The organism is Streptomyces sp. NPDC005393 (genome assembly GCF_040606675.1).
GTDB lineage: Bacteria > Actinomycetota > Actinomycetes > Streptomycetales > Streptomycetaceae > Streptomyces.
Genome location: NZ_JBEXFG010000048.1, coordinates 1 through 49,691, shown reverse-complemented (window position 1 = coordinate 49,691; position 49,691 = coordinate 1). Strand labels below are relative to the sequence as shown.

The window sequence follows — 49,691 nt, the reverse complement described above, 5'->3', positions numbered from 1 at the left end:
GGCGGCCTGCGCCTTTCTGCCGCTCGCGATCCGCATAGCGGCCTGCCGGCTCGCCTCGCGCCGCACCTGGACGGTCTCCGTGCTCGCCCGCAAGCCGGCCCGCGCCCGGTCACAGCGCAGGCCCGGGGCAGTCGCTATGCTGCCCCGGCCCGCGCCCGTGGTGGTGGCGGTTATGCCAACCAGTCCCTGGCTCACACGGTGGACGCGGTGACCGGGTCGGCTGCCGCGTCCAGCTCGCCCTCCGCGACGACCGCCTTGTCCACCTCCTCGGTGGACAGTGCCAGCCGCACCGCCCCGTAGTAGACGGCCAGGCCGAAGGCGACAACTACCAGCAGGTCCCACCAGTTCGGCAGCGTGTTGCTGCCGCCGTACCGGCCGAACCGGCCGATCACGACGAGGCCGCCGAGCCAGGGCCACACCCAGGCGGACGCCCGTACCAGCAGGGCCGTGCGCTCCGCGGCCGGGGTGGTGGCACGGGTGGCAGCCAAGAGCAGCAGGCCGATGAGCATGGCCAGCCCGAGCTTCCAGGCGGCCTGGTAGCCCGACCAGTAGATGAGCAGGTTGGCCGAGACGAAGGCCACGGGCGAGAGCAACCGCCACGCGGGCAGACGGTAGGGCCGCGGCTGCTCCGGGTGGCGCAGGCGCAGCGCGTGCAGAGCGACGGGGGCGAAGGCGTACATGATGGCCGTCGCCGAGGTGACCAGGCCGACCAGCGACTGCCAGCTCGGGAAGGGCAGGAAGGCGATCTCGCCCATGATGAAGGCGAGCAGGATCGAGGCGATGGGCGCGCCGCGCCGGTTGACCTTGGTGACGCCACCGGGCAGGGACTTTTGCCGTCCAAGGGCGTAGGACAGGCGGGAGGAGGTGGCGATGTACACCAGGCCGGTGCCCGCCGGGGAGACGACGGCGTCGATGTAGAGCATGACGGCCAGCCAGCCCGCGCCGGCCCCGATCGCCAGGGTCGCGTACGGGCCGAAGTCGCCCTCACCGATCGGGTTGGCCCAGCCGTGCAGCAGGTGGCCCGGGTCGAGAGCGCCGATGAAGGCGACCTCGAGCAGGATGTAGACGACGGTGCCGATGGCGGTCGCCACGATGACGGCGCGAGAGACGTCGCGTTGCGGGTTCCGGGCCTCGCCGGCCATCTGCACGGCCTGCTCGAAGCCCTGCAGGGCGAAGACCACGCCGGCCGGCAGGGCGGCGAAGACCCCGTGGGCCCCGTGGGGCGCGAAGCCGCCGCCGGCGGTGAAGTTGGAGCCGTGGAAGGCCAGCGTCATCAGTACCACGACGGTGAACAGGGGGACCGCGGTCTTCCATATCACGGTGACGGCGTTGGTCTCGGCCAGCAGTCGGACGCCGACGATGTTCACAGCGGTGAAGGCAAGCATGAAACAGCTGGCCACCGCGATGCCGGCGTTGGTAAGGGTGCCGTCGGTGTGCAATAGGGTGAGGTGGTCCTTCACCCACCCGATGTGGTCGGTGTAGGAGAGGGTCGCCTCGACCTCGATGGGGGCGATGGTGACCGCTTGCAGCCAGGCCATCCAGCCTGCGGAGAAGCCGGCCAGCGGCCCGAAGGCGAAGCCGGGGAAGCGGGCGGTGCCGCCGGCGAACGGGTAGGCCGCGCCGAGTTCGGCGTGCACCAGGGCAAGTACTGTGAGCATCGCTGCTGCCAGGACCCAGGTCAGGATGGACGCGGGTCCGGCCAGGCTCGCGGCGGTCAGCGCGCCCAGCAGCCACCCGGACCCGATGATCGATCCGAGTGAGACGAACAGTAGTCCCCAGAATCCGACGTCTCGTCGGAGACTGCCCGCTGTGTGGCCTGGTGAGCTGGTTTTCTGTGAGGTGACCGCCATGAGGCACCCTTCAGTACGAGGCCGCGCGGCAGACAGCGGCGGCCTTCCGGTCATTTCGCAGAGGTGCGGCTGGAGGGCGCGCCGACGGGCGCATGGCCGCGCAAATTTGTGCCGACCTTACGGGAAACACCGGCCGGAACAATAGAAGATCCACTTCAAATTAAGTTCAAAAATTTACTGCATCGTTTTGCGGTACATCGCATATCCCCGATGCTTTCGGTGAGCAAAAGGTTACGGTTTGAATTCTGTCAGTGGTAATGCGGACTCCCATCTGACATTACGTCGACTTCACAGGTGAATTCACTGGAGGGTTCGAAAAGTCTCGTACATGCGCTGATCTGCGTTTTTGGCAGCTCTCGTGATCTTCTTCAGGTCGCTGGATCCGTTGCGCGGGGAAGGGGATGCCGTCTGGGGCGTCGCCAGGAGCGCGGAGTTGTAAGGCCGGGTGCGGGCGGCCGCAGTTGTAGTGCTCGGGGTACTCGGTGAGCACGTGGCGTAGGCGCTGCTCGTTTACATCAGTAGGCAGTCGGTGCACTCAGAAGGCCAAGCCGGCCGGCATCGCGTCGACCCCAACGCCTGAGGGGCGTCGCAGCGGCCGGGGCCCCGTGAGGCGCCGGCGGCGGAGCCCTGTCTCGTGTCATGGCCCCGGTGCCTCTCACCGCACCCACGCGGCGAGAGGCACCCGGTGTGCCGTGCGGGGTCACTGTTGGCTTCGCCTCTTCGGCGACCGGTGACCGGTGACCGGTGACCGGTGACCGGTGAAGAGCACCACGAGGTCAGACGCAGTGAAGCCATGCTGGAGCGCGCTATGGGCGATGGCCTGACGCCGTGACGAGCCAGACGGCGGCGTCCGGCGGGAGGGTGTCCCCTGTCAGGGGGGTGCTGCTGAGGACGGGATGGCCTCGCAGCCCGAGAGTGGCGAGGGGCAGCGGGTCCGGGCCGAGGTTGACCACGCAAGCCAGTGCGCCCCGCTGGAAGGCGAGGTAGGGGGCGTGCGGTGCCGAGTGCCAGCGCAGTGGGGCCTGAGCGGTGGCCGGGTACTGGCGGCGCAGGCGCAGTGCCTGGCGGTACAGGGCGAGGCAGGAGCGTGGATCACCCCTCTGGGCGTCGACGCAGTGATCCGCCCAGTCGGGCGGCTGCGGCAGCCAGCACTGGTCCGGGGAGGCGGCGGTGAAGCTGTAGGGAGGGGCGCTTCCGGACCAGGGGATGGGGGAGCGGGCGCCGTCGCGGCCGCGGTCGGTGTGTCCGGAACGTTCCCACAGAGGGTCGCGGATGCGGTCGTCGGGGATGTGGGCCTGAGGCAGGGCCAGTTCCTCGCCCTGATAGAGGTAGACGGCGCCGGGCAGGGCCAGCATCAGCAGGGCGGCCGAGCGGGCGCGCAGTTCGGATCCGAAGCGGGTGACCGGGCGTATCGCGTCGTGACTGGACAGAACCCAGGTGACGGGGGCGTCGACGGAACCGCTGGCGGCGAGGGAGCCGTCGATGACCTGGCGCAGGGCCCGCGCCTGCCAGGGAGCCTCCAGGAAGGCGAAGTTGAAGGTTTGGTGCATCTCGTCCGGGCGAACGTACCGGGCCAGGCGCTCCGGAGCGAAGACCGCGCACTCGGCCACCAGGACCCGGTCGTCAGGTGAGCAGGCGCCCGGACGGGCGGGGTGGGTGTTGAGAAGGGTGCGCCAGTCGCGGTAGAGCGGGTGGAGCTCCTCCTGGTCGTAGTAGGGCATGAGGTGGTTGCGGAGCGGGTCCTGATGCTGGCCGGGGCCGGCGTCGGGCAGGCCCTCGGCCTTGAACAGGGCATGCGCCACGTCGACGCGGAAGCCGTCGGCCCCGTGGCCGAGCCAGAAGCGCAGCACATCGGTAAAGGCGGAACACACCTCGGAATTACGCCAGTTGAGATCCGGCTGCTGGGGCGCGTGCAGGTGGAGGTACCAGTCGCCGTCACTGACGCGCGTCCAGGCGGGACCGCCGAAGGCCGACTGCCAGTCATTGGGCGGCAGCGTGCCGTCCGGGCCTTTGCCCGGCCGGAAGACATAGCGGTCACGGGAGGCCGAATCGGGGGCGGATCCCAGTGCCTCGCGGAACCAAGGGTGGGTGTCGGAGGTGTGGTTCGGGACGAGATCGATGATGACCCTCATGCCGAGCGTGTGGGCGCGGCGTGTGAGGGTGTCGAAGTCGTCAAGGGTGCCCAGGTCGGGGGCGATGGCGGCGTGGTCGGCGATGTCGTATCCGCCGTCGGCGAGCGGAGAGGGGTAGCAGGGGGTCAGCCACAGGGCGTCGACACCCAGGTGCCGGAGGTGGTCGAGGTGCGCGGTCACGCCCGGGAGGTCCCCGATCCCGTCGCCGTTGGAGTCGGCGAAGGACCGGGGATGGATCTCGTAGCAGACGGCGTGGCGCCACCAGCTCACGCGGTGCTCCCCGCGCGGGGGCCGGTCGGCCGGCGGACGGGGGTGACCTGCTGTTCGGTGCCGGTGTCGGCGGCCCGGGTGGCGGCCTCGGCCACGGCGACGGCGGTCAGCCCCGCGTAGGCGTCGGCGACGGGTGCGGAGCCGTCGGCCGCGCTGCGGAGCAGGTCAGCGAAGGCGGCCCGCACGCTCTGTGCGTACACGTACGGCTTGCGCTCCTCGCCGCCCAGATCGATCACAGCCTCGACCCGGTGCGGGACGACGCGCTCAACTCCCCGGCCGCGGGCAGGCTGATCGTCGCCCGCGTTCCGGTGCACCGTCACCGCGATCACTTCATCGCCGTGGGGGAGGAATCCGGGGACGTTCAACAGGTCCCCGCTCCGTGACGACAGCCGTTCCCAGTGTGCGGCGCCCGACTCATCCGTCCACGCGGTAATCGTCGCGCGCGTCGGGATCCAGCCGCTGATGCGGGTTTCGGCGAACCCGTGATCGAGCCGCATCAACTGGCGTTCGCAGCGGTGGGCGTGGGTGAAGGAGTGAAGGTGGGTGGCGAGGACGCCACCGGGGTGGACGGCGTCCGCGATGACCATGTCGATGGGGCCGTCCGGTCGGCGCACCGCTGTGGCGCGCACCGACTCGGGCTCGCTGCCGAGCAGGGCGCGGGCCGCGTCGAAGAAGTGAACGCCGTGCTCGACGAAGATGCCGCCGCTGTGCGCGGGGTCCCAGAACCAGTGGCCGGGGCCGAGGTCCTGGTCTGCCGCGTCGTTCTCGAAGAGAAATCGCCGGGGAGCGTCCAGCAGGCCTTCTTCGATGAGCCGCTGGACGGCACGCAGGAGCGGGTTGTAGCGCAGGACGTGGTCGACGACCAGGACGCCGGGTGACCGGACCGCCTCGTCCCGTACCCGGAGGGCATCCTCCGCGGTGGTGGCGAGGGGCTTTTCGCAGAAGACGTGCTTGCCTGCGCGCAGGGCCGCGGTGGCCATGGCGGCGTGGGTGCCGGGCGGGGTGGCGAGGGCCACAATGTCCACGCGGTCCGTGGCGAGCACCGCGTCGAGGCCGTCGCGGACGGCCGCCGCGTACTGGTCGCCCAGAGGCTGTGCGCGCTGGGGGTCGGCGTCGGCGACGGCGGCGATGTGCAGGCCGGGCAGGCCGGCCACGGAGTCCAGGACATACGCCCCGAACGCTCCGCAGCCGACCAGCCCGAGCCCGAGGGAGGGGGAGCTCATGCGGTGCGCTCCAGGAGAGCGACACCGATGTGGGCGTCAGCCATGCCGTAGAACACGTACAGCTTGCCGTCGACCTCCTCGACAGCGGTGGGGAACACCACGTTCGGGACGGTCCCGGAGCGCTCTTCCTCGGTCTCGGGGGCCATGAGCGGCTCGTCGGAGCGGGCGAGGACCCGCGACGGGTCCGCCGGGTCGAGGATCATCGCGCCGGCGGCGTACGACACCTTCTGGTTCTGGGCGAAGGGGTCCTCGATGGAGCCGGAGACACCGTGGTGGATGAGCAGCCAGCCCTCGTCGACGCGGATCGGAGCCGGGCCGCCGCCGATCTTCAGGCCCTCCCAGGAGTACTCGGAGAGGGCCACCAGGCGGTGCTGACGCGGACGGGTCAGCGCGCGGATGTCCTGTTCGGCCTCGGCGGCCGGAACGTAGGAGATCCATATGCCGGGGCGCTCGTCGGTGACTCCCGCGGGCAGGTGGACGCCCTCACCGGGACGGAACCAGCCGAGGTCCCACATCGGGCGGTGCAGCATCGCGTAAGCCAGCTCACCGTCCGGGCCGGGAACCGGCTCGGGGAAGTGCACGACGTCCTTGTTGGGGAAGAGGTTGAGGTCGGTGTCCAGGTCCGGCTGGTACGCGAACTGAATGGGTCCGAGGCGGGTCCAGTCGGTGAGGTTGTCGGAGACGGCGAGGGCGGGCTTGGGGCCGAGCGGGCCGTAGGCGACGTAGGACATGACGTGCTTGCCCAGCGAGGGGATCCAGGTGATGCGCGGGTCTTCCACACCGGCGTTGTTCTTGCCGCGTTCCCAGCCCTCATCGGGGGCGAGGACCACGCCTCGGCGCTCGACACCCGAGGGCACACCGTCGGTGAAGGTGACCTCGGCCAGGCCGACTCGGGAGACGTTGCCCTCGGCGACCAGGCGGGGCAGCAGGTGGAGAGTTCCGTCGGGCGTGCGGCCGGATGCGGGGTTGAGGACACCCTCGGACTCGTTGGTCTGGCCGGGCAGTGGGGACATCACGACGCCCTTGCGGACCAGGCGGAAGGGGATGTGGGTGGTGGGGGTGGTGGTACTCATGGGGGAGTTCAGCCCTTTACTCCGGAATCGATGTTCGTGGTGGTGAAGTGGCGCTGGAAGAGGAGGAACAGCACCACGGCGGGGACGGCCAGTACGAAGGCGCCGGCCATCAGCGCTCCGGTCGGGTTGGCGACGGTGCCCTGAAGGTTGCTGAGGAAGCTCGCCAAGGAGACGGCCAGCGGCTGCATGCTGGCGTCCTTGGTGACCAGGAACGGCCAGAGGAATTCGTTCCAGGGGCCGATGAAGGTCAGCAGCACGGCGGTGAGCAGTGCGGGCCGGGCCATGGGGATGGCGATGCGGAGAAGGATCCGCAGTTCGTTCGCGCCGTCGATGCGGGCCGCCTCGAAGAGGGACGCGGGCATCTGGAGAAAGAACTGGCGGAAGAGGAAGACCGCCGTCGAGTTGATCGCGAACGGCAGGATCATGCCGAGGTAGTTGTCGCCGAGCCCGTAATCGCGGACCACGAGGACGTAGAGCGGAAGCATCAGAAGCTGGAACGGGATCATCTGGACCAGCAGCAGCGTGGCGAACACGGCGCCACGGCCGCGGAAGTTCAGCTGGGCCAGGGCGTATCCGGTGAGGAGGCCGAAGACCAGGGTGCACAGGAGGACACCGGCGGTCATGATCCCGGAGTTGATGAGGGAACGGCCCAGCGAGATCGCGCCGTTGACGGCTGTGTAGTTGGCACCGGTGAAGTCGCCGGGGGCGGCCCCGGCGAGGTCGCCGGTGGTGGTCTTCCTCAAGGATCCGACGACCATGTAGGAGAAGGGGAAGAGGAAGGCGATGGCGCCGGCCAGGAGGACCAGGAGCTGAACGGCCCGGCCGAGCAGGCCCCGACGCCGCACGGCCGGGGTGGTGTGTGCGTTCATGGCGTCAGTTGCCCCTCTCGGTGAGCTTGCGGGCGATCAGCGACACCATGAGGACGAAGGCCACGAGGACGACGCCGAGCGCGGCCGCGAAGTCGGGGTGTCCCTGCTCGATGCCCTTCTGGTACATGATCAGGACGGGTGAGGCGGAGGCGTGGTCGGGGCCGCCGCCTCCGGTGAGCAGATACGGCTCGCTGAAGAGGTTGGCGCCCGTGATGATCGCGTAGATGGCGACCAGAGTGGTGGCCGGGCGCACGCCTGGCACGGTGATCGAGAAGAACTGGCGGACACGCCCGGCGCCGTCCACGGAGGCGGCCTCGTAGAGGTCCTTGCCGACGTTCTGCAGTGCGGCCAGATAGAGCATCACGAAGAAGCCGAGCTGCTTCCAGGTGACGAAGAAGGCGATCATCGGCATCGCGAGATGCGAGTTGACCAGCCAGGACGGATCGGGGGCGTGCGAGCCGAGCAGGTCGTTCACCAGCCCGTTGGCGCCGAAGAGGGACTGCCAGACGACGACGAGAGTCACGCTGGCCGTGACGTACGGCAGGTAGTAGGCGGCCCGGAAGAAGGACCGGAAGGGCAGCTTGGCATTGAGCGCGGAGGCCAGAACCAGGGAGAGGCCTACGGTCAGCGGCACATTGATGACCAGGAAGGTCAGGATGTTGAGAAAGGCGCGGCCGACCACCGGATCGGTGAGCACAGTCCGGTAGTTGGCGAGGCCGACCCATGGACTGTCGACGTCCGCCCCGGGGGCGGTGAAGTAGAAGCGGTGGAAGGATATCCACACCGTGTAGATCAGGGGCACCGCGAAGACGACCAGGACGAAAAGCATGTAGGGCGTGACGAACAGGCCTCCGATGCGGGAGGTGCCGCGTCGGCGCCGGACCGGGGCCTGGGCATGCTGGAGGGTCATGACGGGTCTCCGTACGCGGCGAGGAGCTTGGAGATCTGCCCGGCGGCGCTGTGCAGGGCGGAGTCGGTGGGCTGCCGGCCGAAGACGACCGAACGGGTCCAGGAGTCGCGGAATGCCTGCCAGACATCGATGGAGCCGGAGACATTGGGCACTTCGACCACGCGCTGCGCCTGTTCGGCAAAGGGCTTGTAGGACGGATTCCGCTCGAACCAGTCGGCGTAGACGGTGGTCAGGTGCTCACGCATCGGCATCTGACCGGTGGCGGCGAGGAACTCTCCGTCCTGCTCGCGGGAGGTGGCGAACTTCAGCACTTTCCAGGCGGTGGCCCGGTGCTCGCAGGAGCTGGACATGGATACGGACTTCTCGTCGCTGAAGCTGTGGATCTCGTCGGCGGGCCGGCCATCGGAGGTCGGCATCGGTACGACACCCCAGTCCAGGCTGTCCTTGTACGCGGCGACGGCCCAGGGCCCGCCCGTCGACATGGCGGTCTTCCCCTCGCCGAGCGCGTCGCCAGCGTAGGCCTCCTGCGGGGCCAGCTTCTGCGCGTACATCTGCCGCCAGAACGCGGCGACACGGCGGCCGGCCGCCGTGTCGAACTGCGGCTTGCCGTCCTCGACCAGCTGCTTGCCGCCGCTCTCGGCGATGAAGGCAGGGTAGAAGTCGAACCAGGACTGGAAGAACTCGCTGCTGGGAGTCGGCCAGATGGCGGCCTTGGCGGCGCCGCTTGCGACGATCTTCCGCGAGGTTTTGAGGAATGCGTCGTAGGTGGCGAGCTCGGGGTGCTCCGGATCGAGCCCCGCCTTACGGAATATCGCCTTGTTGTAGAGGATCATCCCCGGGTTGGACTTCCACGGCAGCTGGTAGTACTTGCCGTCCTCGGAGCGGTACTGCCCGGCGAGTGAGCCACTGCGCCGCTCGACGTACCGCTTGCCGTCGGGGAAGTCGTTGAGCGGTACCAGCCCTGCCTGCTTCTGGAACTGCGGCACGGAGGCGGGCGAGGTGTTGAAGACCAGACAGGCGCTGGTGCCCGCGATGATCGAGGCGCTGATGGCCTCTTCCGAGGTCTTGCCCGCCGGAATCTTCTGCGCCGTGATCCTCTGATCGGGATGCGCCTTGTTCCAGTCGGCGACCATCCGCTTGCCCCAGTCCACCTCCTGGCGGTTGTTGGACAGCCAGATGGTGATCGGACCCCGGGACTTGACCGCCTTGGCTGCGGTGGGCCCCGAGCGGGCGCATGCTGTTCCTGTGCCCGCGAGAGCGAGGACCAGTAGCGTGTACGCCGTTCTCCTCAGCATAGGTTCTCTCCGAACTGTGCACGCCCGGCCTCGTTGCCGGACGGAACCCCCCTACGCCCGCCCCTTCGGAGGGCGGCGCCTTCAGCTGCTGGGTGCCGGGCCGATCGAGGCGCGGGGCAGGAAGTCGGCGGGCGGCAGCACTACGTCCGGGGCGCTACCGTTCGCGATCACCGCGTCCAGGGCGCGGGCGGCCGCCTCCCCCCAGCCCTGGGCGTCCGCACGGGCGGAAGCCAGCGGCGGGTGGGTGTACCGGGCGAGCGGGGTGTCGTCGTAGCCCACGACGGACAGCTGCCCGGGGACGGAAACGCCCAGCTCCTGGGCGACCGCGAGGCCCGCGGTGGCGGCCAGGTCGTTGCCGTAGACGATCGCCGTGGGCGGCTCGTCGAGTGCCAGGAGTTCCCGGGTGGCGTGGGCGCCGCCCGCCGCGGTGAAGCCGCCCGGGCGCAACGGGCCCGCAGGCAGCTGGAGTTCGGCCAGAGTGTCCGCCCAGACGGCGCGCCGCCGCTGGGCGTGGCGGAACTCCTGGGGACCCTCGACATGGGCGATACGGCGGTGGCCAAGCTCGGCCAGTCGGCGAATCGCGGCCACGAAGGCCGGGCGGTCGTCCAGCTCGACCGCACACAGCCCGTCCGACCACTCGGAACGACCGACCACCACGGCCGGCAGACCGAGGTCGGCCATCAGACCCGGACGCGAGTCGTCCTGGCGGAGGTCGGTGAGCAGAACGCCGTCGACCCGACGGTCCGCGGCGAGACGCTCGTACACCTCGTGCTCAGCCGCGGCCGTGGTGACATGCAGCACCAGGCCGTCGCCACGCTCGGACAGCACCGACTCGACACCGGCGATGAACGCCGGGAAGAAGGGGTCCGCGCCGATCAGTCCGGGCTCCCGCGTCAGCACGAGCCCGATGGCACCGGCCTTGCCGAGCGACAGCGCCCGCGCGGGGCGGCTGGGCGTCCACCCCAGTTCCTCGGCGGCGGCCAGAATGCGCGCCTTGGTCTCCACGGCCAGACCGGGGCGGTCGTTGAGCGCGAAGGACACCGAGCTACGGGACACCCCCGCGTGGCGAGCCACGTCGGCGATGGTCGGCCTGCGCCTCATGTCGCCTCCCTCATCGAGTCGAAGACAGCGGAGCGTACGGTCGCGCTCAGTAATTAAACCGGTTTAAATGGCTTGCGGAGCGCAACTAAACCAGTTTGAAAGAACGAAGGTCAAGCCCCTGCCGCTCCCTTCCGGGGCTCGAGGTGCCCTTGCCGAAATCTTCATCCGTGCGCGTCGCCGCGCTCCCCAAGGAGCAGCTGCTCAGCTGGGGATGGCGGGTGCCTTGCGCCGTGCTTGGCGCGGGCCGCTTCGAAGCCGACCAGCCTTCCGGGGCGCTGCACCACCTGGCGGCAACTGCCGTCGGTCTTCGGCGCCTCATGGCAGACGGTGCATCGGCGCTTCACCGACTGGTCGAGGGTCCGGGCCATCCGGACGAGGCCCGGCTGCTCGCGCTCGACCCCTCGGCGGACGTGGCGGGCGTACGGGCCGCGCTGCACGCGGTGGAGGGCGTCTGCCGTGGGGGAGAGCCGGCCGGCCAGGCGGCGGGCGACGACGCGGGACGGCGCTTCCGCCGGCTGGTCGCGCCGCGCTCCACGGTCATCCAGCCGGGTCCGGTGCACACGGGGCTGACGGTGGACGCGGAGGCGGAGCTCGAGCGGTTGCTCGAGCTGCTCGTCCGTTGACGGGGAGGGTGAGCAACCGCATTACAGCAGGTCGTTGACAGGCGGTGGCGGGCCTCATAGCGTCTCGTCTGCTGAAGCGACTAAGCGGTTGCTCACCACCGGGACCGGGATGGTGAGCCGCTATCGAGGCGAGGAGAACCCGCATGTCCACCACCGAGCAGCGCGTTGCCATCGTGACGGGCGCGGCCCGCGGCATCGGCGCGGCGACCGCCGTGCGTCTGGCCGAGGAGGGCCGCGCCGTCGCGGTGCTCGACATCGACGAGGGGTCCTGCGCGGGCACCGTGGAAAAGATCACCGCGGCGGGCGGCAAGGCCATCGCCGTGGGCTGCGATGTGTCCGACGCCAAGCAGGTCGAGGCCGCGGTCGCGCGGGTCGCCGAAGAGCTCGGCGCGCCGACGATCCTGGTCAACAACGCGGGTGTGCTCCGCGACAACCTGCTCTTCAAGATGAGCGAGTCCGACTGGGACACCGTGATGAACGTGCATCTGCGGGGCGCGTTCCTGATGTCGCGCGCCTGTCAGAAGCACATGGTGGACGCGGAGTTCGGCCGTATCGTCAACCTCTCCAGCAGCTCCGCGCTCGGCAACCGCGGCCAGGTCAACTACTCCGCCGCCAAGGCCGGTATGCAGGGCTTCACCAAGACCCTCGCCATCGAGCTCGGCAAGTTCGGCATCACCGCCAACGCCGTGGCGCCCGGCTTCATCGCCACCGATATGACCGCCTCGACCGCCGAGCGCGTCGGCATGGGCTTCGAGGACTTCCAGCAGGCGGCCGCGAGTCAGATCCCGGTGCGGCGCGTGGGACAGCCCGAGGACGTCGCGGGGGCCATCGCCTTCTTCACCGGCGAGGCCGCCGGATTCATCTCCGGCCAGGTCATGTACGTGGCCGGCGGCCCGCTCAACTGATCAGGAGCCACACCTCACATGACCGCAGGGATTCAGGACAGCGGCAAGGCCGCGCTCGTCACCGGGGCGAGCCGCGGTATCGGATACGCGATCGCCGAGGCGCTGGTGGCGCGCGGCGACCGGGTGTGCATCACCGGGCGCAACGAGGACGCGCTCAAGGAGGCGGTGGAGCGGCTCGGCGCCGACCGGGTGATCGGGGTGCCGGGCAAGGCCCATGACGAGGCGCATCAGGCGGCCGCCGTCGAGCGTGCGATGGCGGCGTTCGGGCGGGTCGACTTCCTCGTCAACAACGCCGGTACGAACCCGGTCTACTCGCCCATCGCCGATCTCGACCTCGGCGTGATCCGCAAGGTCTTCGAGACCAATGTCGTCTCGGCGCTCGGCTTCGCCCAGCAGACCTGGAAGGCATGGCAGAAGGAGAACGGCGGCGCGATCGTCAATATCTCCTCGATCGCCGGGATAAGCCCCTCGCCGTTCATCGCGGCGTACGGGGTGAGCAAGGCGGCCATGATCAACCTCACGGTGCAGCTCGCCCATGAGTTCGCGCCGGGGGTGCGGGTCAACGCCATCGCCCCCGCCGTGGTGAAGACCAAGTTCGCGACCGCGCTGTACGAGGGGCGTGAGGCCGAGGCCGCCGCGGCGTATCCGCTGAAGCGGCTCGGGGCGCCGGAGGACATCGGGGGCGCGGCGGCGTTCCTCACCTCCGACCAGGCGGCGTGGATCACCGGCCAGACGCTGGTAGTGGACGGCGGGGTCTTCCTCAACGCCGGGGTCGGCTGACCGAGCGCATCGCTTCCGGGGGGTTGCCTACGTGTGCGCTCCGACGAGCAGAGTCCTTGGGCAGCCGGATCGATCCGGCTGCCCAAGGGTCGCTTGACCGAGGAGCTGCCCACCCTGCGCTGTCCCGACACCGGCGGGCCTCCTGCGGACCCGACTCCGCATGAGGCGCTGTCAGTGGCCGCCGGTAGGTTCTGTGCTTGTGGACGGATCACTTACCGGAGGTTGTTGACGTGCCCTACGTGCTGCCCGAGTCCTGGCGCGGGGTCCTCGGCGAGGAGCTGGAGAAGCCCTATTTCAAGGAGCTCACCGAGTTCGTCGAGGAGGAGCGGGCCAAGGGGCCCGTCTACCCGCCGCGCGAGGAGGTCTTCGCCGCCCTGGAGGCGACCCCGTACGACCAGGTCAAGGTGTTGATCCTCGGGCAGGACCCCTACCACGGCGAGGGCCAGGGGCACGGGCTGTGCTTCTCCGTGCGGCCGGGTGTCAAGACCCCGCCGTCGCTGCGGAACATCTACAAGGAGATGCATGAGGAGCTCGGCCACCCGGTGCCCGACAACGGCTATCTGATGCCCTGGGCCCGGCAGGGTGTGCTGCTGCTCAACGCGGTGCTGACGGTCCGGGGCGGCGAGGCCAACTCCCATAAGAGCAAGGGATGGGAGAAGTTCACCGACGCGGTGATCCGCGCGGTGGCCTCGCGCCCCGACCCGGCCGTCTTCGTGCTCTGGGGGAACTACGCCCAGAAGAAGCTGCCGCTGATCGACGAGGAGCGGCATGTGGTGGTGAAGGGGGCGCACCCCTCCCCGCTGTCGGCGAAGAAGTTCTTCGGCTCGCGCCCCTTCACCCGGATCGACGAGGCGGTCAAGGCCCAGGGCCATACGCCGATCGACTGGCGGATCCCCAGCCTCGCCTCCTGACCGCGCCTGACCGGGGCCTCGCTACAGGTCGTAGTCGAAGGTGTAGGGGACGGTCTGTTCGCCGGGCACGGCGACGAAGGTGCCCGATCCGGTGAGCCCGGCCAGCTCGCCGGTGCCGGATCCGGGCACCACCTCGAAGGAGCAGCGGACCGTGCCGTCCTCCCCGAAGGTGCCGTGCTGCTCGACGACGAAGCTGCCGGTGCGACCGTCGAGAGTGCCGGTCAGCAGCTCGTAGCCGCAGCAGACGCCGGTCTTCGCGGTGACATAGGTGATCGCGTACTCACAGCTGGTGTCCGCCGCCTCAATGGCCCCGGAGAAGGTGTTGGTGACGGTGGCGTGGGCCAGCTTCGGGCCGTCCCCCGCCTGCCCCACGGTCGTCTCCTCCCAGTGGGCGAAGGTGAAGCTGCCGGTGGTGGTGTGCGTGGTCATGGCGCGTCCTTTCCAGGGGGCTCCGAGCGCTGGTGAAAGGCACTCTGTCCGCCGTACCTGACATCTTTTGTCAGGTACGGCGGCACAATGGACCGCATGCGCGCCGACCGCCTTCTCTCGCTGCTCCTTCTGCTGCAGAACCGGGGCCGGATGACCGCGCCGGAGATCGCCGCGGAGCTGGAGGTGTCGGTCCGTACCGTCTACCGCGACGTCGAGGCGCTGAGCACGTCCGGCGTGCCCGTGTACGCCGACCGCGGCCCGGCCGGCGGCTACCGGCTGCTCGACGGCTACCGCACCCGGCTGACCGGGCTCACCGGCGACGAGGCCGACTCCCTCTTCCTCGCCGGAATGCCGGGCCCCGCCGCCGACCTCGGCCTCGGCGCCGACCTCACCACGGCCCAGCTCAAGCTGCGGGCCGCGCTTCCCGCGGGGCTGGGGGAGCGGTCGCGCCGCATCCAGGAGCGCTTCCACCTCGACGCGCCCGGCTGGTTCCGGGACGCCGAGCCGGTGCCGCATCTCGCGGCCGTCGCCGAGGCCGTATGGCAGCGACGGGTCCTGCGGGTGCACTACCGCCGCTGGCGCGGTGAGGTACGGCGGGAGCTGCACGCGCTGGGTCTCGTCCTCAAGGGGGGCATCTGGTATCTGGTGGCACGTGCGGAGGACACCGTGCGCAGCTACCGGGTCTCGCGGATCCTCGCCGCCGAGCTGCTGGAGGAGGTCTTCGAGCGGCCCGCCGGATTCGATCTCGTCGCCTACTGGCAGGAGTCGTCCCGGCGGCTGGAGTCCTCGCGCTTCCAGGGCGAGGCCGAGCTGCTGCTCTCCGAGCGCGGGCTGAAGCTGCTGCCGATGCAGTTCGGCACGGTCGGCGCGGTGGCGGCGGCCGGAGCGGGCCCGCCCGACGACGAGGGGCGGGTGCGTGTGGTGCTCCCCGTGGAGTCGCTGCCCATCGCGGTCCACGACATGCTGCGGCTGGGCCCGGACGCCGAGGTGGTCGGGCCGCCCGAGCTGCGGACGGCCGTCGCCCGCGCCGTCGCCGAACTGGCCCGCCGCTACGGGCCGTAGGGCTGAGGGCGGGGGCGCGCCCTCAAGCGGACCGGTGGATCTCCTCGATACGGACCGGGCCGCGTCGCCTCGCATCCGGTCGTCCGCGGGACGACGGCCACGCCCGGCTGAGCCCCGACACGCCGAGGGAGGCAGGCTCCAGCGGTTAGCGTCGTTCGAGCGCGGAAGCGCGGGAGCGCGGGAGGTGCGATGGCGGAAGTGCGGCGGGAGACGCCGGACGGCGGCGACGCCGTGCTGACCCGGATCGGACAGACGGTCATGCTGCACCGGGGCGGCGACCGGGAGGAGGCGCGCAATCGGTTCGCCGCGCTCTGGCAGGAGATCGAGAAGGGCGGCGACCCCTACCATCGCTGCGCCCTCGCCCACTACATGGCCGACACCCAGGACGATCCGGCCGACGAGCTGATGTGGGACCTGCTGGCGCTCGCGGCGGCCGACGGGCTCACCGGCGCCCTGGAGGTGCGCGCGTTCTACCCCGCCCTCCACCTCAATCTGGCCGCCGACTATGTGAAGCTCGGTCAGGAGGAGGCGGCGCGCGGCCAGCTGGCGCTGGCGCGGGCGAGCGCCGAGGCGCTCGGCGACGATCCGTACGGCGACGGGGTGCGGGCCGCCATCGGGCGGCTGACGCTGCGTCTGGAAGGCGCCGTGGACGACTAGGTTCTGCCCGGTCGGTCAGGCGAGCGGCGTGCGCGCCGACCGGAAGACCGATCGTTGGGAGGCCAGGACCGCCGGTCGCCCCCACACCAAGCCTTCCCCGAGGACCTGGGACGCTCGCGCGGCGGCTTGACGGCACAGCTCCGTCCGGGGTCAGTACCCTCGCCGCACATTGTTCACGGCCGCCTCGTCGCGCCTCCGGGCCCGCCGTTGCCGTTCGACGGCCAATTCCGTCAACGCGTCATCGACGGCGGTGAGCACCGTCGCCGCGTCGTCGGCCACCTCCGGGGCTTCTTCGGTCGGCTTGTCGCCGATGCCGACGCCCGCGGCGAGGGTGGAGAGGACGGGCTCATCGGATGCCCAGCGGTTCGACGCCAGCCGGCGAGCGGGCGAATCGACCAGCACCAGCTCACTGGTCCGGAAGATCTTCCAGCGGCGGTGGTGCTGCCGGATGAGCTGCCCTTCCGCCTCGAAGTCGGACAGATACGTCGCGGGCAGGCCGCGGCCTCTGCGCCACAGCCAGTCGCCGACCGACTCGTACGGCGCTTCTCGGACGAGCGACGACGCGGCCTCGTCCAGCAGGCGATCGGCGATCGTCGGCTGGTAGCCCGGCACGATGCGATCACCCTCCAGGCTGATGGCCTCGGCGCGCAGGAGGTCGATCGCCTCGGCTCCCGCGAGAGCGAGCGACAGATCGCCTCGCTCCACCGGGCGAGTGGACGCCATATCCATGGCGATGATCAACAGATCTCGCGGTGTGGTCATGAATGGCTCCATGGCGGGGGACCCGCCGCCCGCCGGACGGGGAGGGCGGGCGGACGACGACGTGCCGGGTGCGCGGGCCCTACGTTCAGCGTGCGGCGGCGGCCGGGGGCGCGCATCCGGAACGGGCAGCTCGCCGCCGCGTCCGGCGCTCGATCCCCGGACAGGGGCCTAGTCTCCCGTGACGCCGTCGATCCGCTCGCGGATGAGGTCGGCGTGGCCGTTGTGGCGGGCGTACTCCTCGATCATGTGGAGGTAGATCCAGCGCAGGTTGTAGTCGCCACGGCCGGGGCGGGTGATGACGTCGTCCAGGGAGCGGCCCGCGGCGGCCTCCTTGGCCTTGGCGATCTCGGTGCGCCAGACGGCGAACGAGCCCTCCGTGGTGTCCCCGTCGGTGAAGTGGAACTCCCCGTCCGGGTCCTGGTCGCTGTACCAGATCGGCGGTACGTCCTCCTGGGCGAGCACCCGCCGGAACCAGCTGCGCTCGACCTCGGCCATATGCCGGACCAGCCCGAGCAGGGTCAGCTCGGACGGGGGCGCGGAGGCTTCGCGCAGCCGCTTGTCGTCGAGCCCCTCGCATTTGACGGCCAGGGTCGCGCGGTGGAAGTCCAGCCACCCCTCCAGGCTGGTGCGCTCATCGGCGGTCCGGGGTGGATCGGGGCGTTCGATGGTGGTCATGGCGGTCATCATGTCCGTCCGGCCACTCCGCCCGCCAGGCATTATCGGCCCAGCATTCCGCGCAGCAGCTCCCTGAACCCGGTGCGCAGCGCCGCGCGGTCGGGTACGGCGTCGTGGTCCGCCCCCGCCGCGCACGTGAACATCAGCCCCTCGCACCAGGCGACCAGCGACTGCGCGTGCCGTCGCGGCTCGGTGGAGCCCACCGCCGTCATCATCGCCTCCAGCGGCTCCCGGAAGCCGCGGCCCGTCGCGTCGTAGAACTCCCGCAGCTCCGGGCGGCGGGTCGCCTCCAGCGCGAGCTCGTAGCGGGCGATCAGCAGATCGCGCTGGGCGGTGAGTGAGCGGTGCAGGGCGAGGGCGAGCGCGTCGGCCAGCCCGTCGGGTCCGAGGGGTGCCTCGGGCCCGCCGCCGGGGCGCGGCATCTCATCGGGCGTCAGCACCTGCGCCTCGCGCTCGGCCAGCCGCCGGACCGCCGCCTTCAGCAGTGCGGCGCGGGTACGGGCGTGATTCGAGGTCGACCCGAGCGGCAGCCCGGCCGCCTCGTCCACCGCGCGGTGCGTCAGCCCCCGCATCCCGCGCTCGGCCAGCAGCGCGAGGGCGGTGTCGGCGATCAACTCGGCGCGGGATCCGGCCGGGGCCTTCGCGGGGGCGGTGGCAGCGGTTTGATCAGCGGTCATGGGGTCAACGCTACCGTCCGCACTACAGGTGTAGTAGCTTGACGGTCACTACACCCGTAGTGCTCTGGAGGAGCCATGGAACTGCCCCGTGCCGTCGTCATCGGCGCCGGAATCGGCGGGCTCACCGCAGCCGCGGCCCTGCACCGCCGCGGCTGGTCGGTCACCGTCCTGGAGCGGGCCGCCACCCTCGAACCCGTCGGCGCCGGTATCTCGCTCGCCCCCAACGCCCAGCGCGCCCTCGACGCGATCGACCTCGGCGACGACGTCCGTGCTCTCGCCGCCTGGCAGGGCGACGGCGGACTGCGCACCCCCGGGGGCCGCTGGCTCTCCCGGATGGACAGCGCGGCGGCGGCCGAGCGCTTCGGCGGCCCGCTGGTCCTCCTCCACCGCGCCGCCCTCGTCGGACTGCTCGCCTCCCGGCTGCCCGAGGGCCGCGTACGCACCGCCGCCGCCGAACTGACCGATCCCGGCGCCGCCGACCGCCCCGCCCGGGTCACCACGGCGGACGGCGCGTACGAGGCCGAACTCGTCGTCGGCGCCGACGGCATCCACTCCGCCGTCCGCCGCGCGCTCTTCCCCGCCCACCCCGGGCCGCGCTACGCCGGGTTCACCACCTGGCGCGTCGTCATCCCCGCCCTTGAGCGGCCCTTCGCGCCGCACGAGACGTGGGGGAAGGGCCGGATCTGGGGCACCCAGCCGCTGAAGGACGGCCGCGTCTACGCCTACGCGGCGGCCGTCGCCCCGCCGGGCGGCCACGCTCCGGACGACGAGAGGGCCGAACTGCTCCGCCTCTTCGGTGACTGGCACCGGCCGGTCCCCGACATTCTCGCGGCCGCCCCGCCGCCGGATGTCCTGCGCCATGACATCCGCTTCATGGCCGAGGCGCTCCCCGCCTACCACCGCGGCCGGGTCGCCCTCCTCGGCGACGCGGCCCATCCGATGGCCCCGGCCATGGGGCAGGGCGGCAACCAGGCCATCGAGGACGCCGTCGTCCTCGCCCACCATCTGGCGCCGGACGCCGCCGATCCCTCGGCCGCCCTGGCCGCGTACACCCGCGACCGGCTGCCCCGCACCATGGACATCGTCCGCCGCTCCGCCCGGACCGCCCGCATGACCACTCTCACCAGCACCCCCGCCATCGCCCTGCGCAACACCACGATCGCCGCCTTCAGCCGCCTCGGCCCCGGCCTCGTCCTCCGCGGCTTCGACGGCATCGCCGACTGGCACCCGCCACACCCCACCGGACCCGCCACCGCGGCAACGACCCGGCCCGCCTAGCCGGCCTGCCGGTCTTCGCGGGCCCGCGACGCCTGGCCGATCGATCTGGCTCCCGCCGCCGAGTCGTCGGCGCGCCCGTGCCCGGTCAAGCGGACCAGGGAGCGTGGGCGATGTGCGTGCGGGGCCGGCGAGCCGTGGGCGCCGCGCGCTCGTCCGCCCGGCCGCCGCGGGTGGGTTGCCGCCGGCGTGTCGCGCGTGTCGGCGCGGTGGCGGGGCGCGGGGCCGGGGAGCGGCAGAGGCGCCGCACCCCCGGTCGTAGGATCGGCACCCATCCAAGCGGCGGGAAGCGCACCGGGAGGCATCATCGTGAGGGTCGGCTGCATCGGGCTCGGGGACATCGCACAGAAGGCCTACCTGCCCGTGCTCATGGCCCGGCCCGGCCTTGAGCCGCATCTGTGCACGCGTACCGCGGCCACCCTGGAGCGGGTCGGCGAGGTCCACCGCGTTCCTGACTGCCAGCGCCATGCCGACCTCGACTCGCTCCTCGCCGCCGGTCTCGACGCCGCCTTCGTGCACGCCCCCACCGCCGTCCACGCCGAGCTCGTCACCCGGCTGATCGAGGCGGTGCCGACGTATGTGGACAAGCCGCTCGCGTATCACCTCGGCGACAGTGAGCGGATCGTGCGGCTGGCCGAGGAGCGGGAGGTGGGGCTGATGGTCGGCTTCAACCGGCGTTACGCCCCCGGGTACGCCCAGTGTCTGGACCATCCGCGCGATCTGATCCTGATGCAGAAGAACCGCGTCGGCCTCGCCGAGGATCCGCGCACGCTCGTCCTGGACGACTTCATCCATGTCGTCGACACGCTGCGCTTCCTCGCGCCCGGCCCGGTCGACCACATCGATGTGCGCGCCCGGATCCGCGACGGCCTGATGCATCACGTCGTCCTTCAGCTGTCCGGCGACGGGTTCACCGCGCTCGGTGTGATGAACCGGATGAGCGGCTCCGCCGAGGAGGTGCTGGAGGTCTCGGGGCACGACACCAAGCGGCAGGTGCTGAACCTCGCCGAGGTCGTCGATCACAAGGGCCAGCCGAGCGTGCGGCGGCGCGGCGACTGGGTGCCGGTCGCCCGGCAGCGCGGGATCGAGCAGATCACCGACGCCTTCCTGAACACCGTGCGCTCCGGCACCCGGCTCAGCGCCGAGGACGCGCTGCGCACGCATGAGCTGTGCGAGCGGGTGATCAAGGACGCGGTGGAGTTCAGCGGCCCGAGGGCCGTCTGAGCACGCGGACCCCCTCCACCGCGCAGAAGGCGGCGAGCGCGGCCAGCGCCCCGTAGACCGGCCAGGGCCCCATCCGGACGTACGGGCTCGTGCCCTGGCTCAGTGGCACCGCGTAGACGGTCGCCGCGCTGGTGTCGGTGGACATCCGGTGATCCACCGGCTCGCCGCGCGGCCCGTGGACGGCGCTCACCCCGGTCAGCGTGGCGTGCACCATCGGCCGCCAGGTCTCGGCGGCGCGCAGCGCGGCGAGCGAGGCGTGCTGCGCGGGCGCCCAGCTGTCCTGGAAGGTCGAGGTCGCGGACTGGACGACCAGCACCTGCGCCCCGTCCCGCGTCAGAGCGCGACTCATGTCCGGGAAGGCGGACTCGAAGCAGACCAGCGGCCCGACCCGAAGGCCGTCCGGCAGCCGCATCACCACCTGCTCCGTGCCCCGGTGGCGGTCCTCGCCCGCCGCCTTGCCCACCGAGGTGGCCCAGCCCAGCAGCGGCCGGGCCGGGATGTACTCGCCGAAGGGCACCAGCCGCATCTTGTCGTACCGCTCGCCGGTCGGGCCGTGCGGACCGATCAGCACCGAGCTCTTGTAGATCCCCGGCCGGTCGCTGCGCCGCGCGTCCACGTTCACCAGCAGATCCGCGCCCACCGTCCGGGACAGCTCGGCCAGTCGCCGGCTCAGCTGGGGTTTCGCGGTCAGATCCGCGCCGACGCTGCTCTCGCCCCACACCACGAGGTCGAGATGGCGGCCGGCCAGCTGCCGGGTGAGCTCAGCACTGCGCTCGAAACGGGGCCCGGGACCCTGGATCACCCCCGGCTGCACCACCGCGATCCGCGCCGTACCGGTCTCCTTCGCGACCGGCACCCACGCCCACACCCCGGCCGCGGTGGCGCCGCACGCCGTGAGCCCGGCGAGCGCCACCATACGGGCGCCGGGCACCGTGATCAGCACGGCCAGCGCGACGTTCACCATCACCAGCAGCAGGCCGAGCAGCCAGACGCCGCCCACCGACGCCAGCCGCAGTGCGGGCTCCACCTGCCACTGGCTCGCGCCGAGCAGCCCCCACGGCCCGCCGAGGTACTGCCAGGACCGTACGAGCTCCGCCAGCAGCCACGCGGACGGCAGCAGCACCAGCGCCGCGCCCACCCGGCCCGGCCCCGGCCGCCCGTGCAGCAGCCGGTGCGTCAGCCAGCCCCAGGGCACCCACAGCAACCCCAGCAGCGCGGCCAGGACCACGATGAACACATGCAGGCTCGGCATCAGCCAGTGGTGCACCGCGAGCAGAAAGCCGGTCCCGCCCAGCCAGCCGTCCAGCGCGGCCCGGCGTCCGGTGGGCGCCGAGCGCGCCAGCAGCAGCCATGGCACCAGGGCGCCGTAGGCCCACCACCACAGCGACGGCTCGGGAAACGCGAGCGCGGGCAGCGCCCCCGCCAGCACCGCGATACCGCCGCGCCACCACGGGGAGGCGAGCCGACGCCCCCACCGGTCCCCGCCGCCGACCGACCTCCGCACGCCGGATGCCCCCCTCCTCCTGGCATATGACCAGTGTGGAGGAGTGAGGCGATCATGGACAGGGCGCGGCCGCGCCGGAGCGTGTCTCATGCCGGTGCCGGAAGGTCTTGTTCGGCCCAGATGAGCTTGCCGCCCTCGGTGTAGCGGGTCCCCCAGCGGCGGGTCATCTGGGCGACGAGGAACAGCCAGCGGCCGCCCTCGTCCGTCGTACGGGCGTGGCGCAGCCGCGGGGAGGTGCTGCTGGCGTCGGCGACCTCGCAGCTGAGCACCTCATGGCGGATCAGCCGCAGCCGGATGGGGCCCGTGCCGTGCCGGATGGCGTTGGTGACCAGCTCGCTGACGATCAGCTCGGTGGTCATCACCATGTCGTCAAGGCCCCATACGGTGAGCTGGCCGACGGCCAGGGAGCGGGCGCCGGCGACGACGGCCGGGTCGCAGGGCAGGTCCCAGGAGACGACATGGCCGGCGCCGAGGGTGTGCGTACGGGCCAGCAGCAGCGCCACATCGTCGGACTGCGGGGAGGCCAGCAGGGTGTCGACGACGGTCGAGCAGAGCTCTTCGAGCGGCAGGCCGGGCTGGCCGAGGGCGTTGCTCAGCCGGCCGAGCCCGACGTCGATGTCCTGGTCGCAGGTCTCGATGAGCCCGTCGGTGTACAGGGCGATCAGGGAGCCGGCGGGCAGCTCCAGCTCCGCGGATTCGAACGGCAGCGACCCGAGCCCGAGCGGGGGACCGGCGGGCAGCGGGGGGAAGGTGACCTCGCCCCCGGGATCCACGATGGCGGGGGTGGGATGTCCCGCGCGGGCCAGCGTGCACCGCCGGGTGACCGGGTCGTAGACCGCGCACAGACAGGTGGCGCCCAGCACCGCGGCGGCCACGCCCTCCTGGCCGGTCTCCTCGGTGAGCCGGATGACCAGGTCGTCGAGGTGGGCCAGCAGCTCCTCTGGGGGCAGATCCATATCGGCGAGCGTATGGACGGCGGTGCGCGGCCGGCCCATGGTCGCCGCGGCCCCCATGCCGATCCCGGAGACCAGCCAGCAGACATCGCCGCCCGGCTCGCGCATCGAGGAGATCCGCAGCCCCACCTCGACCCGCCGGCCGTCCCGGTGCCGGATCTCCTGGAGCCCGCCCCAACTGCCGTGCACACGGCACTGTTCCGCGATGACCGCGGCCTTGGCCGCGTCGTCGGCCGACGCCAGCAGGATCGAGGCCGGCCGCTTCATCACCTCGGCCGCCGGATAGCCGAGCAGACCCTCCGCCGCTGTGGTCCAGCCAACGATGGTCCCCGCGGCGTCGATCAGCACCGTCGCCGCATCGGCCATGTCGAAGGGGACATGCGCCTCGGTCGGCGCGATTCCCTCGGAGATGGCCATCGCACCCGTCCCATCTGCGGATACATTCCCCTTAAATACTATGACTCCCGGGCTTCCCCGGTGGTCAGCCGTGCCACGGCGAGCGGTGACGCCCTTCTCGGCCCAGCCAGGGCGACCGGTCGTCGTCGACCACGACCTGTAGGGGCGAAAGTCCCTGTCAAGGGGCGTGGAGAGGGGTCGGTGGTCCCGGAATGAGGCCCTTGACAACTCTCCGGTGTACGGCTGAGGATCGGCGCGTGAACTTGTCAGACAGCCAGACAGGTGAGTACCCCCGCCGCGTCAGCGCGATGGAAGCGGTTCTCACCCACCTCCGGAGCGCGATCGAGCGCGGTGACTACGCGGTGGGGGACAAGCTCCCCTCCGAGGCGGAGCTGTGCCGTCGGCTGGAGGTGAGCCGGCCGGTGCTCCGCGAGGCCCTGCGGGCCCTGCAGACCATGGGGCTGACCGCCTCACGCACCGGCAAGGGCACATTCGTCATCTCCAGCGGGCCGGTGGAGGACCCCACCTTCGGCGACTACGCGGCCAGTGACCTGATGGAGGTGCGGAGGCATATCGAGATCCCGGTGGCCGGGTACGCGGCGCTGCGCCGCTCGGCCGGGGATCTCGACCACCTCAACCATCTGCTGGCGCGGATGGAGCGGGAGGCCGACACCACGGCATGGGTGGCGATGGACACACTGTTCCATCTCACCGTCGCCCAGGCCGCGCAGAATCCGGTCTTCCGCAGGGTTATCGAGGAGATCCGCGATGCCCTGGCCCGGCAGTCGGCCTTCCTCAATGAGCTCGGCGGCCGCCGCGAGCAGTCGAACCGGGAACACCGGGCGATCGTCGAGGCACTCGCCGACGGGTCCGAACGCGACGCGGTGGAGGCGATGACCCACCACCTCGAGCGTGTCGAGTCCACCCTGACCTCCATCGTGCGGCCCGCCCCGGTGGACGGCCGTACAGACATACCGACGTAAGGCGGACGGCAGGCATGAGCAAGCAGTCCTTCCGGCAAGAAGAACCTCGATGGCGATGTCCGGCTCCGCGCCCAAGTTCACCGGCGCGAAGAGCCGCACCCATGTCCCCTGCGGAGGCATCCTCCTCACCTCCTTCTTCTGTGTGCTGGGCGCCGGCCTCAACTATGTGGTGCCGAGCAAGGCGTTCGAGATCGTGCTCAACTTCGCGGCGCTCGGCATCCTCTCCACCTGGGGAGTGATCATGCTCTGTCATCTGCGCTTCCGGCGGCGCGTCCAGGACGGTCGGATCTCCCGGCCCGGCTACCGGCTCCCCGGCTCCCCGTACACCGAGATCGTCACCTTGGGCTTCCTCGCCCCCGTCCCGGTCCTGATGTGGGCCGACGGCGGGCCCAGCCGGCTCACCGTCCTGGCGCTTCCGGCGATTGCGGCGGCCCTGGTCATCGGCTGGTTCTGCGTACGCGGCCGGATGAACACCACCTGAGGAATCGTTTCTCCATGAACCTCCCCGACCAGGCACCCCTGGACCCGAACCATCCCGTGAACACCCCCGACCACGAGAGCACCACCATGAACACCCCCCTCGGACGGCCCGCCGACGCGACCCGCCGCACCCCGGCCGAGCCCCCCGCCATCCGCGAACCCCGCCATGTGCCGCTCGCCCACGTCGTACGCGCCGGCGTCATCGAAGGCGTCCACCACGGCACGGCCGTCGTGCTGGCCGCCGACGGCCGGGTGGAGTTCCAGGCCGGCGACATCGAGGTGGCGTTCTATCCGCGCTCCGCGCTCAAGCCCCTCCAGGCCGTCGCCCTGCTGCGGGCCGGACTGCCGCTCGACGGCGAACTGCTGTCCCTCGCCGCCGCCAGCCACTCCGGCGAGGAGCGGCATCTGGCCGGGGCGCGGCGCATCCTCGACCAGGCCGGCCTCACCGAGGACGAGCTGCGCAACGTACCCGATCTGCCGTACGGCGCAGCGCAGCGCGACGCCTGGCTGCGCGACGGCGGCGAGCCCACCCGGCTCGCCCAGAACTGCTCCGGCAAGCACGCCGCGATGCTGCTGACGGCGCGGCTGCGCGGCTGGTCGCTGGAGAACTATCTCGACCCGGCCCATCCGCTGCAGCGGCTGATCGCCGAAACCGTGGAGGACCTGACCGGCCAGCGCATCGCCCAGGTCACGGTCGACGGCTGTGGCGCACCGCTGTTCTCCGTCTCCCCGCACGGCCTCGCGCGGGCCCTCGCGCGGATCGCCTCGGCCGCCATGGACACCCCCGAGGGCCGGGTCGCCTCCGCCCTGCGCGCCTACCCGGAGATGGTCTCCGGCACCGGCCGGGACGTCGCCCGGCTGATGCGCGCCGTGCCGGGGCTGATCGCCAAGGACGGCTTCGAGGGCGTCCAGGTCGCCGCGCTGCCCGACGGCCGGGCCGTCGCCGTGAAGATCGCCGACGGCGCGGACCGCGCCCGGATGCCGGTGACCGCGGCGGCCCTCGCCCACTGCGGTATCGACCCCGCCGTCCTCGCCGGGTTCGCCACCAGCCCCGTCCACGGCGGCGGCACCACGGTCGGCTCGCTGCGCGCCACCGACGCCCTCGCCCTCACCCCGCCCGCCGCGTAGCGGTGTCGCCCGGTCCCGCCCGGCACCGCTGACCCGCCCCGCCGCTCGCGTAAGGAACACCGCACCGCCATGACCGCCACCGTGCTACCGCCGCGAACACGATCTGCCCGGCGACCGTGACGTCCCCGCCGACGCGCCGGCGCTGACACCGCGTCAAGCGCTGGCCCGCAAGCGCTGGCCCGCAAGGCGCTGGCCGTCAAAGCGCTGGCCCGCAAGCGCCGGGGCCGCGTCACCCGGCGGCGTCCCCGTTCCTCCGCAGCCGGCCGACCGCCGGGGCGGCGCTGAAGGGGAGCAGCTTGTCGGGGCGGTCCGGCTTGGTGACGTCGAGGCGGATCCCGTCGGCGATCCGGTAGGGGCGGTGCGCGAGCACCGCCCCGAGCCGTCCGCGCAGCCGTGACATCGCGGCCCGTACCGTGACCGTCCGCGTCGGATCCCCGAACAGGTCCTGGGCGAGCTGGGCCGCCGTACGCCCTTCGGGGTGCGCGGCGAGCACCAGCAGCACCTCGGCGTGGCGGGCGCTGAGCTGATGCGTCCAGGTGCCGGACGGGCCCGAGAAGGTCAGCGACCAGTGGTGCGGATGGCGTACGTCCAGCACCAGGCGGCCCTGGCGGGCCGGGGCGCCGTGCTCGTCGTCCTCCCCGTCCAGCACCCGCAGCAGATGGCCGCCGGGCAGCGGCTCCACCGCGCACATCCCGAGCGCGGGCAGCCAGACCCGCCCGTCGTGCGCCGCCTTGGGCAGCAGCAGCCGGCGGTCGCGCGGGGTCACCCCGGTCACCCCGGCGACCCAGCCGTGCCGGTCGACCACGACGGCCTTGCCGTGGATGCGCGCCAGTACGGGCGCGGCGATGGCGCGCACCGCGTCGAGCTCGCGGCTGTGGGCCAGGCGCAGTTCGCCCTCGGCCCACCGGGCGGTCGCGGTGACCAGGGAGAGCACCGTCGGATGGGCGGTGGCGGCCGGACCGCTGATGTCGACGACGCCCAGCAGCCGTCCGTCCCGGGCGTCGCGCACCGGGGCGGCCGCACAGCTCCAGGTGTGGAAGGCGCGGACGAAGTGCTCCGCCGAATGCACCCGTACGGGGGACCTGACGGCGAGCGCGGTACCGATCCCGCTGGTCCCGGCGACGTCCTCGGCCCAATGGGAGCCCTCGACGAGCGCGATGCCCTCGGCGGCGTGCCGGCGGATCCCGCGATGGCCGTCGATCCACAGGATCCGGCCGTCGGCATCGGCGATGACCATGATGTGGCCGGCCGCCTCCGCCGCCTCCAGCAGCCCGCTGTGCAGGGTGGGCAGCACATCGGCCAGCCGGGTCTCCTTCCGCCGCCGCTCCAGTTCGTCCAGGCCGAGCGGGAGCGGGACGCGCCCGTGGTCCGGGTCGAGGCCGAGCCGCAGCACACGGTCCCAGGACGCCCCGATCACGGGGCGTGCCGGCAGCGGGAGATGACCGCGGCTCAGCGCCGTATCGCGCATGACCGCCATAAGACGCGCCGACTCGAAGGGGCTCAGCGCGGCCAGAGGATCGGCGTCGCGGGGGTGCTGGGTACGCATGGGATTGCGGCCTTTCGTTCCACCGCGGGCACCGCGGCCGGCCGCGGTGCCCGCCTGACGCCGAGTGCCATCGTGCAGCCCTCAGCCTCTGCTGAACAGGGCTTCGCTGCCCCGCGATTGTAGTGAAGCCGCGCGGGGGTCTCCGCGACGCGCGGAGACCCGGCCCGCTCCAGCGGCTCCATGCCGAGCCTCGATTGGCCGAGGAAGAGTAAGAGCGACAGAGCGAGGAACCGGGAGATGGGAGAGACGCAAGAGAAAGGGCGAGGTCAAGGGATGCGCTATCCGCCGGCCACCCCCAGCGGCCGTATCGAGCTGTCGGCAGGGAGGCCGCGCACCTCCTTGACACGCTCAGGAGCGTGTACGCCGACGCTTACGACGTTGCACCGGGCAGTGACAAGGCGACGGCCTTCGAGGGGCGGGTGCGCAAGCAGTTCGACCGTCCCGGTTTCGAGCTGGTTGGAGTTGCTCCGGTCCGGTAGACACGGACGGGCTTGCGTTCTACGCGGCAGCGTAGGCGAGGTTAGCTGATGCTTGTGGTGCGTGTCGGCGCTCGCCATGCCCGCGCAGCCGTGGAAGAGAACGGTGCGCACCGGGCGCCGGATCGGGCGTCCCGCGGCGGCGGGAGAGGCCGGCCGGCAGTCCGGCAGGGACGACGAGGGCCGCGATCGCGAGCCACCACCACAGATAGGTGGCGGGCGGCGCCGCCCCGCCGTCGAGCAGCCAGGCCGCCGATCCGACCACGGCTACCGGGCCGGCCGACACGGCCACGCCCATGGCCGGTGGCCACCACCACGCCCCCTGGCCGCCGAAGCGCGCCCCGGCGCGCCCGGCGAGCCAGAGTGACGGCATGACGAGCGTCAGCGTGATGACGAGGGCGACAACGACCGCGGCCACCAAGGCGAACGGCAACAGGAAGATCCCGCCGCGCCGCTGTCGTCATCCGGGCCGAGGTGGCGGCGAACCCCCAGAGCCAGAAGATCTCTGCCACGAACGATCTCGACCACCAGGCCGGCCGTTGCGAGGGCGACAGTGGCCGCGAGTGTCCTCAACGGGCGTTGGCGGCCGACATCCTTGCTCAGTGGGGGCTCCTCGGTCCGGCACACGACGGCTTGGTGGAGCGTATCCGAAGGGTCCGGGGGGCTTACCGGTAGAAGACGGCAACCCCACCGTGGTGGGAGCACGCGCCCTGATGATGCGCGGCATAGGAGTATGTGCCGTCATTGCACTGGGCCGTGGCGCCCGTGCTCATACCGCCCGTACTGCTGGACGACCCGCCGCCGGACGAGGCCGAACCACCGCCGGACGACGACGAACCACCGCCGGACGAGGCCGACTCGCCGCCGGACGATGACGAACTGCCGCCGGACGACGACGAACTGCCGCCGCTCGTGGACGACGACCCGCCGCCCCCGGTGGTGGACGACGACGAGGACGAACCGCTCGCACGGTACGAGCAGCTCTCGTCCGTCTTCACCACGTTGAACGTGATCACGCGGTCCTTGTCGAACCGGCCGGGCTTCGGACTCTGCGAGCAGACCTGCCAGTTGCGGTCCCACACCTGGAACCGGTCCAGCCCTGCCAGATCGTGGCTCCTGAGCCGGTAGAAGCCCAACTCCTGCGCCGCGTCCTGCGCGTCCTGCAGCCCCCGCCCGGTGTAGTCCGGCAGCCGCACCTTGGTCACTGCGGGGGCCGAGCTGCGCAGTACCGACGGGGTGGGCGAAGGGCTGGGCGAGGCGCTGGGCGTGGCGCTGGGCGAGCCGCTCATGGCGACCGCGGCCGGCTTGTCGTTCTTCTTGTCCTTGCCGTCGCCGTCGTCCAGCGCCGCGCCGATCCCCCCGATGACAAAGAGCGCCAGCAGGCCGAGACATCCGCATCCGAGCGCCTTCTGCTTCTTGCCCGGTCTGTCGCTCACGTCAGGCTGAGTCATCAGTGCCCCCCCAATATCATTTGTTCAGCTATCAGGGAGATATATTCGCATACTCTTGACAGCTTCCACACATTCCGGGGTGGTGAACATGGTCGGGATCCCCTCGCGGTCGCGCGACGTCCTGGCAGGCGCGCGGGACGTTGGCCATGACGCGCGCCGGGCTGACCACCGAGCAGCTGAAAACAAAGGCGGTTCCGCCGTCGGGGCTGTCGTTGCTCGGACTGGTGCGGCATCTGGCCGAGGTCGAGCGCAGCTGGTTCCGTAATGTGCTGAACGGCGAGAAGAGCCGCAGCCCGTGGACGGCGCCGGGGGCCGCCGAGTTCGCCGACTTCGACGTCAACACCGCCGACCCGGACGAGGCGTTCGAGGTGTGGCACCGGGAGTGTGCCCGGTCTCGGAAGATCGTCGAGGCCGAGACACGGCCACGGCCCGGCCGGACCTCAGCGCGGGGCGCTGGGTCTCCGGCCGGGCCGATGGGCAATGTGCGGCGGCCACCGCCGCAGTCGTGGGTTCTCAGACGGTCAGCGCCGAGTCGTCCTCCACGCGGGCGCCGGGCAGCCGGTGCCGGGCGGCGATGAGGGCGGCGTCCACATCGCGGGTGCCGGTGGACACACACAGGGTGTAGGCGAGGTCGTCCATCCGCTGACGTACCTCTGCGCTGCCCGATTCGGCCTGGAGCACCTGGAGGGTCGCGTACTGCTCGATGAGGTTGCGAAGTACGACCGGGTGGGCCATCAGCACGGTGTGGTCCTTTCGACTGTCAACCTGGTGAGGGGCAACGACATATGGGCGCGTACCCGGATGGCGAGTGGCCATGTGCAACGCGTCCTAGGTCACAGCTCTTCGAGGGGACGGATGGCCGGCCCCTGCAGGACACGGCCGTCGATTCCGAAGCGCGACCCATGGCAGGGGCACTCCCACGCCCGTTCCGCGGCGTTGAAGTTGACGAGGCAGCCGAGGTGGGTGCAGCGGGCGGAGACGGCGTGGATGGTGCCGTCCTCGTCGCGGTACACGGCGCGGTGGTGCCCATCGAGGCGTACGAGGGCTCCGGTGCCGGGGGCGATGTCGGTGAGGGAGTCGACATGCGTGGCCCGTAGCCGATCGCCGATGAAGTGCCGTCCGACCTCGACCTGGTGCTTGAGCAGCGCCGGTGCCTCGCGCAGGGCGGTCCACAGCCGCCGCGGGTCGTACAGCCCGGCCCACGGCGGCTCCTCGCCGGTGATGAGGGCGGTGAGTAGCCGGCCCGCCATAATGCCGCCGCTCATGCCCCAGCCGCCGAAGCCGGTGGCGACATAGGTGTGGCGCGCGCCCTGGTGGAAGGGGCCGACCAGCGGAACGGTGTCGGTGGGGTCGTTGTCCTGGGCGGCCCAGCGGTGCGTGATGTCGATGCCGGGGAAGTGTTCCCGGGCCCAGTCGGCCAGCCTCTTGAACCGCTCGGGGGTGTTCCCGGTGCCGGGCTTGAAGGACTCGCCGGTGACGATCAGCAGCCGCCGCCCGTCGCCGTACGGGGCGGTGCGCACGGATCGCTTGTTCTGCTCCGGGGTGATGTACGCGCCGTGCGGGTCGCGGTCGGCGGCGATCGGGGCGGCGACGACGAGCTCACGGTGCGGGGCGAGCCGGGCGAACAACAGCGCCCGGTCGAAGACCGGATAGTGCGTGGCGATGACGACGTCCGCGGCCGTGACCACCGCCCCGTTCTCGGTGGTGATACGGCAGGGGGTGCCCTCCTCCAGCCCGATGGCGCGCGTGCGCTCATGGATCAGCCCACCGCGTGCCCGCAGGTCATCGGCGAGCGCGAGAAGGTACTTACGGGGGTGGAACTGGGCTTGGTCCTCGGCCCGGACCGCGCCCGCGACGGGATACGGAAGCCCGGTCTCCGTCACATAGGAGACGGGCAGCCCGGCCTCCCGGGCCGCGTCCGCCTCGGCCCGGATCTCGTCGGTGCGCGCCGGGTCCTGGACATAGGTGAACGCCGGGACGCGCTCCAGCTCGCAGTCCACGCCGAGCTCGTCCACGATCGCGACGGCCCGCTCCACGGCGTCCGTCTGCGATTGCGCGTACAGCCGCGCTCCTTCCGCGCCGCGGGTCCTGCGCACCCGGTCGTACACGAGGGTGTGCAGCGCGCTGAGCTTGGCGGTCGTACAGCCGGTGACACCCGCGGCGATCCGGTCGGCCTCCAGGACCGCCACGCTGCGGCCGGCGCGGGCCAGCTCCCACGCGGTGCTCAGGCCGGCGATACCGCCGCCGACGACCGCGGCATCGACCTCCAGGTCCGTGGTGAGGGCCGGGTGGGGGGTGCTCGGCGCGGAGTGCATCCAGTACGACTCGGGGGCGCCAGGAAGTCCGTTCATGGCCGCCGGGTGCCCCCGAACCGCCGGGTGAAGCACGACCGGACAGCCGGCCGAAGCACGCCCCGAACCGCCGGGTGAAGCACGAGAAGCACGCCCCGAACCGCCGGGTGAAGCACGAGAAGCACGCCCCGACGGCCGGGTGAGGCACGATCGGGCCGCCAGGGGAGGCGCGAGAGGGCCGACCGCGTCACGAGGGCGACGGCTGACGACGCCCGGACAGGGCCCCGGCTTCCGCCCCCGGCTCCCCAAGGCGATGGTCGGGCGACACCAGTGCCGAGACGGCCCGGGAGTGCAGGGAGTCCAGGGTCGTGAGCTGCTGCCCCGCCCGGTCCAGCAGCTCGGCGAGCCGGTCGGTATGCAGACGGGGCTCGTGGACGGCCGCGGCGAGCAGCGTGCGCCACAGCAGCGCCTTGCCCTCCACCCCCAGCCGGAGCGCCTCCAGCTCCAGGACCGTGCTCAGCCCGGAACGGCGGCGCAGCCGGCCGTTGGGCTTCAGCCGGGAGACCCGCTCGCCCGCCCACGCCCCGTAGATCTTGTAGCGGCGCACGGGGACATCGAGCGAGGCCATGCACCACAGCAGCGCCCTGCGGTCCTCCGCGATCTCCACCGCGAGCTTCGCCAGCTCGCCGCTGAAGGCCGAGTGCCGGTGCTCCCGGGCCATCCGCCGGACCAGCCCGACCCCGGCCGTGGCGCCGGCCAGGTGATCGTTGAGATAGATCCCGAGCATCCGTGGGGCGGGGGCGCCACCGGAGCGTGCCGATGCGGGTACAGCCATGATCGTCCTCCTGAACGCCGGGCCCCGAGGATCGCTGTCACGCCCGTGGCGAGTACCCCGCGGAACACGGGCCAAGGCCCGCGGCCACGGCGTCTCGCCGCCTCAGCCATTTTCACTGATGTACGGCAGGTCGGCGCCCCGAGACCGGCATTCGGCAGCCCACCCGCCGGCCGTGCGCGCCGATCAGGGTGCGGACGCCGCCCGCGGACCGGACCGTGGACATGGCCGACCCGGCCCAGGGCGCCTCGGGCCGGCCCGGCGGGGCGTCAGCCGTCCGACGGGCGTGGGCGCGGCGCGCGGAACGAGCGCAGCGGCCCGGGGTGCAGGGGCGTCGTGGGCCAACGGGCCGTGAACGTACGGCCGTCGAGCGAGCAGGTAAGGGCCAGACGGTGCGGGGTCTCCAGGAACACCACCTCGACGATCAGCGTGTCCGGGTCCGTCCAGCCCCCGCTCACCGCCGTGGGGACGGGCGCGTCCGGACCCGCGTCGACCCGCCACCCCGTCGCGTCGAACCCCAGGTCGAGCCGGGACTCGCCCTCGGCCAGGCAGACGCTCCAGCCGCCCGCGCCGTCCGCCGCCACCGCCACCTCCGTCAGCGTCGGCTGATCCCCGCAGGTGCCGCCCTGCGGGGCGAACCGCGCGCCGGACCAGGCGGCCGGATCCGCGAGCGGCGCGGGCTTCGCGGGGACCGGCGGGAGGGCGAGCTGGGACAGCCGCCGCCGGAGCGCCGCGTCCTCGCTCTCCCTGCCATCGAGCGGCGCGCCACCGAAGGCCGGCAGGAGGTGCTCCCACACCGCGTCCAGCAGGGCCTGCATCTCCACGGTGGCGCCCGTGGTGGCGACCACGGCGTCGTGCTCGGGCAGCACCAGGCAGTACTGCCCGTAGGCCCCGTCGCCCCGGTATCCGTGCCGGGACGCCCACAACTGGAATCCGTACCCCTGCCGCCAGTCCGGTGTCGCCTCGGCCATGGCGTCCGCGGTCGGGATGTGCGGGCGCGTCGCCTCCGCCACCCAGGAGGCCGGGAGGAGCCGCTTCCCCTCCCACATCCCGTTCCTTAGATAGAGCAGGCCGAGCCGGGCGATCGCGTCGGTGGTGGCGTGCAGTCCGCTGAAGCCGATGTCGCGGCCGGCGGGGTGTTGCCGCCAGGCCGTCTCGCCGATGCCCAGCGGGTCGAAGAGGCGCGGCCGCAGATAGTCCGTCAGCGACTGCCCGGTCACCCGCTGGACGAGGGCGGCGAGCGTGTATGTGGCGGGCTGGTTGTACGCGAACACGGTGCCGGGTGCGCGATCCGGCGGAATCAGCAGGAAGCCGCGCACGGGCTCGTTCCGGTCCAGGGAGAACGCCTGGTCCACGGTGTCGGCGAGGTGGCCGCTGGCCATGGACGCGACATGGCGTACGAGCATGGCGCGGCTGCCGGGATCGGTGATCTCGGCCTCGAACTCCGGGAAGTACGACACCACGGGGTCGTCGAGGCGCAGCAGCCCCTCGGCGACGGCGAGACCGGCGGCCGTGGCGGCGAAGCTCTTGCTGAGCGAGTAGAGGAGATGCGGCCGGTCGGCGGCGTAGGGCGCCCACCAGCCGGAGGCGACCAGGCGGCCGTGGCGCAGGACCATCAGGCTGTGGGGTTCGATGCCCGGCGTGGCCTCGATGGCGTCGAGGAAGGCGTGTACGCCGCGCGCGTCGACGCCCTCCGCGGCGGGGGTGCTGGTGGGCAGCGGCTGAGCACTCATCAGACGTGTCCTTGGGGTGGGTGTGCCCGGCGCGGCGGGACGGGACGGCCGTTCCTGCAGGTGTGTGTCGGCGCCAACCTTTCCCGGTGCGACGGCGGCCTGTCCAGAGGGCCTGTGGGGCCACCGGGCCAGGGGGTGACCTTCGCGGCGGGCCGACGGTTTACCGTCGAGCTGATCACCCCGCCGCCTGGCCGAGAGAAAGTCCCGCTGTGCTTGTCGCCCGCTCCGTTGCCCTGTTCATCGTCGCCGCCCTGTTCGAGATCGGCGGTGCCTGGCTGGTCTGGCAGGGGGTGCGTGACCACAGGGGCTGGATCTGGATCGGGGCCGGTGTGATCGCGCTGGGCCTGTACGGGTTCGTGGCCACCCTCCAGCCGAACGCCGACTTCGGGCGCATCCTCGCCGCGTACGGTGGCGTCTTCGTCGCCGGATCGCTCGCCTGGGGCATGGTGGCCGACGGCTACCGCCCCGACCGGTTCGATGTCATCGGGGCGCTGATCTGCCTCGCGGGGATGGCCGTCATCATGTACGCCCCGCGCGGCCACTGATCCACCGGCCACTACCGTGCTACGTGACAATCCTTCGCGATCGACGCGTGCACCGGCTCTTGGGAAGGAACGAACAAGATCATGCGCCTCATCGTGGCCACCGGACGGACGGGAGTCCTCCGGTGACCGACAACGACTCCGTCCTGCTGCACACCGAGGGACGCGCCGGATACCTCACCCTCAACCGGCCGCGCGCCATCAACGCCCTCAGCCACCCCATGGTGACCCGGATCGCCGAGGCGCTCACCGCCTGGGAGCGGGATCCGGCGGTCGAGACCGTTGTGATCACCGGGGCGGGGGAGCGCGGGCTGTGCGCGGGCGGCGACATCCGCGCGGTCCACGAGGACGTCACGACGGGAGGCGGCGACGCGTCGCTGGCGTTCTGGCGTGACGAATACCGGCTCAACGCCCGTATCGCCCGCTACCCCAAGCCGTATGTCGCCCTGATGGACGGCATCGTGATGGGCGGCGGCGTCGGGGTCTCGTCCCACGGCGGCGTGCGGATCGTCACCGAACGCTCCCAGGTCGCCATGCCCGAGACCGGCATCGGCTTCGTCCCGGACGTGGGCGGCACCTACCTCCTGGGTCTCGCCCCCGGCGAACTCGGCACCCATCTCGCGCTCACGGGAGCACCGGTGGGCGCCGCCGACGCCCTGCTGTGCGGGCTCGCCGACCACTTCGTACCGTCGGATCTGCTGCCGGTGCTCGGCAAGGACCTCGCCGCGACCCCGGTGGCGGAGATCCTGCCCCGGTACGTCCGCGAGGCGCCGGCGGGCGCGCTGGACGGCCACCGGGAGTGGATCGACCACTGCTATGCGGCCGACACCGTCGAGGAGATCGTGGACCGCCTGCTCGCCAGCGGCGTACCGGCGGCCAAGGAGACCGCCGAGGCCCTCCTCGCCAACTCGCCCACCGCGCTGAAGGTCACGCTGACCGCCCTGCGCCGGGCCCGGCGGCTCGGTTCGCTGGAGCACGTCCTGGGACAGGAGTTCCGCGTCTCGGCCGCCGCCCTGACCTGCCCGGACCTGGTGGAGGGCATCCGTGCCCAAGTGATCGACAAGGACCGCCGCCCCCGGTGGTCACCGGCCGGCCTCGCCGAGGTCACCGACGAGGACGTGGCCCGCTTCTTCGCACCCCTCGGCGACCGCGAACTCCGCCTCGAGACCGGCTGATGCGCGAAAAATAGTGTGCCAAGCGGACCGGGTGGGCCGCGCGCCGCGACCCGTCGGCGCTCAGCCCACTTGGCCGCTCAGCCGACGTGGACGTGGGGGCGGCGGGCGCGGTCGGGTTCGGCCTCGCGGAGGACTTCGCGGGTGACGGGGGCGACTTCGCCCTGGCCGAACAGGAAGAACCGCAGGAACTGGGCGAAGGGGCTGCCCTCGGTCCACTCGAAGTAGATGTGCGGCCTGAAGCCGGTCTCGTCCCGTACGTGCAGCAGAAGGGCGGCCAGGGAGTTCGGGACGCTGGAGCCGTCGAGGGTCAGGACGCGGTAGCGGCCGTGCAGCACCTCGCCGTGTACTCGTACGGCCGTTTCGAAGTCGGAGGGGTCGCGGACGGTGACCTCGACGAAGATGAGGTCCTCCTCGGGCGGGATGTCGTTGTCGGCCCGGATCTGGTGGGTCTTGTCGCGGTACTCGGCCACGTCCCGGCGGTCGGGCTCGTTGGCGATGAACCGTATGCGGCGGGTGGCGGTGTCGCGGACGAAGCGCTGGGCAAGGTCGTCCAGATCCATGTCGGTGACGCGCAGTTCGAAGGCGCGGGCGAGCCGGGACAGCAGCGATACGGCGATGATCCCCGCGATGAAGCAGGCGCCGATCTTCACACCGTCGGGCCGCTCCACGACGTTCACCGCTGTCGTGTACAGGAAGACCACCGAGATGACGCCGAAGGCGATGGTCCAGCCGCGCTGCCCGGCGCGCCGGGCAGCGAGGGTGACGGCGACCGCGGCGGAGGTCATGAGCACCAGGACGCCGGTGGCGTAGGCGCCGCCCTGGGCGTCCACGTCGGCGTTGAAGAGCCAGGTGACCAGGAAGGCGATCAGGGTGAAGACGAGCACCATGGGGCGTACCGCGCGGGCCCAGTGGGGGGCCATGCCGTAGCGGGGCAGATAGCGGGGCATGAGGTTGAGCAGTCCGGCCATGGCCGAGGCGCCCGCGAACCACAGGATCCCGATCGTGGCGGCGTCGTAGACGCTGCCGAAGACGGATCCCAGGTAGTGGTGGGCGAGATAGGCCAGGGCGCGTCCGTTGGCCTGGCCGCCGGCCTTGAACTCGTCCTGTGGGATGAGGAGGGTGGTGATGAAGCTGGTGCAGATCAGGAAGACGCTCATGATCACGGCGGCGGTGGTGAGCAGCTTCCTGGTGTCCCGGATCCGTCCGGTGGGCCGCTCCTCGGTGTCGCCGGGGCCGCCGTCGACGTGCGGCATGACGGCCACACCGGTCTCGAAGCCGGACAGGCCGAGCGCGAGCTTGGGGAAGACCACCAGCGCCAGACCGACCATGACCAGCGGATTGCCGTGTTCGGCGGTGAGCGCCTGGGACCAGTCGGTGACCACGTGGGAGGCGGTGGCGACGTGCCACAGCCCGACGACCACCACGACCGCGTTCAGCGCGAGGTAGATCCCCACGAGCACCACCGCCACCCCGATGGCCTCCATGAAGCCCTTGAGGAAGACCGCCCCGAGCAGGGCGACCAGACCCAGGGTGATGGCGACCTCGTGGCCGTGCAGGGCGCCGGTGAAGTGCGGGTTCTCCACCAGGTGGGTGGAGGCGTCGGCTGCGGAGAGGGTGATGGTGATGAGGAAGTCGGTGGCAGCGAACCCCAGGAGGGTCAGGACGAAGAGCTTGCCCTTCCAGAACGTCAGCAGCCGCTCCAGCATGGCGATCGAGCCTTCGCCGTGCGGGCTCTCCTTGGCCACCCGCCGGTACACCGGGAGCGCGGCGGCCAGGGTCACGGCCACCAGCACCAGGGTGGCGATGGGGGAGAGAAGGCCGGCGGCGAGGGCGGCGATACCGGGCTGGTAGCCGAGCGTGGAGAAGTAGTCGACGCCGGTCAGACACATCACCCGCCACCACCGCTGGCCCTTGGGCGGGCTCTGGGGCTCGGCATGCGGACCCGGCCGGCGCTTGGCCATCTCGGTCAGGCCCTCCAGCAGCCAGGCGCGCAGGCGCTGCCGCGGCCCGGCGTCGGATCCGGCGCCGTCGTGGGGGAAGGTGGCCACCGTGTGTGCTCCTGTCGTGCGGCGAAACCCGTGCGAATGTGTTGAAACGTTTCTGCCGTCGTGGGGGCAGCCGGGCCAGGCTATGTGCCCGGTTCAGTGGACCTGCGGGCGGTACCGCCCTTTCTTCTCCGCGCCCTGCTCGTCCGGGATCCGCTGAGCGGCGACCAGAACCGCCGCGCGGGACAGCCGTGGCGGGCGTCCGGCCTTGCTGGGGCGCTGAGTTCGGTGCTGCACGCGGCCATCTTCTCAGTCTCCGGCTACAGTTATCGTACGCGTACGTATACACGTACGAAAATTGCGGGAGGGCCGATGCGGAACACGCTCCTGAACCGGGGACGGGCCTTGCTCGCCGTGGCGCTGGCCCAGCTCGGGCGTACGCATCCTCGACCCGCAGACCTGGCCGCCGCGCTCCCCCTGAGGTCCCCCTTCGCCGATGCGGCAACGAGGTGTGTCCGACGGGCCCGGGCCGGGGTGTCCCGGGAGCGCAACATCAAGCTCAGGGACATCGCCCCGGCAGATCTGAGAGAGCGGCGGCCTCGACGACTGAGCCGCCAGGGGGGCGGCTCTCCCGGCCCGTGGTCTGGACCGGAAGGGCCTGGCCGTCGTGTTCCCCCGGGGGATGCGTCGACAGCTTGACGCGGCGGGTACCCCACACCGCCCGGCTTACGTACGCCACAGGCCCCTCAATCGCCGGACGGCCCCACGCGGCCTCAGCGGACGGCGACAGCTGTTCAACGTCCCTGTTCCGGGTACTTGTCGTCCATGATGCTGATGTCCGCTCCGGGGGTGTACACGCCACAGGACGACACATGGCTGCTGGCCCAGGCGCTGCACCGGGAGCCCATCACCGCCGACACCACCGTCCTGGACGTCGGCACCGGCAGCGGGGTCCTGGCCCTCGAAGCGGCGCGGCGTGGTGCGGCGCACGTGACCGCCGTCGACATCTCCGCCCTGGCGGTGGCGGCCGCGCGGCTGCACGCCTGCCTCAGCGGGCTGCGGGTCCGCGTGGTGCGGGGCGATCTGCTGACCCCCGTCGCCGACCGCCGATTCGATCTCATCGTCGCCAACCCGCCGTATGTGCCGTCGGCGGCGGGCCGCCGCGGCCGTCGCGGGCGGGCGCTGGCCTGGGACGCCGGTGCCGACGGGCGGGCGCTGCTCGACCAGATCTGCGAGGACGGGCCGCCGCGGCTGCGCCCTGGCGGTGTGCTGCTCCTGGTGCATTCCGGGCTGTGCGGCGTCGACCGCACCCTTCGGCAGCTGGAGCGGGCGGGCCTGCGGGCCGCCGTCGCCGACCGCCGCCTCGTATCGTTCGGGCCGGTGCTCCGGGAGCGGGCCGGCTGGCTGGAGTCCCGGGGGCTGATCGCACCGGGCGAGGAGAAGGAGGAGCTGGTGGTGATCCGTGCCGAACAACCGTGGTGACCGCCCCGTGCGGGTGACGATGGGGACGGACGGACCGATGCTGATCGAGGGGCCGGTCGAGGTGGCTCTGCCGGACGGCGGCGTCGTACGGTCGGACCGCTTCACGGTCGCCCTGTGCCTGTGCGGCCGCAGCGCGCGCTATCCGTGGTGCGACACCAGCCACCGCCGCCGCCCGCCGCACTCAGGGCGGCAGCGGAACGCGCAGTGAGGACCGGCCCTCCCGCCAGGCCGCCAGCAGCTGCTCGGCGAACCGGTCCTCCACCAGCACGGTGGCCTCGATCCCGAAGGCCACGTCCGCGGCCAGCGCGGGCTCGCTCCGCAGCAGGTCGCCGATGACCTCCCGGCGCACGATCTGCTCGTGCACCGCGTCGGCCTCCACATGCTCGGTGTAGAAGAACACGGCCGCCTCGCCCGCGCCCATCCGCCGCAGCGCCTGAGCCAGCCGGTCGGAGGCGGGCGACGAGGTGATCTCCACCGTCGCGAAGTGCCCCACCAGCCCCCCGCGCAGCTTGCGGTGCAGGCCCAGCAGCGACATCACATTGACCACCGCGAGCATCCGGGCCGACGCGGCGTCCAGATAGCCGTTGTACGAGGAATCCAGACCGAGATCCGCCATCAGACCGGCGAACAGCTCCGCGTGCACACGCTCTCCGCGCCCGGCCCCGAACTCGTCGTACTCCACCGCGGCCATGGCCGCCTTGGCCCGCCCCCGCAGCCGCGGGATCACCCACACATGCGGATCCGCCTCCTTGAGCTGGTAGAGCGACCGCTGCGCGATGTATTCGCGCATCTGCCAGGGCTCGCCGTGGTCCCTCAGATAATGCGACACCCCCACGCCGTCAGCCGGCTCCACCAGCAGCTCTTCCAGGGTGGCGTCGACATCGTCGCCTCCGGTGGCCTCCGAGCGCAGCGCGTCGAGGAAGAGCCGCTCCAGCGCCTGGCGCGTACGGAGCAGTTCCGGCTCCCACTCCCAGCCGTCGTCCACCCCGGCGAAGCCGCCGTAGTGGAGCTCGTAGCAGAGGTAGAGCGCGAGCTGAAGGTCGTCGCCGTACGGATCCGCCTGCCGCAGGGGAGGCCCTTCGGGCAGCCGGGCGCGACCGGGTTCGCGCACGAGGGCGTCGAGCACCCCGGCGGACAGCTCCCCCCGCCCTCCTGGCAACGTCATCCGGTACTCCTTCGGGCCCGACGCGAGACGCGTACCCCGGTTACCACGGGAGCTGCGGGTTAAGCGCGTGCGCGTGAAGTGATCGCACGGCCGCGATCGGCCCCCGGGACGGACGCCTGGCCTTCGAGGTTCGACGCGGAGCCAGGCGGACCCGCATCAAGCGCGGAGCGCTGCGGATCTCGCCGACCCGGATTTCCCATTTTCCCTACCTGTTTTGTAGGAAAGCGTTGACGCCGACCGACCGGGTGAGGAGGATGAGGAACATGCTCCGCCCGAAGCAGCCGCTCGTCAGCCGCAGGCATGCTGAACTCCGCCGCACTGCCGTCCCCTTCGGTCGGCGCGTCCAGGGCTAGCTGCTGACGCGTCGTCAACCGCTTCCCGCAGCCACGTCCTCGCCAGGCCCTGTCGCGACGGGCACGCACGGTGGGCGGGCCGCACGCACATGCCCGACCAGAAGCAGAGCCGTATGCCCGCGTACAGCGGACTGTCCTGAGGAGACCCCGTGGTCACAGCCGTAGTTCCGTCCGACGTGACGGCGGGGCCCGGCCGTGCGTACTGGCTGCGCATCGCCCGTGAGGTGGCGGACGACCTGGCCACGGACGCCGTCGTCCGCGAGCAGGCCGGCAAGGCCCCGTTCGACGAGGTCGCCCGGCTGCGTGAGGCAGGGCTCCTGACGCTGCTGATACCGGCTGAACACGGGGGAGGAGCTGCGGACTGGCCCACGGCCTATGCCGTGATCCGGGAGATCGCCACGGCCGACGGAGCGATCGGCCAACTCCTCGGCTCTCACTACTTCCTGTCGTGGAGCGCCCGGTTCTTCGCCCAGCCCGACCTTGCCGCACGTGTCGAGCGCGCATCGGCGGCAGGACGGTGGTGCTGGGGCGGCGGGTTCGCTTCCCGCGAGCCATCTTTGACGCTGCGTCCGGCGCCGAACGGCTATCTGCTGAGCGGCGGCCAGAGTTACGCCACCGGGGTCCGGGTCGCCGACCGGCTGGCGGTCCGCGCCACCCGGTCCGGCACCGGTGAACCGGTGGCCGTTCTCGTCGATCCCGCCCACCCCGGCGTCGTGTGCGACGACGGGGATGCCTTCGGACAGCGGCTGGCGGCGGGCGGCAGCGCGGAGTTCGACGCCGTGCCCGTGGCGCCCGACGAGGTGCTTGGTTCCCTCTCCACGGACGAGAGCGTCCTGCCGCCGTTCACCGGCCTGGCCGCGTCGACGGCACGTCTCGTCTCCGCCCAGCTCTGTCTGGGCATCGCCGAGGGCGTGCTCGTCGAGGCCCGCGAGTACGCCAGGGTCGCGAACCCGCCCTGGCAGCCGTCCTGGCCGGACGGCTCGCGGCAGGACCCCTATGTTCTGGTCACCTATGGAGAGCTCACGGTCGCCGCTCGCAGCGCGGCTGCCCTCGCCGATCAGGCACTGGAAGCCCTCACCGACGGGCTGGCCCGTGGGGAGGCGCTCACCGACGACCAGTGTGCCGAGACAGCCGTACTCGCGGCCGCGGCCGAGGCCGCCGCCTCCCGGGCCGCGCAGGAGATCACCGCCCGGGCCCTGGAGGTCATCGGTCCTCATGCGGCCTCGTCGCGGCACGGATTCGACCGCTTCTGGCGCAACGCCCGGGCACACACTCTGCACGACCCGGTGGCGCACCGGCTGCGCGAGGTCGGGGACTACTTCCTCCATGGTGCGCACCCCGCCTTCGTTCTCCCCTCCTGACCACGGACCGCCCGCCCGGTGAGGGGACAACGCGCCGGTGGCGGATAATCACCGCATGCGGATCCCAGCGAAGGCGGACTATGCGGTGCGGGCGGCCCTGGAACTGGCCGCGGTGGGGGAAGGCATGTCGGTGAAGGCAGAGGTGATCGCCGCGGCACAGGGCATCCCGCACAAGTTCCTGGAAGGGATCCTGGGGGACATGCGCCGGGGTGGGCTGGTGACCAGCCAGCGCGGTGGGAAGGGCGGGTACCGGCTGGCCCGTCCAGCAGAGTCGATCTCCATCGCTGATGTGATCCGTGTGGTGGACGGACCGCTGGTGTCCGTCCGTGGCGTTCGCCCGCCCGAGCTGGCCTATACCGGGCCCGCGGAGGCGCTGCTGCCGCTGTGGATCGCGGTGCGCGCCAATGTCCGCAAGATCCTTGAGGAGGTCACTCTCGACGAGGTGGCCGGGGCCCGGCTGCCCGAGGAGGTCCTCCACCTCGCCGAGGACCCCGAGGCGTGGACGAATCCCTAGGTGTGTTTCATCGGTCGAGGGGGGCCGATGCTTGCCGTTTTCGGAGAGGGCGTGTGTGCCGGTGCCGTCTGCCATGCCGAGCGCCGAGAGGTCCAGGGAGCGGTGGGCGGTGGCGTCGGAGCGGTTGAAGAGCGCCACGGCCCATGTACCGTCGGGCAGTTGGCCCGCCCATCGCCGACACACGGCGCGGCCGGGCGAGGCAGACGAAGCCTCAGAGCGGCAGGGCGGCCGGCCGGGCTCGTACCACCCTGTCGAGGCAGCTGACGGCATTCAGCGCGGCGGTCCCATGGCCTCCTCGGTCGGGCGCGGTCATTCCCTGCGAACCGTGCGTGTGGCGACGGCCGGCGGAGGCCCGATCAGCGCCGTCGCGAGACCTGCTTCCCTTCACCCCGGCCCGCCGGCACCGGTTCGAAGATCATCACTCGGCTGGCGGCTCCGTTTCACCCATATGCTCCTCCGCCCGCGCTCTGTCGATACAGGTCGGCAACGCTGGTGCATGGTTGCCCGCCGTTCCGAGGAGAGAGGACAGGGCCATGCCGTCCACTCGTGGCTTGCCGATGCGTCCGCGTCGCGGGCATGTGCTCGCCGCGGTGCTCACGGCAACGACATTCGTCGCGGCCGTCCCCGCCGCCAAGGCCCGACCTGTCGCCTCCGACCATGCCGCCGCCAAACCCACGATCGTGCTGGTGCACGGCGCCTTCGCGGACGGCTCGTGCTGGGACGCGGTCATCCATCGCCTGCAGAGTGACGGCTACCGTGTCGTCGCCCCGGCCAATCCACTGCGCGGCCTACGCGGTGACTCGGAGTACATCGCCGGCGTCCTGAAGAGCATCCGGGGCCCGATCGTCCTCGCCGGTCACTCCTACGCCGGTGCGGTGATCAGCGGCGCCGCGGTCGGCAATTCCAACGTCAAAGCGCTGGTCTTCAGCGCGGCGTTGGTCCCCGCCCAGGGCGAAGTCCTGTCGGTCCTGTCCGACAAGTTCCACGGCAGCGAACTCGGTTCCGCGGTGAAGTCGTTTCCGTACCCGAAGCCCGGGGGAGGCACCGGCACTGATCTCTACATCAAGCCCGACAGATTCCGCGCGGTGTTCGCCGCCGGTCTCCCGCAGGTCACCACGGCGGTGCTGGCGGCCACTCAGCGCCCGATCAGTGCGTCCGCGTTTGCTGACAAGGCCGGGCCCGCCGCCTGGAAGACCATCCCTTCCTGGGCTCTCGTCGCCAGACAGGACAAGGCCATCGCCCCGGCCCTCCAGCGCTTCGAGTACAAGCGGGCCCACTCCCACACCATCGAGGGCAATGCCCCGCACCTCGCGATGGTCGCCCAACCCAAGGCCGTCACCGACCTCGTCCTCGACGCCGCCGGTTCCCGAGCCTCCGACGCGAAACCGGCCAGGACCTCAGCAGACAGGGGACCCGCGACGCCGATCGTCGCTGGTGTCGTCGGCGCGGCGGTGATCGCAGGGGCAGGCATCGGCATGGTCGTGGTCACCCGCAGGCGACGGGCTATCCGGCTCTGAACGTGGGAGGGGCGAGCCGTGAGTCACAGCGAGCCGGGATGCTCGACGGTTCCGTGAGCGTCATGGCCGGGAGCTGAGATTCGGGTGGTCCGCGGTCGAGCCGGGCCGGTGTGCCGATGCGGGAAGGGTGAGCGTCACCGAGAAGGGGCGCGCGCCGGCGGTGTGTTCCAGGGTGCCGCCGCCTCCAGGGTGCCGCCCATGGCCTCGGTGAGGTCGCGGGACAGTCGCAGCGGCAGGCTGTCGGCCCTGGCGCCCGTCGGCGCATCGGCGGTTCCGTCCGTGATCCGGACCGTGAGCCGGCCCGGCCGGGCCTCGGCGGTGAGGGTCGGCGGGGCGTCGGGTGTGCTGTGGCGGAGTGCGTCGGCTCCCAGAGCGGTCAGCACGCGGGTGAGGAAGAGCGGCATCGGCGATGACGTACGGCAGCTGTTCGGCAGCCGGAGAAGGAGGGCGCGGCCGCCGGTTCCGAGGTCGTCGAGGGCCGCGGTCAGCGCCTCGTCGAGGTCGACCGGGCGAAGGTAGAGATCCACGGCTCCCGTGTGCGGTCGGCTCAGGTCGTCCAGGTCGGTGACGAGCTGGACGCGCGGCGCACCGACGAGCGGGCGGTGTCCAGGAGGTGGGTACCGTCACCGGTGGTCTCGTCGGCCGGGCCGGTGGCGTGGAGATCGCGCAGGCGCACGAGTGCCTCTTCAGCGGTGCGCAGCGGGGCACGCAGATCGTCGCTCGCGGTGAGGAGCAGTGAGGCGCGGGTGTGTTCGGCGGCGGCGAGGATGCCGTAGATGATCGGGATCTTCAACCGGGTGCTGAGCGCCTGCTCCTGGAACTGGTTGACCATCTTCACCCAGCCGGCCGGGTGTTCTCCGCCGGGGTGGAGCCGCCGCCGGACAGGACCGAGCTGAGGCCCCACTGGGCGACGCAGGAGGGGGCGTCGGTGACCGCGCCGCGTTCGGCCTGGGTCATCTGGCCGATCTTCTCTTCCAGGGTCATCCGGCCCAGAAGCGGGCCCCTGCCCCTCAGCGGTCCAAGACCGCGGCCACTCCCGCAGACGTCGACCGCTGGCGGATCGCCCCCGCCTCCCGCGTCCTGGCGACACTCCGTGCCCACAGCACCAGCGGTATCTGCAGCGGAAGGCGGGCGAACGCGGCGGCCTTGAGGGGGGCGGCGCGGTGGCGCCAGTCCACCGCCATCTGGACGTTGGCGGGCGCGACCGCGACGAAGAACGCCGCCGTGGCCCGTGCCGCGTGGCGTCGCGTGTGCGGAAGCGCCACACCGGCCGCCAATGCGAGCTCCACGGCGCCGCTCGCATAGGTCCAGGCACGGGGCGAGCCGGGCAGGGCACGCGGCACGATGGCGTCGAATGACGTCGGCGCGACGAAATGCGTGACTCCCGCACCGGCCAGAAGGCCCGCGAGAAGCAGGGGCGAGCGTGTGGACCCTGACATGGAACCTCCCTGAGGGCACGGACGACGTGCCGCGCGATATTACTCGACGGTACGCGGTGGGGGGCCGGGGTACGGCCGCCCGTTGCAACGCGAGGGGCGCGGGGGTGGGTTCGGCCTATCCGCCCGCCGGTTCGGCGGTGAGGCCCATGCCGGACGCGTGCTCGACGGCGCCCTTCAGCAGGACGGCCTCGGTGGACCGCCGCGGGTCCATCAGCCCCGCGGACCGCATGGTGCCGTCGTGTCGTCGCGGCTCCTGGACACCACGACCCTGCCGCCGGCGCCCTCGGCCAGTATCGCGGTGCGGGTCTTCGCATCAGGTGCCGCCAGCACCGCGGCCAGCTCGTCCGTGTGCTGCTCGGCCTGACGCGCCTGCTGCTGGGCGTCCTGGGCGCGGACCGGTTCCTCGGACCGCGGTCCGCGACGTGTGGCTGGGCGGCGTGCCCAGGCGCCGTCACCACTGGTTCACGCGGACACTGGCGGCTTTTCTCGGCTGACCGCGTCGAGCAGCAGCGTCGCGGCCACCGTCGCCCCGTCGGTGCGGCTCGTGCCGGCCACGGCGGTCGCTCGTGCGCGGGTCTCGGGGGTGAGGGTCGTCCTGAGCGCGGCTGACAGGGACTCGGTGGTCGGAGTCGGACCGTGGTGTGCCGTGCCGATGCCCAGGTCGGCCACCCGGCCGGCCCAGTATGGCTGGTCCACGATCTGGGGTACCACCACCTGAGGCGCGCCGGCCCGGGTGGCCGTCGTCGTCGTGCCCGCGCCGCCGTGGTGCACGACGGCGGCCACCCGGCCGAACAGTGCCTGCTGGTTGACTTCGCCGACGGCGAAGCAGTCGTCCTGGTCGTCGATCAGGGCCAGGTCGGCCCAGCCGTGGGAGACGAGTGTGCGGCGGCCCTGCGCGCGGATCGCCTCGATGGCCACCCGGGCGACGTCCTTCGAGGCGCGCATGGGCATGCTGCCGAAGCCCACGTACACCGGTGGTGTGCCGGCGTCCAGGAACGCCTCCAACTCGGCCGGCAGTGGGCGTTCGTCCGGCAGGATCCACGCGCCGGTCTGTACGACGTCGAGGTCCGTCGGCTGCCACGGGCTCAGGACCGGGTCCGTCGCCAGCCACGGGTGGTCGGTGAAGACGTGGTCGCGGACGTTGTCCACCGGTGGCAGGCCGATCGACGCCCGGTGGGTGTTGAACGCCGCGCCGAACAGCGCGTTCATGCTCTGGGCGTTCAGGTCCCACAGCACCCGGTTGTCGGTCACGTCCGGTGGCAGTGGCCGGCCCGGGTACGGGTGCGGCGGGTGGTGCGGCGACGGCAGGGTGGTCGGCTGGAGGCTCGCGTACACGTAGCGGATGCCCAGTTTCTCGGTCACCGACCGCGCGCCGGCCGCGGCCGGGAACAGGCCGGTCGCCACCAGCGCATCACATCCCTCGGCCGCCGCGGCGACCGCGTCGAACTGCGCGGCAACCAACGCGGCCGCGCGCTGGGGCAGGCCCGCCGCCGGCGGCGTCGGTCCGGTCACCAGCGCGCGCACCGACGAGCCGACCGGCACCAGCGGCACGCCGACACCGGCCAGCAGCTCCGCGAAGTCCGGCGGCGCGCACACCCGCACCTCCGCGCCGAGTGCCCGCAACCGCACCGCGAGTCCCACCAGCGGTTCGACGTCCCCGCGCGACCCATACGTCGACAACAACACACGCATTTCGCGACTCCCATTTCCGCAAATTCTGGCCTCGGCCGGCGATTCTGCGGCACGACCCGGGTCTTGCCGCAAGTCCCCCGGTGCGCTATATGTTGAGAGTGGAAAGGAGTGGGTATTTCCTTTCCTTTTATCGTCCGCTGTGGACGGACAACCTCCTCGCGAAGCGGCGGCGCGCCGCGTACGGCGGTACCGTCGGCCCAGGAGGATCTCCCATGGGCCTACGGATGCAGCCGCAGAACGAGAAGTTCTCCACCCTCTTCAGAGCTCGTAACAAGATCTTGTAGGGGTGTCCCGGTGGGGCGTGACCGGTGTGATGATCCGGTCGTTTGCATGGTGTGAGTAGGCGGCCGTTGGATCGCGGACGACGACCTGTGGGCGTTGATCGAGCCGTTGTTACCGGCCTGGCCGGACAAGGCTCCGGGACCCCGGCCGATGCCGGACCGGCTCTGCCTTCAGGGCATCCTGTACGTCCTGCACAACGACATCGCCTGGCAACTGCTGCCGCCCGAGCTGGGGTTCGGCTCCGGACGGACCTGCTGGCGCCGCCTGGAGCGGTGGCAGCGGGCGCGGGTCTTCGACCGGCTACACCGCATCCTGCTCGGAGACACGGGCTACGACCTGCTCCACCAGTTCAAACGACTCGCCGTCCGTTGGGAACGCCGCACCCTCCACCCCAGGCCGGCCCCAGGCACAACCTCGGCCAGCAGCACGGCGGGTGACCCCTCGCAGGACAGACCGCATCGCCTGACGCCGCACTCACTGCAGGATCCTGAACTGACCGGTATGACCCGCCACCAGCTCAATGAGCTGGTCGACGCGCTGACTCCCGCCCTGGAGGTGCAACGCGAGCAAGCACTGCACACACGCCGCGTCACGAACGCCTCGTGGCCCCCGGCGGCGGGCGCCAAAGCCAAGCTCACCCCGCCGACCGGATCCTGGCCACCGTCCTCCACCTGCGGAAACTCGCCACCATGGAACTACTGGGCCAGCTCTTCGGCGTCACCAGCATGACCATCAGCCGCGCGAGCCAGGAAGTCCGACCTGAGGTTTTCGCAGAAGGCGGCGCCCAGTTCCTTGACACGGCCACGTCACGGTCGGACCATCCCCGGTGGGAGAGCGCTCTCCCTGATGCCCCACCGCAAGAGCCGTCTTCCTAAAAGGCGGCCGCGGGCGCACGGCCACGGCTTGTGGCCGCCCGACCCCCACAGTCCGTACTGACGTGGCAGGAGGTCTCCATGGCAAGGAGATCCAGCACCATCTCCGGATTACTGGTATGCGGCGCACTGTTGGTGACCTCGCTCGCCGTGGGCGGGGTCGCCATGAGCGCGGAGGCGACGCCGCGGAAGTCCACGGGTTCCAAGTCGCCGGCCGGGACGCACGCGGGCCATGTGATGGCCGCGTCCACCCTCCCCCCGGCTGAGGATCCTGATGGCGACGGCTATCTTCCCGCCAACCCGCCGGTCACCGGCGTGGAACCCTCGACGAAGGAGCCACCCCGCCGCTACTTCCATGAGTTCCAGGCGCACTGCTCGGTGACGCACACCAAGCCGGACGACCCCATCGTCTATCCGGGCCGGCCCGGCACGTCCCACGACCACACCTTCATGGGCAACACCACGACGGACGCCAACAGCACCACGGCGTCTCTCGCGGCGGGCACCACCACGTGCAAAGCGCCCGGTGACAAGCCCGGCTACTGGATGCCGACGCTGTTCAAGGGTGACCGGGCGGTGCTGCCGGTCGGCGAGCAGACCATCTACTACAAGGCGGGGGTCACCGACTACACCAGCGTCCGGCCGTTCCCCGAGGGGCTGCGCTTCGTCGTCGGCAGCCCCACGCAGACCGCGCAGGAGTTCCGCGCCCACCGCGGGTTCGTGGAGGGGTGTTCAACTGTTCGCTCTTGCGGTCGATTGAGTGAGTGTTAGCGGGTTCAAGCGATGTTATGATCTTGTCTATGAACCTTACGGAGTGGGCGGAAGCGAACGGTGTG

General features: G+C 71.5%; 46 protein-coding genes and 7 pseudogenes. 22 read left to right on the top strand and 31 right to left on the bottom strand.

Features of this window, described 5'->3' with window-relative positions; all coding sequences use genetic code 11:
- Positions 1-191 precede the first annotated feature (191 nt).
- The 8 genes from ABZS71_RS29350 to ABZS71_RS29315 all read right to left on the bottom strand — a co-directional run bounded on the left by ABZS71_RS29350 (position 192) and on the right by ABZS71_RS29315 (position 10,723).
- Positions 192-1,850, bottom strand: coding sequence for an APC family permease (locus tag ABZS71_RS29350; RefSeq protein ID WP_356214912.1), 1,659 nt, complete (start codon positions 1,848-1,850; stop codon positions 192-194).
- Positions 1,851-2,656: 806 nt separating this feature from the next.
- Positions 2,657-4,252 (bottom strand): alpha-amylase family glycosyl hydrolase, encoded by a 1,596-nt coding sequence (locus tag ABZS71_RS29345; RefSeq protein ID WP_356214910.1) that lies wholly within the window; start codon positions 4,250-4,252, stop codon positions 2,657-2,659.
- Positions 4,249-5,475, bottom strand: coding sequence for a Gfo/Idh/MocA family oxidoreductase (locus tag ABZS71_RS29340; RefSeq protein ID WP_356214908.1), 1,227 nt, complete (start codon positions 5,473-5,475; stop codon positions 4,249-4,251). The genes ABZS71_RS29345 and ABZS71_RS29340 overlap by 4 nt, the downstream gene beginning before the upstream one ends.
- Positions 5,472-6,548, bottom strand: coding sequence for a glycosidase (locus tag ABZS71_RS29335; RefSeq protein ID WP_356214906.1), 1,077 nt, complete (start codon positions 6,546-6,548; stop codon positions 5,472-5,474). The genes ABZS71_RS29340 and ABZS71_RS29335 overlap by 4 nt, the downstream gene beginning before the upstream one ends.
- 8 nt (positions 6,549-6,556) lie before the next feature.
- Positions 6,557-7,417 (bottom strand): carbohydrate ABC transporter permease, encoded by an 861-nt coding sequence (locus tag ABZS71_RS29330; protein WP_356214904.1) that lies wholly within the window; start codon positions 7,415-7,417, stop codon positions 6,557-6,559.
- A 4-nt stretch (positions 7,418-7,421) separates the two neighbouring features.
- Positions 7,422-8,327, bottom strand: a complete 906-nt coding sequence (locus tag ABZS71_RS29325) for a sugar ABC transporter permease (RefSeq protein ID WP_356214901.1) — start codon at positions 8,325-8,327, stop codon at positions 7,422-7,424.
- A complete protein-coding gene (locus ABZS71_RS29320; protein ID WP_356214899.1) occupies positions 8,324-9,622 on the bottom strand; it encodes a sugar ABC transporter substrate-binding protein in 1,299 nt (432 codons plus the stop codon). Before ABZS71_RS29320 ends, ABZS71_RS29325 begins: the two co-directional genes overlap by 4 nt.
- 81 nt (positions 9,623-9,703) lie before the next feature.
- Positions 9,704-10,723 carry a LacI family DNA-binding transcriptional regulator gene (locus tag ABZS71_RS29315; protein ID WP_356214897.1) on the bottom strand — a complete coding sequence of 340 codons (1,020 nt, stop codon included), beginning with the start codon at positions 10,721-10,723 and terminating at the stop codon, positions 9,704-9,706.
- A gap of 218 nt (positions 10,724-10,941) precedes the next feature.
- Here ABZS71_RS29315 and ABZS71_RS29310 point away from each other — a divergent pair, with 218 nt between their 5' ends.
- From ABZS71_RS29310 to ABZS71_RS29295, 4 genes are all read left to right on the top strand, one after another.
- The gene (locus ABZS71_RS29310) at positions 10,942-11,346 is read left to right on the top strand and encodes a DUF3037 domain-containing protein (RefSeq protein WP_356214920.1); all 405 of its coding nucleotides are present in this window, start codon (positions 10,942-10,944) and stop codon (positions 11,344-11,346) included.
- 143 nt (positions 11,347-11,489) lie between these two features.
- Positions 11,490-12,251, top strand: coding sequence for a 3-oxoacyl-ACP reductase FabG (gene fabG / locus ABZS71_RS29305; protein ID WP_355859210.1), 762 nt, complete (start codon positions 11,490-11,492; stop codon positions 12,249-12,251).
- An 18-nt stretch (positions 12,252-12,269) separates the two neighbouring features.
- The gene (locus ABZS71_RS29300; protein WP_355859213.1) at positions 12,270-13,031 is read left to right on the top strand and encodes an SDR family oxidoreductase; all 762 of its coding nucleotides are present in this window, start codon (positions 12,270-12,272) and stop codon (positions 13,029-13,031) included.
- A gap of 230 nt (positions 13,032-13,261) precedes the next feature.
- Positions 13,262-13,942 carry a uracil-DNA glycosylase gene (locus ABZS71_RS29295; RefSeq protein ID WP_355859215.1) on the top strand — a complete coding sequence of 227 codons (681 nt, stop codon included), beginning with the start codon at positions 13,262-13,264 and terminating at the stop codon, positions 13,940-13,942.
- A gap of 21 nt (positions 13,943-13,963) precedes the next feature.
- Here the strand turns inward: ABZS71_RS29295 and ABZS71_RS29290 are convergent, their stop codons facing one another.
- Entirely contained in the window at positions 13,964-14,371 is a 408-nt protein-coding gene (locus tag ABZS71_RS29290) for a DUF3224 domain-containing protein (RefSeq protein WP_356214895.1), read from the bottom strand.
- 87 nt (positions 14,372-14,458) lie between these two features.
- On the opposite strand from ABZS71_RS29290, the gene ABZS71_RS29285 reads away from it, so the two are divergent.
- Together ABZS71_RS29285 and ABZS71_RS29280 are read left to right on the top strand one after the other, a co-directional pair.
- Positions 14,459-15,433, top strand: coding sequence for a WYL domain-containing protein (locus ABZS71_RS29285; RefSeq protein WP_356214893.1), 975 nt, complete (start codon positions 14,459-14,461; stop codon positions 15,431-15,433).
- A 189-nt stretch (positions 15,434-15,622) separates the two neighbouring features.
- The gene (locus ABZS71_RS29280; RefSeq protein ID WP_355859220.1) at positions 15,623-16,090 is read left to right on the top strand and encodes a hypothetical protein; all 468 of its coding nucleotides are present in this window, start codon (positions 15,623-15,625) and stop codon (positions 16,088-16,090) included.
- 150 nt (positions 16,091-16,240) lie between these two features.
- Here ABZS71_RS29280 and ABZS71_RS29275 read toward each other — a convergent pair whose 3' ends face one another.
- From ABZS71_RS29275 to ABZS71_RS29265, 3 genes are all read right to left on the bottom strand, one after another.
- Complete coding sequence (locus ABZS71_RS29275) at positions 16,241-16,852, bottom strand: GPP34 family phosphoprotein (RefSeq protein ID WP_355859222.1); 612 nt, start codon at positions 16,850-16,852, stop codon at positions 16,241-16,243.
- 168 nt (positions 16,853-17,020) lie between these two features.
- Positions 17,021-17,527, bottom strand: coding sequence for a DinB family protein (locus ABZS71_RS29270; RefSeq protein ID WP_356214891.1), 507 nt, complete (start codon positions 17,525-17,527; stop codon positions 17,021-17,023).
- 41 nt (positions 17,528-17,568) lie between these two features.
- Positions 17,569-18,204 carry a TetR/AcrR family transcriptional regulator gene (locus ABZS71_RS29265; protein ID WP_356214889.1) on the bottom strand — a complete coding sequence of 212 codons (636 nt, stop codon included), beginning with the start codon at positions 18,202-18,204 and terminating at the stop codon, positions 17,569-17,571.
- A 75-nt stretch (positions 18,205-18,279) separates the two neighbouring features.
- Here ABZS71_RS29265 and ABZS71_RS29260 point away from each other — a divergent pair, with 75 nt between their 5' ends.
- Positions 18,280-19,482: an FAD-dependent monooxygenase gene (locus ABZS71_RS29260; RefSeq protein ID WP_356214887.1), complete on the top strand. Its 1,203-nt coding sequence runs from the start codon at positions 18,280-18,282 to the stop codon at positions 19,480-19,482.
- Positions 19,483-19,788: 306 nt separating this feature from the next.
- Positions 19,789-20,703, top strand: a complete 915-nt coding sequence (locus tag ABZS71_RS29255; protein WP_356214885.1) for a Gfo/Idh/MocA family oxidoreductase — start codon at positions 19,789-19,791, stop codon at positions 20,701-20,703.
- On the opposite strand, the gene lnt is transcribed toward ABZS71_RS29255, so the two are convergent.
- Complete coding sequence (gene lnt, locus ABZS71_RS29250) at positions 20,681-22,207, bottom strand: apolipoprotein N-acyltransferase (protein WP_355859232.1); 1,527 nt, start codon at positions 22,205-22,207, stop codon at positions 20,681-20,683. The genes ABZS71_RS29255 and lnt overlap by 23 nt on opposite strands.
- An 86-nt stretch (positions 22,208-22,293) precedes the next feature.
- Positions 22,294-23,511, bottom strand: a pseudogene (locus tag ABZS71_RS29245) (SpoIIE family protein phosphatase); the annotation flags it as partial.
- A gap of 353 nt (positions 23,512-23,864) precedes the next feature.
- Between ABZS71_RS29245 and ABZS71_RS29240 the strand changes: the two are divergent.
- The 3 genes and pseudogenes from ABZS71_RS29240 to ABZS71_RS29230 all read left to right on the top strand — a co-directional run bounded on the left by ABZS71_RS29240 (position 23,865) and on the right by ABZS71_RS29230 (position 26,147).
- On the top strand, positions 23,865-24,539 hold the full coding sequence (locus ABZS71_RS29240) for a FadR/GntR family transcriptional regulator (protein ID WP_356214918.1): 675 nt from the start codon (positions 23,865-23,867) through the stop codon (positions 24,537-24,539).
- Positions 24,540-24,585: 46 nt separating this feature from the next.
- Positions 24,586-25,020: pseudogene (locus ABZS71_RS29235) on the top strand (L-asparagine permease); the annotation flags it as partial.
- Positions 25,021-25,106: 86 nt separating this feature from the next.
- Positions 25,107-26,147: an asparaginase gene (locus tag ABZS71_RS29230; protein ID WP_356214916.1), complete on the top strand. Its 1,041-nt coding sequence runs from the start codon at positions 25,107-25,109 to the stop codon at positions 26,145-26,147.
- A 229-nt stretch (positions 26,148-26,376) separates the two neighbouring features.
- On the opposite strand, the gene ABZS71_RS29225 is transcribed toward ABZS71_RS29230, so the two are convergent.
- The 3 genes from ABZS71_RS29225 to ABZS71_RS29215 form a co-directional block, all read right to left on the bottom strand.
- A complete protein-coding gene (locus ABZS71_RS29225; protein ID WP_355859234.1) occupies positions 26,377-27,693 on the bottom strand; it encodes a GAF domain-containing protein in 1,317 nt (438 codons plus the stop codon).
- Positions 27,694-28,191: 498 nt separating this feature from the next.
- Complete coding sequence (locus ABZS71_RS29220; RefSeq protein WP_356214883.1) at positions 28,192-28,602, bottom strand: hypothetical protein; 411 nt, start codon at positions 28,600-28,602, stop codon at positions 28,192-28,194.
- A gap of 232 nt (positions 28,603-28,834) precedes the next feature.
- Complete coding sequence (locus ABZS71_RS29215; protein WP_356214881.1) at positions 28,835-29,605, bottom strand: DUF3761 domain-containing protein; 771 nt, start codon at positions 29,603-29,605, stop codon at positions 28,835-28,837.
- A gap of 152 nt (positions 29,606-29,757) precedes the next feature.
- Between ABZS71_RS29215 and ABZS71_RS29210 the strand changes: the two are divergent.
- A pseudogene (locus ABZS71_RS29210) lies at positions 29,758-30,198 on the top strand (DUF664 domain-containing protein); the annotation flags it as partial.
- Here the strand turns inward: ABZS71_RS29210 and ABZS71_RS29205 are convergent.
- From ABZS71_RS29205 to ABZS71_RS29190, 4 genes are all read right to left on the bottom strand, one after another.
- A complete protein-coding gene (locus ABZS71_RS29205) occupies positions 30,134-30,361 on the bottom strand; it encodes a DUF5133 domain-containing protein (RefSeq protein WP_356214879.1) in 228 nt (75 codons plus the stop codon). The pseudogene ABZS71_RS29210 and the gene ABZS71_RS29205 overlap by 65 nt on opposite strands.
- Positions 30,362-30,453: 92 nt before the next feature.
- The gene (locus ABZS71_RS29200) at positions 30,454-31,971 is read right to left on the bottom strand and encodes an FAD-dependent oxidoreductase (protein ID WP_356214877.1); all 1,518 of its coding nucleotides are present in this window, start codon (positions 31,969-31,971) and stop codon (positions 30,454-30,456) included.
- Between the two features lie 187 nt (positions 31,972-32,158).
- Positions 32,159-32,746, bottom strand: a complete 588-nt coding sequence (locus ABZS71_RS29195) for a hypothetical protein (RefSeq protein ID WP_356214875.1) — start codon at positions 32,744-32,746, stop codon at positions 32,159-32,161.
- A gap of 266 nt (positions 32,747-33,012) precedes the next feature.
- Entirely contained in the window at positions 33,013-34,476 is a 1,464-nt protein-coding gene (locus tag ABZS71_RS29190; protein ID WP_356214873.1) for a serine hydrolase domain-containing protein, read from the bottom strand.
- Positions 34,477-34,685: 209 nt separating this feature from the next.
- Here ABZS71_RS29190 and ABZS71_RS29185 point away from each other — a divergent pair, with 209 nt between their 5' ends.
- A complete protein-coding gene (locus tag ABZS71_RS29185) occupies positions 34,686-35,021 on the top strand; it encodes a YnfA family protein (protein ID WP_355859582.1) in 336 nt (111 codons plus the stop codon).
- Positions 35,022-35,143: 122 nt separating this feature from the next.
- Positions 35,144-36,193, top strand: a complete 1,050-nt coding sequence (locus tag ABZS71_RS29180) for an enoyl-CoA hydratase/isomerase family protein (RefSeq protein WP_356214871.1) — start codon at positions 35,144-35,146, stop codon at positions 36,191-36,193.
- Between the two features lie 77 nt (positions 36,194-36,270).
- On the opposite strand, the gene ABZS71_RS29175 is transcribed toward ABZS71_RS29180, so the two are convergent.
- On the bottom strand, positions 36,271-38,154 hold the full coding sequence (locus ABZS71_RS29175) for an amino acid transporter (RefSeq protein WP_356214914.1): 1,884 nt from the start codon (positions 38,152-38,154) through the stop codon (positions 36,271-36,273).
- A 180-nt stretch (positions 38,155-38,334) separates the two neighbouring features.
- Positions 38,335-38,475, bottom strand: a complete 141-nt coding sequence (locus ABZS71_RS29170; protein WP_356214869.1) for a hypothetical protein — start codon at positions 38,473-38,475, stop codon at positions 38,335-38,337.
- 528 nt (positions 38,476-39,003) lie between these two features.
- Between ABZS71_RS29170 and ABZS71_RS29165 the strand changes: the two genes are divergently transcribed.
- Both ABZS71_RS29165 and ABZS71_RS29160 read left to right on the top strand, forming a co-directional pair.
- Positions 39,004-39,660 carry a HemK2/MTQ2 family protein methyltransferase gene (locus ABZS71_RS29165; RefSeq protein ID WP_356214867.1) on the top strand — a complete coding sequence of 219 codons (657 nt, stop codon included), beginning with the start codon at positions 39,004-39,006 and terminating at the stop codon, positions 39,658-39,660.
- Positions 39,641-39,868 carry a CDGSH iron-sulfur domain-containing protein gene (locus ABZS71_RS29160; protein ID WP_356214865.1) on the top strand — a complete coding sequence of 76 codons (228 nt, stop codon included), beginning with the start codon at positions 39,641-39,643 and terminating at the stop codon, positions 39,866-39,868. The genes ABZS71_RS29165 and ABZS71_RS29160 overlap by 20 nt, the downstream gene beginning before the upstream one ends.
- Here the strand turns inward: ABZS71_RS29160 and ABZS71_RS29155 are convergent.
- Positions 39,842-40,825: an iron-containing redox enzyme family protein gene (locus tag ABZS71_RS29155; protein WP_356214863.1), complete on the bottom strand. Its 984-nt coding sequence runs from the start codon at positions 40,823-40,825 to the stop codon at positions 39,842-39,844. The genes ABZS71_RS29160 and ABZS71_RS29155 overlap by 27 nt on opposite strands.
- Positions 40,826-41,327: 502 nt before the next feature.
- Between ABZS71_RS29155 and ABZS71_RS29150 the strand changes: the two genes are divergently transcribed.
- Complete coding sequence (locus ABZS71_RS29150; protein ID WP_356214861.1) at positions 41,328-42,539, top strand: acyl-CoA dehydrogenase family protein; 1,212 nt, start codon at positions 41,328-41,330, stop codon at positions 42,537-42,539.
- Between the two features lie 55 nt (positions 42,540-42,594).
- Positions 42,595-43,053 carry an Rrf2 family transcriptional regulator gene (locus tag ABZS71_RS29145; RefSeq protein WP_355859596.1) on the top strand — a complete coding sequence of 153 codons (459 nt, stop codon included), beginning with the start codon at positions 42,595-42,597 and terminating at the stop codon, positions 43,051-43,053.
- 75 nt (positions 43,054-43,128) lie between these two features.
- Here ABZS71_RS29145 and ABZS71_RS29140 read toward each other — a convergent pair.
- Positions 43,129-43,323, bottom strand: a pseudogene (locus ABZS71_RS29140) (hypothetical protein); the annotation flags it as partial.
- Between the two features lie 263 nt (positions 43,324-43,586).
- Here ABZS71_RS29140 and ABZS71_RS29135 point away from each other — a divergent pair.
- Positions 43,587-44,570 carry an alpha/beta hydrolase gene (locus ABZS71_RS29135; protein WP_356214859.1) on the top strand — a complete coding sequence of 328 codons (984 nt, stop codon included), beginning with the start codon at positions 43,587-43,589 and terminating at the stop codon, positions 44,568-44,570.
- 134 nt (positions 44,571-44,704) lie between these two features.
- Here the strand turns inward: ABZS71_RS29135 and ABZS71_RS29130 are convergent, their stop codons facing one another.
- From ABZS71_RS29130 to ABZS71_RS29105, 6 genes and pseudogenes are all read right to left on the bottom strand, one after another.
- Positions 44,705-45,097 carry a hypothetical protein gene (locus tag ABZS71_RS29130; protein WP_356214857.1) on the bottom strand — a complete coding sequence of 131 codons (393 nt, stop codon included), beginning with the start codon at positions 45,095-45,097 and terminating at the stop codon, positions 44,705-44,707.
- A 20-nt stretch (positions 45,098-45,117) separates the two neighbouring features.
- A complete protein-coding gene (locus ABZS71_RS29125) occupies positions 45,118-45,408 on the bottom strand; it encodes a hypothetical protein (protein WP_356214855.1) in 291 nt (96 codons plus the stop codon).
- On the bottom strand, positions 45,405-45,554 hold the full coding sequence (locus ABZS71_RS29120) for a hypothetical protein (RefSeq protein WP_356214853.1): 150 nt from the start codon (positions 45,552-45,554) through the stop codon (positions 45,405-45,407). Before ABZS71_RS29120 ends, ABZS71_RS29125 begins: the two co-directional genes overlap by 4 nt.
- 26 nt (positions 45,555-45,580) lie before the next feature.
- The gene (locus tag ABZS71_RS29115) at positions 45,581-46,009 is read right to left on the bottom strand and encodes a hypothetical protein (protein ID WP_356214850.1); all 429 of its coding nucleotides are present in this window, start codon (positions 46,007-46,009) and stop codon (positions 45,581-45,583) included.
- 115 nt (positions 46,010-46,124) lie between these two features.
- Positions 46,125-46,399 (bottom strand): annotated as a pseudogene (locus ABZS71_RS29110) (anti-sigma factor); the annotation flags it as partial.
- Positions 46,400-46,471: 72 nt separating this feature from the next.
- A complete protein-coding gene (locus ABZS71_RS29105) occupies positions 46,472-47,701 on the bottom strand; it encodes a glycosyltransferase (RefSeq protein ID WP_355859607.1) in 1,230 nt (409 codons plus the stop codon).
- Between the two features lie 354 nt (positions 47,702-48,055).
- Between ABZS71_RS29105 and ABZS71_RS29100 the strand changes: the two are divergent.
- From ABZS71_RS29100 to ABZS71_RS29090, 3 genes and pseudogenes are all read left to right on the top strand, one after another.
- A pseudogene (locus tag ABZS71_RS29100) lies at positions 48,056-48,301 on the top strand (transposase); the annotation flags it as partial.
- 371 nt (positions 48,302-48,672) lie between these two features.
- Positions 48,673-48,858 (top strand): hypothetical protein, encoded by a 186-nt coding sequence (locus ABZS71_RS29095; RefSeq protein WP_356214848.1) that lies wholly within the window; start codon positions 48,673-48,675, stop codon positions 48,856-48,858.
- A 78-nt stretch (positions 48,859-48,936) separates the two neighbouring features.
- A pseudogene (locus ABZS71_RS29090) lies at positions 48,937-49,584 on the top strand (DUF1996 domain-containing protein); the annotation flags it as partial.
- Between the last annotated feature and the right edge of the window lie 107 nt (positions 49,585-49,691).

Bases quoted from the DNA above. Each gene is read 5' to 3' on its own strand.
- ABZS71_RS29270 (WP_356214891.1), bottom strand. From the start codon at position 17,527: ATGACCACCATCGAACGCCCCGATCCACCCCGGACCGCCGATGAGCGC.
- ABZS71_RS29265 (WP_356214889.1), bottom strand. From the start codon at position 18,204: ATGACCGCTGATCAAACCGCTGCCACCGCCCCCGCGAAGGCCCCGGCC.
- ABZS71_RS29300 (WP_355859213.1), top strand. From the start codon at position 12,270: ATGACCGCAGGGATTCAGGACAGCGGCAAGGCCGCGCTCGTCACCGGG.
- ABZS71_RS29135 (WP_356214859.1), top strand. From the start codon at position 43,587: ATGCCGTCCACTCGTGGCTTGCCGATGCGTCCGCGTCGCGGGCATGTG.
- ABZS71_RS29105 (WP_355859607.1), bottom strand. From the start codon at position 47,701: ATGCGTGTGTTGTTGTCGACGTATGGGTCGCGCGGGGACGTCGAACCG.
- ABZS71_RS29285 (WP_356214893.1), top strand. From the start codon at position 14,459: ATGGACCGCATGCGCGCCGACCGCCTTCTCTCGCTGCTCCTTCTGCTG.
- ABZS71_RS29325 (WP_356214901.1), bottom strand. From the start codon at position 8,327: ATGACCCTCCAGCATGCCCAGGCCCCGGTCCGGCGCCGACGCGGCACC.
- ABZS71_RS29275 (WP_355859222.1), bottom strand. From the start codon at position 16,852: ATGACCACACCGCGAGATCTGTTGATCATCGCCATGGATATGGCGTCC.
- ABZS71_RS29320 (WP_356214899.1), bottom strand. From the start codon at position 9,622: ATGCTGAGGAGAACGGCGTACACGCTACTGGTCCTCGCTCTCGCGGGC.
- ABZS71_RS29280 (WP_355859220.1), top strand. From the start codon at position 15,623: ATGGCGGAAGTGCGGCGGGAGACGCCGGACGGCGGCGACGCCGTGCTG.
- ABZS71_RS29315 (WP_356214897.1), bottom strand. From the start codon at position 10,723: ATGAGGCGCAGGCCGACCATCGCCGACGTGGCTCGCCACGCGGGGGTG.
- ABZS71_RS29290 (WP_356214895.1), bottom strand. From the start codon at position 14,371: ATGACCACGCACACCACCACCGGCAGCTTCACCTTCGCCCACTGGGAG.
- ABZS71_RS29240 (WP_356214918.1), top strand. From the start codon at position 23,865: ATGGAAGCGGTTCTCACCCACCTCCGGAGCGCGATCGAGCGCGGTGAC.
- ABZS71_RS29175 (WP_356214914.1), bottom strand. From the start codon at position 38,154: ATGGCCAAGCGCCGGCCGGGTCCGCATGCCGAGCCCCAGAGCCCGCCC.
- ABZS71_RS29225 (WP_355859234.1), bottom strand. From the start codon at position 27,693: ATGCGTACCCAGCACCCCCGCGACGCCGATCCTCTGGCCGCGCTGAGC.
- ABZS71_RS29190 (WP_356214873.1), bottom strand. From the start codon at position 34,476: ATGAGTGCTCAGCCGCTGCCCACCAGCACCCCCGCCGCGGAGGGCGTC.
- ABZS71_RS29330 (WP_356214904.1), bottom strand. From the start codon at position 7,417: ATGAACGCACACACCACCCCGGCCGTGCGGCGTCGGGGCCTGCTCGGC.
- ABZS71_RS29155 (WP_356214863.1), bottom strand. From the start codon at position 40,825: ATGACGTTGCCAGGAGGGCGGGGGGAGCTGTCCGCCGGGGTGCTCGAC.
- ABZS71_RS29165 (WP_356214867.1), top strand. From the start codon at position 39,004: ATGATGCTGATGTCCGCTCCGGGGGTGTACACGCCACAGGACGACACA.
- ABZS71_RS29195 (WP_356214875.1), bottom strand. From the start codon at position 32,746: ATGGCTGTACCCGCATCGGCACGCTCCGGTGGCGCCCCCGCCCCACGG.
- ABZS71_RS29145 (WP_355859596.1), top strand. From the start codon at position 42,595: ATGCGGATCCCAGCGAAGGCGGACTATGCGGTGCGGGCGGCCCTGGAA.
- ABZS71_RS29340 (WP_356214908.1), bottom strand. From the start codon at position 5,475: ATGAGCTCCCCCTCCCTCGGGCTCGGGCTGGTCGGCTGCGGAGCGTTC.
- ABZS71_RS29095 (WP_356214848.1), top strand. From the start codon at position 48,673: ATGGAACTACTGGGCCAGCTCTTCGGCGTCACCAGCATGACCATCAGC.
- ABZS71_RS29200 (WP_356214877.1), bottom strand. From the start codon at position 31,971: ATGAACGGACTTCCTGGCGCCCCCGAGTCGTACTGGATGCACTCCGCG.
- ABZS71_RS29230 (WP_356214916.1), top strand. From the start codon at position 25,107: ATGAACACCCCCCTCGGACGGCCCGCCGACGCGACCCGCCGCACCCCG.
- fabG (WP_355859210.1), top strand. From the start codon at position 11,490: ATGTCCACCACCGAGCAGCGCGTTGCCATCGTGACGGGCGCGGCCCGC.
- ABZS71_RS29120 (WP_356214853.1), bottom strand. From the start codon at position 45,554: ATGACCCTGGAAGAGAAGATCGGCCAGATGACCCAGGCCGAACGCGGC.
- ABZS71_RS29350 (WP_356214912.1), bottom strand. From the start codon at position 1,850: ATGGCGGTCACCTCACAGAAAACCAGCTCACCAGGCCACACAGCGGGC.
- ABZS71_RS29115 (WP_356214850.1), bottom strand. From the start codon at position 46,009: ATGTCAGGGTCCACACGCTCGCCCCTGCTTCTCGCGGGCCTTCTGGCC.
- ABZS71_RS29260 (WP_356214887.1), top strand. From the start codon at position 18,280: ATGGAACTGCCCCGTGCCGTCGTCATCGGCGCCGGAATCGGCGGGCTC.
- ABZS71_RS29335 (WP_356214906.1), bottom strand. From the start codon at position 6,548: ATGAGTACCACCACCCCCACCACCCACATCCCCTTCCGCCTGGTCCGC.